This window comes from Agrobacterium sp. ICMP 6402 (genome assembly GCF_009498615.1).
GTDB lineage: Bacteria > Pseudomonadota > Alphaproteobacteria > Rhizobiales > Rhizobiaceae > Agrobacterium > Agrobacterium burrii.
Genome location: NZ_QSNV01000001.1, coordinates 808,247 through 864,087 on the forward strand (window position 1 = coordinate 808,247; position 55,841 = coordinate 864,087).

General features: G+C 59.4%; 58 protein-coding genes (2 of these 58 running past the window's edge). 31 read left to right on the forward strand and 27 right to left on the reverse strand.

The genetic code is table 11. The annotated features are described in order from the left end of the window. The 10 genes from nuoL to dnaE form a co-directional block, all read left to right on the forward strand. Positions 1–78, forward strand: partial view of an NADH-quinone oxidoreductase subunit L gene (gene nuoL / locus DXT96_RS04095; RefSeq protein WP_153513588.1) — the 3' end only. It extends 1,920 nt beyond the left edge of the window; the window shows 78 of its 1,998 coding nt (coding positions 1,921–1,998); the start codon falls outside the window, past its left edge; it ends in the stop codon at positions 76–78. Further along, a complete protein-coding gene (locus tag DXT96_RS04100; protein ID WP_149897748.1) occupies positions 78–1,589 on the forward strand; it encodes an NADH-quinone oxidoreductase subunit M in 1,512 nt (503 codons plus the stop codon). Before nuoL ends, DXT96_RS04100 begins: the two co-directional genes overlap by 1 nt. An 18-nt stretch (positions 1,590–1,607) precedes the next feature. Then, positions 1,608–3,050 (forward strand): NADH-quinone oxidoreductase subunit NuoN, encoded by a 1,443-nt coding sequence (gene nuoN / locus DXT96_RS04105; RefSeq protein ID WP_149897747.1) that lies wholly within the window; start codon positions 1,608–1,610, stop codon positions 3,048–3,050. Positions 3,051–3,076: 26 nt separating this feature from the next. Then, the gene (locus DXT96_RS04110) at positions 3,077–3,817 is read left to right on the forward strand and encodes a biotin--[acetyl-CoA-carboxylase] ligase (protein WP_194287542.1); all 741 of its coding nucleotides are present in this window, start codon (positions 3,077–3,079) and stop codon (positions 3,815–3,817) included. Positions 3,818–4,021: 204 nt separating this feature from the next. After that, positions 4,022–5,689, forward strand: a complete 1,668-nt coding sequence (locus tag DXT96_RS04115; protein WP_153513590.1) for a ribonuclease J — start codon at positions 4,022–4,024, stop codon at positions 5,687–5,689. A gap of 251 nt (positions 5,690–5,940) precedes the next feature. Further along, the gene (locus tag DXT96_RS04120) at positions 5,941–6,246 is read left to right on the forward strand and encodes a DUF1467 family protein (RefSeq protein ID WP_174372700.1); all 306 of its coding nucleotides are present in this window, start codon (positions 5,941–5,943) and stop codon (positions 6,244–6,246) included. Between the two features lie 712 nt (positions 6,247–6,958). Next, positions 6,959–8,281 (forward strand): proline--tRNA ligase, encoded by a 1,323-nt coding sequence (gene proS, locus DXT96_RS04125; RefSeq protein ID WP_153513592.1) that lies wholly within the window; start codon positions 6,959–6,961, stop codon positions 8,279–8,281. A 125-nt stretch (positions 8,282–8,406) separates the two neighbouring features. Further along, the gene (locus DXT96_RS04130) at positions 8,407–9,714 is read left to right on the forward strand and encodes a lipoprotein-releasing ABC transporter permease subunit (protein WP_149897742.1); all 1,308 of its coding nucleotides are present in this window, start codon (positions 8,407–8,409) and stop codon (positions 9,712–9,714) included. A 15-nt stretch (positions 9,715–9,729) separates the two neighbouring features. Then, a complete protein-coding gene (locus DXT96_RS04135; protein WP_052818533.1) occupies positions 9,730–10,413 on the forward strand; it encodes an ABC transporter ATP-binding protein in 684 nt (227 codons plus the stop codon). A 457-nt stretch (positions 10,414–10,870) separates the two neighbouring features. Further along, entirely contained in the window at positions 10,871–14,371 is a 3,501-nt protein-coding gene (dnaE, locus tag DXT96_RS04145; RefSeq protein WP_153513593.1) for a DNA polymerase III subunit alpha, read from the forward strand. A 23-nt stretch (positions 14,372–14,394) separates the two neighbouring features. On the opposite strand, the gene DXT96_RS04150 is transcribed toward dnaE, so the two are convergent. The 3 genes from DXT96_RS04150 to DXT96_RS04160 all read right to left on the reverse strand — a co-directional run bounded on the left by DXT96_RS04150 (position 14,395) and on the right by DXT96_RS04160 (position 17,467). Next, positions 14,395–15,633: a L,D-transpeptidase family protein gene (locus tag DXT96_RS04150; RefSeq protein ID WP_153513594.1), complete on the reverse strand. Its 1,239-nt coding sequence runs from the start codon at positions 15,631–15,633 to the stop codon at positions 14,395–14,397. A 170-nt stretch (positions 15,634–15,803) separates the two neighbouring features. Then, a complete protein-coding gene (locus DXT96_RS04155) occupies positions 15,804–17,087 on the reverse strand; it encodes a DNA polymerase IV (protein ID WP_153513595.1) in 1,284 nt (427 codons plus the stop codon). 71 nt (positions 17,088–17,158) lie between these two features. Next, a complete protein-coding gene (locus DXT96_RS04160; protein WP_112277769.1) occupies positions 17,159–17,467 on the reverse strand; it encodes a DUF3572 domain-containing protein in 309 nt (102 codons plus the stop codon). Between the two features lie 131 nt (positions 17,468–17,598). Between DXT96_RS04160 and DXT96_RS04165 the strand changes: the two genes are divergently transcribed. Further along, on the forward strand, positions 17,599–17,970 hold the full coding sequence (locus tag DXT96_RS04165) for a response regulator (RefSeq protein WP_003496409.1): 372 nt from the start codon (positions 17,599–17,601) through the stop codon (positions 17,968–17,970). Between the two features lie 18 nt (positions 17,971–17,988). Continuing rightward, the gene (locus DXT96_RS04170; protein ID WP_149897738.1) at positions 17,989–19,359 is read left to right on the forward strand and encodes a PleD family two-component system response regulator; all 1,371 of its coding nucleotides are present in this window, start codon (positions 17,989–17,991) and stop codon (positions 19,357–19,359) included. Positions 19,360–20,198: 839 nt separating this feature from the next. On the opposite strand, the gene rpmG is transcribed toward DXT96_RS04170, so the two are convergent. The 6 genes from rpmG to topA all read right to left on the reverse strand — a co-directional run bounded on the left by rpmG (position 20,199) and on the right by topA (position 27,846). Beyond that, the gene (gene rpmG, locus DXT96_RS04175) at positions 20,199–20,366 is read right to left on the reverse strand and encodes a 50S ribosomal protein L33 (RefSeq protein WP_003496403.1); all 168 of its coding nucleotides are present in this window, start codon (positions 20,364–20,366) and stop codon (positions 20,199–20,201) included. A gap of 89 nt (positions 20,367–20,455) precedes the next feature. Further along, positions 20,456–21,619 carry an MFS transporter gene (locus DXT96_RS04180; RefSeq protein ID WP_174373115.1) on the reverse strand — a complete coding sequence of 388 codons (1,164 nt, stop codon included), beginning with the start codon at positions 21,617–21,619 and terminating at the stop codon, positions 20,456–20,458. 17 nt (positions 21,620–21,636) lie between these two features. Next, positions 21,637–22,263: an NUDIX domain-containing protein gene (locus tag DXT96_RS04185; RefSeq protein WP_153514182.1), complete on the reverse strand. Its 627-nt coding sequence runs from the start codon at positions 22,261–22,263 to the stop codon at positions 21,637–21,639. 62 nt (positions 22,264–22,325) lie between these two features. Next, positions 22,326–22,769 (reverse strand): DUF983 domain-containing protein, encoded by a 444-nt coding sequence (locus DXT96_RS04190; RefSeq protein WP_153513596.1) that lies wholly within the window; start codon positions 22,767–22,769, stop codon positions 22,326–22,328. A gap of 47 nt (positions 22,770–22,816) precedes the next feature. After that, on the reverse strand, positions 22,817–25,171 hold the full coding sequence (gene rnr, locus DXT96_RS04195; protein WP_371418786.1) for a ribonuclease R: 2,355 nt from the start codon (positions 25,169–25,171) through the stop codon (positions 22,817–22,819). Then, positions 25,168–27,846, reverse strand: a complete 2,679-nt coding sequence (gene topA / locus DXT96_RS04200; RefSeq protein ID WP_153513597.1) for a type I DNA topoisomerase — start codon at positions 27,844–27,846, stop codon at positions 25,168–25,170. The genes rnr and topA overlap by 4 nt, the downstream gene beginning before the upstream one ends. Before the next feature lie 258 nt (positions 27,847–28,104). On the opposite strand from topA, the gene DXT96_RS04205 reads away from it, so the two are divergent. Further along, entirely contained in the window at positions 28,105–28,335 is a 231-nt protein-coding gene (locus DXT96_RS04205; protein ID WP_149897733.1) for a hypothetical protein, read from the forward strand. On the opposite strand, the gene dprA is transcribed toward DXT96_RS04205, so the two are convergent. The 5 genes from dprA to DXT96_RS04230 form a co-directional block, all read right to left on the reverse strand. Continuing rightward, entirely contained in the window at positions 28,291–29,430 is a 1,140-nt protein-coding gene (dprA, locus tag DXT96_RS04210; protein ID WP_153513598.1) for a DNA-processing protein DprA, read from the reverse strand. The genes DXT96_RS04205 and dprA overlap by 45 nt on opposite strands. Before the next feature lie 21 nt (positions 29,431–29,451). Further along, positions 29,452–30,069, reverse strand: coding sequence for a glycerol-3-phosphate 1-O-acyltransferase PlsY (plsY, locus tag DXT96_RS04215; RefSeq protein WP_174372691.1), 618 nt, complete (start codon positions 30,067–30,069; stop codon positions 29,452–29,454). A gap of 48 nt (positions 30,070–30,117) precedes the next feature. Then, positions 30,118–31,410, reverse strand: coding sequence for a dihydroorotase (locus DXT96_RS04220; protein ID WP_153513599.1), 1,293 nt, complete (start codon positions 31,408–31,410; stop codon positions 30,118–30,120). Next, positions 31,407–32,348: an aspartate carbamoyltransferase catalytic subunit gene (locus tag DXT96_RS04225; RefSeq protein WP_003502441.1), complete on the reverse strand. Its 942-nt coding sequence runs from the start codon at positions 32,346–32,348 to the stop codon at positions 31,407–31,409. Before DXT96_RS04225 ends, DXT96_RS04220 begins: the two co-directional genes overlap by 4 nt. Before the next feature lie 255 nt (positions 32,349–32,603). Then, positions 32,604–33,038: a nuclear transport factor 2 family protein gene (locus DXT96_RS04230; RefSeq protein ID WP_153513600.1), complete on the reverse strand. Its 435-nt coding sequence runs from the start codon at positions 33,036–33,038 to the stop codon at positions 32,604–32,606. Between the two features lie 175 nt (positions 33,039–33,213). On the opposite strand from DXT96_RS04230, the gene DXT96_RS04235 reads away from it, so the two are divergent. Further along, positions 33,214–34,866, forward strand: a complete 1,653-nt coding sequence (locus DXT96_RS04235) for an acyl-CoA dehydrogenase family protein (protein ID WP_149897729.1) — start codon at positions 33,214–33,216, stop codon at positions 34,864–34,866. Between the two features lie 137 nt (positions 34,867–35,003). Then, a complete protein-coding gene (locus tag DXT96_RS04240) occupies positions 35,004–35,615 on the forward strand; it encodes a GNAT family N-acetyltransferase (RefSeq protein WP_149897728.1) in 612 nt (203 codons plus the stop codon). A 1-nt stretch (position 35,616) separates the two neighbouring features. Here the strand turns inward: DXT96_RS04240 and DXT96_RS04245 are convergent, their stop codons facing one another. Then, positions 35,617–36,039, reverse strand: coding sequence for a type II toxin-antitoxin system PemK/MazF family toxin (locus tag DXT96_RS04245; protein WP_153513601.1), 423 nt, complete (start codon positions 36,037–36,039; stop codon positions 35,617–35,619). Next, on the reverse strand, positions 36,039–36,314 hold the full coding sequence (locus tag DXT96_RS04250) for a type II toxin-antitoxin system prevent-host-death family antitoxin (protein WP_153513602.1): 276 nt from the start codon (positions 36,312–36,314) through the stop codon (positions 36,039–36,041). The genes DXT96_RS04245 and DXT96_RS04250 overlap by 1 nt, the downstream gene beginning before the upstream one ends. A 188-nt stretch (positions 36,315–36,502) precedes the next feature. On the opposite strand from DXT96_RS04250, the gene DXT96_RS04255 reads away from it, so the two are divergent. The 3 genes from DXT96_RS04255 to DXT96_RS04265 all read left to right on the forward strand — a co-directional run bounded on the left by DXT96_RS04255 (position 36,503) and on the right by DXT96_RS04265 (position 37,871). Then, positions 36,503–37,144 carry a TetR/AcrR family transcriptional regulator gene (locus DXT96_RS04255; RefSeq protein WP_153513603.1) on the forward strand — a complete coding sequence of 214 codons (642 nt, stop codon included), beginning with the start codon at positions 36,503–36,505 and terminating at the stop codon, positions 37,142–37,144. Between the two features lie 251 nt (positions 37,145–37,395). Beyond that, on the forward strand, positions 37,396–37,557 hold the full coding sequence (locus tag DXT96_RS04260) for a hypothetical protein (RefSeq protein ID WP_153513604.1): 162 nt from the start codon (positions 37,396–37,398) through the stop codon (positions 37,555–37,557). Beyond that, entirely contained in the window at positions 37,554–37,871 is a 318-nt protein-coding gene (locus tag DXT96_RS04265) for a DUF6105 family protein (protein WP_153513605.1), read from the forward strand. Before DXT96_RS04260 ends, DXT96_RS04265 begins: the two co-directional genes overlap by 4 nt. Here the strand turns inward: DXT96_RS04265 and ruvX are convergent. Then, entirely contained in the window at positions 37,823–38,302 is a 480-nt protein-coding gene (gene ruvX / locus DXT96_RS04270) for a Holliday junction resolvase RuvX (RefSeq protein ID WP_149897723.1), read from the reverse strand. The two genes, DXT96_RS04265 and ruvX, sit on opposite strands and share 49 nt — an antisense overlap. Before the next feature lie 14 nt (positions 38,303–38,316). Next, a complete protein-coding gene (locus DXT96_RS04275) occupies positions 38,317–38,619 on the reverse strand; it encodes an alkylphosphonate utilization protein (protein WP_149897722.1) in 303 nt (100 codons plus the stop codon). 84 nt (positions 38,620–38,703) lie between these two features. Here DXT96_RS04275 and DXT96_RS04280 point away from each other — a divergent pair, with 84 nt between their 5' ends. From DXT96_RS04280 to gatA, 3 genes are all read left to right on the forward strand, one after another. Then, positions 38,704–39,408, forward strand: a complete 705-nt coding sequence (locus DXT96_RS04280; protein WP_149897721.1) for a metal-dependent hydrolase — start codon at positions 38,704–38,706, stop codon at positions 39,406–39,408. 125 nt (positions 39,409–39,533) lie between these two features. Beyond that, entirely contained in the window at positions 39,534–39,821 is a 288-nt protein-coding gene (gene gatC / locus DXT96_RS04285) for an Asp-tRNA(Asn)/Glu-tRNA(Gln) amidotransferase subunit GatC (RefSeq protein ID WP_003521472.1), read from the forward strand. A gap of 54 nt (positions 39,822–39,875) precedes the next feature. Continuing rightward, complete coding sequence (gatA, locus tag DXT96_RS04290; RefSeq protein ID WP_153513606.1) at positions 39,876–41,357, forward strand: Asp-tRNA(Asn)/Glu-tRNA(Gln) amidotransferase subunit GatA; 1,482 nt, start codon at positions 39,876–39,878, stop codon at positions 41,355–41,357. 60 nt (positions 41,358–41,417) lie between these two features. On the opposite strand, the gene DXT96_RS04295 is transcribed toward gatA, so the two are convergent. Further along, a complete protein-coding gene (locus DXT96_RS04295; RefSeq protein ID WP_149897719.1) occupies positions 41,418–41,675 on the reverse strand; it encodes a YjhX family toxin in 258 nt (85 codons plus the stop codon). A 274-nt stretch (positions 41,676–41,949) separates the two neighbouring features. On the opposite strand from DXT96_RS04295, the gene DXT96_RS04300 reads away from it, so the two are divergent. Beyond that, a complete protein-coding gene (locus DXT96_RS04300; protein ID WP_153513607.1) occupies positions 41,950–42,459 on the forward strand; it encodes a GNAT family N-acetyltransferase in 510 nt (169 codons plus the stop codon). Here DXT96_RS04300 and DXT96_RS04305 read toward each other — a convergent pair. After that, positions 42,441–42,773, reverse strand: a complete 333-nt coding sequence (locus DXT96_RS04305; protein ID WP_153513608.1) for a DUF1294 domain-containing protein — start codon at positions 42,771–42,773, stop codon at positions 42,441–42,443. The genes DXT96_RS04300 and DXT96_RS04305 overlap by 19 nt on opposite strands. A 150-nt stretch (positions 42,774–42,923) precedes the next feature. On the opposite strand from DXT96_RS04305, the gene gatB reads away from it, so the two are divergent. The 5 genes from gatB to DXT96_RS04330 all read left to right on the forward strand — a co-directional run bounded on the left by gatB (position 42,924) and on the right by DXT96_RS04330 (position 46,688). Continuing rightward, on the forward strand, positions 42,924–44,429 hold the full coding sequence (gene gatB, locus DXT96_RS04310) for an Asp-tRNA(Asn)/Glu-tRNA(Gln) amidotransferase subunit GatB (protein WP_153513609.1): 1,506 nt from the start codon (positions 42,924–42,926) through the stop codon (positions 44,427–44,429). Positions 44,430–44,644: 215 nt separating this feature from the next. Then, entirely contained in the window at positions 44,645–45,142 is a 498-nt protein-coding gene (locus DXT96_RS04315; protein WP_153513610.1) for a GNAT family N-acetyltransferase, read from the forward strand. Continuing rightward, positions 45,139–45,612: a GNAT family N-acetyltransferase gene (locus DXT96_RS04320; RefSeq protein ID WP_153513611.1), complete on the forward strand. Its 474-nt coding sequence runs from the start codon at positions 45,139–45,141 to the stop codon at positions 45,610–45,612. The genes DXT96_RS04315 and DXT96_RS04320 overlap by 4 nt, the downstream gene beginning before the upstream one ends. 110 nt (positions 45,613–45,722) lie before the next feature. Next, the gene (locus DXT96_RS04325; protein ID WP_046800275.1) at positions 45,723–46,121 is read left to right on the forward strand and encodes an NADH:ubiquinone oxidoreductase subunit NDUFA12; all 399 of its coding nucleotides are present in this window, start codon (positions 45,723–45,725) and stop codon (positions 46,119–46,121) included. A 129-nt stretch (positions 46,122–46,250) separates the two neighbouring features. Next, positions 46,251–46,688, forward strand: a complete 438-nt coding sequence (locus DXT96_RS04330; RefSeq protein WP_153513612.1) for a DUF2155 domain-containing protein — start codon at positions 46,251–46,253, stop codon at positions 46,686–46,688. A gap of 15 nt (positions 46,689–46,703) precedes the next feature. On the opposite strand, the gene aat is transcribed toward DXT96_RS04330, so the two are convergent. The 5 genes from aat to DXT96_RS04355 all read right to left on the reverse strand — a co-directional run bounded on the left by aat (position 46,704) and on the right by DXT96_RS04355 (position 50,518). Next, positions 46,704–47,318, reverse strand: coding sequence for a leucyl/phenylalanyl-tRNA--protein transferase (gene aat, locus DXT96_RS04335; RefSeq protein WP_153513613.1), 615 nt, complete (start codon positions 47,316–47,318; stop codon positions 46,704–46,706). A gap of 6 nt (positions 47,319–47,324) precedes the next feature. Beyond that, positions 47,325–48,671: an acetyl-CoA carboxylase biotin carboxylase subunit gene (gene accC / locus DXT96_RS04340; protein ID WP_149897711.1), complete on the reverse strand. Its 1,347-nt coding sequence runs from the start codon at positions 48,669–48,671 to the stop codon at positions 47,325–47,327. A 12-nt stretch (positions 48,672–48,683) separates the two neighbouring features. Further along, complete coding sequence (gene accB / locus DXT96_RS04345) at positions 48,684–49,163, reverse strand: acetyl-CoA carboxylase biotin carboxyl carrier protein (protein WP_149897710.1); 480 nt, start codon at positions 49,161–49,163, stop codon at positions 48,684–48,686. Between the two features lie 25 nt (positions 49,164–49,188). Then, positions 49,189–49,626, reverse strand: a complete 438-nt coding sequence (gene aroQ, locus DXT96_RS04350) for a type II 3-dehydroquinate dehydratase (RefSeq protein WP_153513614.1) — start codon at positions 49,624–49,626, stop codon at positions 49,189–49,191. Positions 49,627–49,750: 124 nt separating this feature from the next. Then, entirely contained in the window at positions 49,751–50,518 is a 768-nt protein-coding gene (locus DXT96_RS04355; protein ID WP_153513615.1) for a DsbA family protein, read from the reverse strand. Positions 50,519–50,691: 173 nt separating this feature from the next. Here DXT96_RS04355 and DXT96_RS04360 point away from each other — a divergent pair, with 173 nt between their 5' ends. Beyond that, entirely contained in the window at positions 50,692–51,849 is a 1,158-nt protein-coding gene (locus DXT96_RS04360; RefSeq protein ID WP_174373114.1) for a pyridoxal phosphate-dependent aminotransferase, read from the forward strand. A gap of 16 nt (positions 51,850–51,865) precedes the next feature. Here the strand turns inward: DXT96_RS04360 and DXT96_RS04365 are convergent, their stop codons facing one another. Then, positions 51,866–52,549 (reverse strand): winged helix-turn-helix domain-containing protein, encoded by a 684-nt coding sequence (locus tag DXT96_RS04365; protein WP_153513617.1) that lies wholly within the window; start codon positions 52,547–52,549, stop codon positions 51,866–51,868. Positions 52,550–52,623: 74 nt separating this feature from the next. On the opposite strand from DXT96_RS04365, the gene DXT96_RS04370 reads away from it, so the two are divergent. The 3 genes from DXT96_RS04370 (at position 52,624) to DXT96_RS04380 (ending at position 54,162) form a co-directional block, all read left to right on the forward strand. After that, entirely contained in the window at positions 52,624–52,950 is a 327-nt protein-coding gene (locus DXT96_RS04370) for an NIPSNAP family protein (RefSeq protein WP_149897706.1), read from the forward strand. Continuing rightward, positions 52,947–53,312, forward strand: coding sequence for an antibiotic biosynthesis monooxygenase (locus tag DXT96_RS04375; protein ID WP_153513618.1), 366 nt, complete (start codon positions 52,947–52,949; stop codon positions 53,310–53,312). The genes DXT96_RS04370 and DXT96_RS04375 overlap by 4 nt, the downstream gene beginning before the upstream one ends. 145 nt (positions 53,313–53,457) lie before the next feature. Next, on the forward strand, positions 53,458–54,162 hold the full coding sequence (locus tag DXT96_RS04380) for an SDR family oxidoreductase (protein ID WP_153513619.1): 705 nt from the start codon (positions 53,458–53,460) through the stop codon (positions 54,160–54,162). Between the two features lie 95 nt (positions 54,163–54,257). Here DXT96_RS04380 and DXT96_RS04385 read toward each other — a convergent pair whose 3' ends face one another. After that, positions 54,258–55,841, reverse strand: the 3' portion of a protein-coding gene (locus tag DXT96_RS04385) for a ribonuclease E/G (RefSeq protein ID WP_153513620.1). Its footprint extends 1,362 nt past the window's final position; the window shows 1,584 of its 2,946 coding nt (coding positions 1,363–2,946); its start codon lies off the right edge, out of view; the stop codon is at positions 54,258–54,260.

The window sequence follows — 55,841 nt, forward strand, 5'->3', positions numbered from 1 at the left end:
CTCTATCACTATGCCTTTGCGATGCTGATCGGCATCGCGGCGCTTGTCACCTGGATGATGCTCGGGAGTGCCCTCTGATGACCGATTGGCCTATTCTTTCAACGGTCACCTTTCTGCCGCTCGTCGGCGTGGTGCTCCTGCTTTTGACGAATGAGAACGGCCCCTTTGGTCGCCGTAACATTCTCAACGTTTCTCTGCTGACGACCGTTTTCACCTTCCTGGTGTCGCTGTTCGTCTGGATCGGGTTCGACAATTCGAACCCCGGTTTCCAGATGGTGGAAAAACACGCCTGGTTCGGCAACATCGCCGCCTATCATCTGGGTGTCGACGGCATCTCCATGCTGTTCGTCATCCTCACCACTTTCCTCATGCCATTCTGCGTACTGGCAAGCTGGAATTCGATCGAGAAGCGCGTCAAGGAATACATGATCGCCTTCCTGCTGCTGGAAGTCGTCATGGTCGGCGTCTTCGTGGCGCTGGATACGGTTCTCTTCTACGTCTTCTTCGAAGCGACGCTGATCCCGATGTTCATCATCATCGGTGTCTGGGGCGGCAAGGATCGCGTTTACGCCTCCTACAAGTTCTTCCTCTACACGCTGCTCGGCTCGGTTCTGACCATGCTCGCCATCATGGCGATGTACTGGCAGGCCGGCACGACCGACATGACCGAGCTTCTGAAATTCGGCTTCCCGGCCGGCATGCAGACATGGCTCTGGCTTGCCTGTTTTGCGGCCTTCTCGGTGAAGATGCCGATGTGGCCGGTGCATACCTGGCTGCCGGATGCCCACGTTCAGGCACCGACCGCAGGCTCCGTCATTCTGGCCGGCGTCATGCTGAAGCTCGGCGGTTACGGTTTCATCCGTTTCTCGCTGTCAATGTTCCCACTGGCGTCGGATTATTTCGCGCCCTTCGTCTTCACGCTGTCGGTTGTCGCCATCATCTACACATCGCTGGTGGCGATGATGCAGGACGACATCAAGAAGCTGATCGCCTATTCGTCGGTCGCCCACATGGGTTACGTGACCATGGGCATCTTCGCCGCCAATGTGCAGGGCGTGCAGGGCGCAATCTTCCAGATGCTGTCTCACGGCATCGTGTCAGGCGCGCTCTTCCTCTGCGTCGGCGTCGTTTACGACCGGCTGCATACCCGCGAGATTTCCGCCTATGGCGGTCTCGTGAACAACATGCCGAAATATGCCGTCGCCTTCATGGTCTTCACCATGGCCAATGTCGGTCTGCCCGGCACTTCCGGCTTCGTCGGTGAATTCCTGACGCTGATCGGTATCTTCCGCGCCAACACGCTGGTCGCACTGTTTGCGGCAACCGGCGTCATCCTCTCGGCCGCTTATGCGCTGTGGCTCTACCGCCGCGTGATTTTTGGCGCGCTCGAGAAGGAAAGCCTTAAATCGATGCTCGATCTGTCTACCCGCGAAAAAATCATCCTTTATCCGCTGGTTGCGCTGACGATCTTCTTCGGCGTCTATCCGGCGCCGGTCTTCGATGCGACAGCCGCATCGGTGGATCTTCTGGTAAACAACTATTCGGCTGCATTGCAGGCGGCGCAAAATGTTGCGCTTTCTATGAATTGACGACAGGACCCGTTGGACATGACCGCTGAAATCCTTTTTGCCAGTCTGCACATCGCGACGCCCGAGCTGATCCTTGCGGTCGGCGCGCTGGCGCTGCTCATGATTGGCGTCTTCTCGGGCGACAAGTCGACAACGACGGTCACCGGCCTTGCCGTTGCCCTCCTGCTCGTCGTCGGTCTCTGGATCATCTTCGCCCCGGCATCGGGCGTGGCCTTCGGCGGTGTTTACATCGCCGATTCCTTCGGCAATTTCATGAAGGTTCTGGCGCTGATCGGCTCGATCACCGCCATGATCCTTTCCGTCGGCCAGGGTCGTTTCGAGCCTATCGGCCGTTTCGAATATCCGGTGCTGCTGGTTCTGGCGACCCTTGGCATTTTGCTGATGATCTCCGCCAATAACATGATCTCGCTTTATATGGCGCTGGAGTTGCAGTCGCTGGCGCTTTACGTCGTCTGCGCCATCAACCGCGAAAGCCTGCGCTCTACGGAAGCGGGCCTGAAATATTTCGTTCTCGGCGCGCTCTCTTCCGGCATGCTGCTTTACGGCATGTCGCTGGTTTACGGCTTCACCGGCAATACCGGCTTTGCCGAAATCGCGCAGGTGCTGGCATCTGAAACGCGGTCGCTCGGCCTCGTCTTCGGTCTGGTCTTCGTTCTCGCCGGCCTTGCCTTCAAAATTTCGGCCGTGCCGTTCCACATGTGGACGCCTGACGTCTATGAAGGCGCGCCGACCCCGGTCACCGCCTTCCTCTCTGCTGCACCGAAGATCGGCGCCATGGCGATCCTCGTGCGCATCGTCGTTGAGGCTTTCCAGCCGGTGTTTGCCGACTGGCAGCAGATCGTCGTCTTCATCTCGATTGCCTCGATGCTGCTTGGTTCCTTTGCGGCCATCGGCCAGAAGAACATCAAACGCCTGATGGCCTATTCCTCCATCGGTCACATGGGTTACGCGCTGGTCGGTCTTGCGGCCGGAACGGAAGCCGGTATTTCGGGTGTGATCCTTTACATGACCATCTACATGGTCATGACGCTCGGCACCTTCGCCTGCATTCTTTCCATGCGCCGCAAGGAAATCGGCAATGTCGAAAATGTCGAGGATTTGGCCGGGCTTTCCTCCACCAATCCCTTCATGGCTGTCATTCTGACGATCCTGATGTTCTCGCTTGCCGGCATCCCGCCGCTCGCCGGCTTCTTCGGCAAGTATTACGTCTTCCTCGCCGCCATCGAGGCCAAGCTCTATCCGCTCGCCGTCATCGGCGTGATCGGCTCGGTCGTGGGTGCCTATTATTACATCCGCGTCGTCAAGGTCATGTGGTTCGATGAAGCCAAGGGCAGCTTCGAGCGTCCGGCCGGTGAACTGAAGGTCGTTTATGCACTTTCGGGCCTGTTCGTCGTCGGCTTCATCGTCTTCGGCGGTGCGCTCGGCAATGCGGTCACGGTCGCGGCAAAGACGTTCTTTTGAGCGATACCCACAAGCATACGGGCCGGATGTCCATTGATGACTTCCGGCACGAGGCGATGGCGGAGACGCCATCGACCAACATCGAATGTTTCGCCCGCGCAAGGGCAGGCGATGGCGGCAATCTGTGGATCACCGCCATTCGCCAGACCGGCGGGCGCGGCCGTCGCGGTCGGCCGTGGGTCTCCGAACCCGGCAATCTCTACGCCTCGCTTCTCCTCATCGATCCCGCTCCGATGGACCGTATCGGCTCCCTGCCGCTTGCCTTCGCGCTTGCGGTCTATCGCGCCATTCGCGCAGTTTTGCCGACGGGCGGCGCGCCGCTTGAAATCAAATGGCCGAACGACGTGCTGATCGGCCGCAAGAAAACCTGCGGCATTCTGATGGAGGCCGAGCTTCTGCCGGATGGACGCCGCGCCATCGTCATCGGCATCGGCATCAATATCGCCCATAAGCCGGATAACCCGCTTTATCCCGTCACCATGCTGTCCGAACACGGCGCGTCCTGCTCGCCCGACGAGCTTTTCGCGCACTTGTTCCGCGAGACGGCGGATGTGCTGCGAGACTGGGATGAGGGCAGGGGCGTTGCCGGCGTCATGGCCGGCTGGCGTGCAGCGGCCTGTGGTATCGGTGAACATATCACCGTCAACTTTCCGGAACGCTCGATCGGCGGGCGTTTCGTTGGAATAGATGATAATGGTTATCTGCTGCTGGATGAGGATGAGGGTGCGAGACGCGCCATCGCCGCCGGCGACGTGTTTTTTGGATGAGGTGAACGGTGCGGGCCAAAACGGCGCGCCGAACCATATCCCAAAGGTTGGAGTTTTCCTGCAGCTCATGAAAAGCAGGATGGTAGACCGGCTCCGCATCGGCCCGGTCGATCAGATGGTTTAACAGGTCCGATGCTGGAAACATGCGCGGGGCGCGGCATTTCGCCGTCGCCTGCGCGCTCTTGTGAATGGATAAGAAAAACAATGGCTAAACAGGACGAACTGGTCTTCCTGCCGCTTGGCGGCGTCGGTGAAATCGGCATGAATCTGGCGCTTTATGGCTACGGGCCGGCAGGCAAGCGCGAATGGATCATGGTGGATTGCGGCGTGACCTTTGCCGGTCTCGATCTGCCGGGCGTCGATCTGGTGCTCCCCGATATCAGCTATATCGCCGAGCAGAAGAAGAACCTCAAAGGCATCATCATCACCCACGCCCATGAGGATCACTACGGCGCGCTGAACGATCTGTGGCCGGGCCTCAACGTACCGGTCTATGCCTCGGGTTTCACCGCCGGCATGCTGGAAGCCAAACGGGCCTATGAGGGCAGCCGCGCCGAAATTCCGATCACTCCCTTCAAGGCGGGCGATCGCATCAATGTCGGTCCGTTCGAAATCGAAGCCGTAGGCGTCAACCACTCCATCCCCGAGCCGATGTCGCTGGTCATCCGCACGCCGCTCGGCAATGTCATCCACACCGGTGACTGGAAAATCGACGAAGCGCCGTCGCTCGGGCCGTTGACGGATGAAACGCGCTTCCGCGCCATTGGCGAAGAGGGCGTGCTGGCGCTGATGTGCGACAGCACCAACGCGCTGCGCGACGGCGTTTCGCCGTCGGAACAGGAAGTTTCCGAGGGCCTGCGGCAGATCATCGAAAATGCCGAAGGTCGTGTAGCCGTTACCACCTTCTCCTCCAATGTCGGGCGTATCCGCTCGATTGCGCAGGCGGCGGAGGCGGCGGGCCGTGAGGTGCTGCTGCTCGGTTCGTCGCTGAAGCGCGTTGTCAACGTCTCGCAGGATCTCGGCATCATGGAAGGCATCAAGCCGTTTCTGGCCGAAGACGAATATGGCTATATCCCGCGCGACAAGGTGGTGTTGATCCTGACCGGTTCGCAGGGCGAGCCGCGCGCCGCACTCGCCAAGCTCTCGCGTGACGAGATGCGCAATGTGGCGCTGGCTGCGGGAGATACAGTTGTGTTTTCCTCGCGCGCCATTCCCGGCAATGAAAAGGCGATCATCGACATCAAGAACGGCCTGATCGAGCAGGGTGTCCATATCATCACCGACAATGAGGCTCTGGTTCACGTTTCCGGCCATCCGCGCCGCAACGAGCTTCTGAGGATGTATGAATGGACGAAGCCGCAGATCGTCGTGCCCGTTCATGGCGAGGCTGCGCATCTGGTGGCGCAGAAAGAGCTGGCCGAGCAGGCCGGTATTTCGCAGGTGCCGAAGGTGCGCAACGGCAATGTTCTGCGTCTGGCGCCGGGACCCGCGGAAGTCATCGATGACGCGCCGCATGGCCGCGTGTTCAAGGATGGCAATCTCATCGGCGATATGGATGAGATGGGGATCAGCAATCGTCGCAAGCTTTCCTTCGCCGGTCACGTCTCGGTGAATGTCGTGCTGGACAGCCGTTACGACTTCCATGGCGATCCCGATGTCGTGCCCTTCGGCCTGCCGGAATTCGATGATGAGGGCGAGGATATGGAAGACACGCTGTATGACGCCGTTCTCGGCGCCGTGGAAAGCATTCCCCGCGCCCGCCGCAAGGATCTGGCGCTGTTGCGCGAAGCGGTGCGCCGCGCCGTGCGCGCCGCCGCCAACCAGACCTGGGGCAAGAAGCCGATCGTCACGGTTTTTGTGACGAAGGTCTGATCGGGGAAGCAAGACGCTCCGTCACCCCGGACTAATTCCGGGGTCCAGCACGATCAAGTCCTTGATCGCGTAAAGACTTGTCTCACGGCGCAGATGCGCCGTGGCTGGATGCCGGATCTAGTCTGGAATGACGGAGATAAGTCGCCCTCCTTGGTCAGCGATCTGAGGGTGCCCGCTCAAAGCGCGGTTCTGTTCCTCCCTCCACGGCTTTTTACACTTCTGGCACGGAAGTGATTTCGCTATACGGATGAATGCGTTACAAGGAACGCATTGCGCAGGAGGACGTCATGCCGCTTCTTTCGGTCTTCGCCGTTTATTTCATCGTCTGGTGGACGGTGCTTTTTGTCGTGTTGCCGATTGGACTTCGCACCCAGGCGGAAGAGGGCGATGTGGCACTCGGCACCATCGCCAGCGCGCCCTCCCGCTTCCGAGGCGGTCGCATCGTTCTGTGGACAACTCTGATATCGGCCCTGATCTGTGGTGTCTGGTACGGGGTGTCCTGGTGGTTCGGTTTCAGCCTCGATGATCTCCCGAGGATTGTCCCCGTTTACGACTGAATATCGGCCCCCACGCTGCCAAATCCGTGCTTTGAGAACCGCGTTCCCAACGAGGGCAAATGCGATGTCTAACGGATTTTGGCTCAAGGCTGGAGTGACAGAAAATGTCGTAGCGCACTGACGAAACTGCCCGTTTCGCACGCGGGCAAAGATGGGGCTGTCATATGGATGTCATCTCTGTCGTGCACACAGCATGAGCATAGTGAACGGCTGATTCACCGTCACAATTTCACCGGAATAACCGGCCGACGCGTTTTGGTGTGATGGAATCAAAAAAAAACAAGGCATTTCAGCCTTGTTTTTCAGGTTTCGCGTGATCTGTAACCGTTGCCGGGGCAGCGACGAGCGCGCCTAAGATCTGATCCTCCCAAGACTGACCGCGAAAACGACAAGAATTTAGACTTCCTGCCTCTTTTGTAAGCTAAAGCTAGCTTAATCACCCATGCTTGTCATCTCATTTTTTGCATATTTGTTACAGTCGGCAAAAAATTCCCTATGGTGCAATTTGTCGCACCGGATCAAGAATAATATTCCGGTCAAAGCGTTTTGACGCGAATTAGCTATCTCGAAAATGCCACGAACTCGCCTTCAATGCTCTTTTCATGGCGGGTTTTCTTCTTGGCGGGAAACGGCTATATCCGGCGCCAATATCCCTTTATTCGGGGCGATTCCCGCGCCTTTCGCGCCGTCGTCCACATCAATGGAAGCCGTCATGCGTCTCAGCCGTTATTTCATGCCCATCCTGAAGGAAAATCCCAAGGAAGCGGAGATCGTCTCCCATCGCCTGATGTTGCGTGCAGGCATGATCCGGCAGCAATCGGCAGGCATTTATTCGTGGCTGCCGCTCGGCAAGCGCGTGCTGGACAAGGTCAACAAGATCATCCGTCAGGAGCAGGACCGCTCCGGCGCCATCGAGCTTCTGATGCCGACGCTGCAGACCGCCGAACTCTGGCAGGAAAGCGGCCGTTATGACGATTACGGCAAGGAAATGCTGCGCATCAAGGATCGTCAGGACCGCCAGATGCTCTATGGCCCCACCAATGAGGAGATGATCACCGACATCTTCCGGTCCTATGTGAAGTCCTACAAGAACCTGCCGCTGAACCTTTACCATATCCAGCTGAAGTTCCGCGATGAAGTGCGTCCGCGTTTCGGCACCATGCGTTCGCGCGAATTCCTGATGAAGGATGCCTATTCCTTTGATCTGACCAAGGAAGACGCGATCCACTCTTATAACAAGATGTTCGTGGCTTACCTGCGCACGTTCGAGCGCCTTGGCCTGCGAGCCATTCCCATGCGCGCCGATACCGGCCCGATTGGCGGCAACCACAGCCATGAATTCATCATTCTCGCTGATACCGGCGAATCCGAGGTCTTCTGCCACAAGAGCTTCCTCGACCGCGCCATCCCGGCCGAAAACACCGACTTCGACGATGTCGCAGCCCTGCAGGGCGTATTTAACGAGTGGACGGCCGATTATGCCGCTACCTCCGAAATGCACGACGAAGCCGCCTATGACGCCATTCCCGATGGTGAGCGTCTTTCGGCGCGCGGCATCGAAGTTGGCCACATCTTCTATTTCGGCACCAAATATTCCGAGCCGATGGGCGCGAAAGTGCAGGGCGCGGACGGCAAGGAGCACCCTGTCCACATGGGTTCCTATGGCATTGGCCCGACACGCCTTGTTCCCGCCATCATTGAAGCATCGCATGATGAGAACGGAATCATCTGGCCGGCCTCGGTCGCTCCTTTCGATGTCGTCATTATCAACATGAAGGCAGGCGATGCGGCCTGTGATGCGGCTTGCGAAAAGCTGTACTATTCGCTCTCCAACGCCGGCAAGGATGTTCTTTACGACGATACCGACGACCGTGCGGGCCAGAAATTCGCCACTGCCGATCTGATTGGTGTACCGATGCAGATCATCGTCGGCCCACGTTCCGTCGCGAATGGCGAAGTCGAAGTGAAGGACCGCAAGACCGGCGAACGTGAAACCGTCACAATCGAGGCGGCAATGAACAAGGCGCTTGCCTAAGCGCAAACGGACAGATGGGAGCGGCCTTCACCCGAAGACCGCTCCAGTTTAATGCGCAGATGCCGCAGAGATTGGGACCGGTCTTTGAAAGGACCGATCTTGCAATTTGAGATCAGGGAGACGACATGGCAAAAGCCGAGGCTGACAAGGGTGCGGCTCCTTCCGCCAAGGGAAAGACCGCCCGGCCTTTTTCCGCTTTTGAACGCATGGTGGCGTGGCGCTATCTGCGGTCGCGGCGCAAGGAAGCGTTCATTTCCGTCATTGCCGGTTTTTCCTTCGTCGGCATCATGTTGGGTGTCGCGACGCTGATCATCGTCATGGCTGTCATGAACGGCTTCCGCACTGAGCTGATTTCGCGCATTCTCGGCATTAACGGCCATATGATCGTGCAGCCGATCGACCAGCCCTTCAACAATTACGATGAGCTGGCGAAGAAGTTTTCCGCCGTGCCGGGCGTCACCATGGCCCTGCCGCTGGTGGAAGGCCAGACCTTGGCCTCCGGCCGTGGTGGCGCAGGCTCCGGCGCGCTGGTGCGCGGTGTGCGCCAGGAGGACATCGACAAGATCAAGGAAGTTGCCAGCAACATCAAGACCGGCGACCTCGTCGGCTTCATGGCAGGCGATGGCGTTTTGGTCGGCTCGAGGCTCGCCGCGCAGCTTGGCGTGACGGCTGGCGACGATATCACCCTTATTTCGCCGGAAGGCGACGTGACGCCGATGGGCGTCAATCCGCGCGTCAAATCCTACAAGATATCAGGCGTCTTCGAGATCGGCATGTCGGAATATGACGCGTCGATGATCTATATGCCGCTTTCCGAAGCCCAGCTTTATTTCAACGCCGACGGCATCGTGCAATCCATCGAGCTCTACGTCAGCCGGCCTGATGATGTCGACGGCATCCGGCCGCTGGTGGAGCAGGCGGCCGAACGGCAGATCTATATCACCGACTGGAGACAACGGAACCAGACCTTCTTTTCCGCCCTGCAGGTGGAAAGAAACGTGATGTTCATGATCCTCACCCTCATCGTTCTGGTGGCGGCGCTGAATATTATTTCCGGCCTGATCATGCTGGTGAAGGACAAGGGCAGCGATATCGCCATTCTGCGCACCATGGGCGCCAGTTCCGGCGCGGTCATGCGGATATTTTTCATGACCGGCGCAGCCATCGGCACGGTCGGCACCTTTGCCGGTGTGGCGCTCGGCGTCATCGTCTGCCTCAATGTAGAATCCATCCGGCAGTTCTTCTCGTGGATATCAGGCACGGTGCTGTTCGATCCGCAGCTCTATTTCCTCAGCCAGCTGCCGGCCGAAATGGATATCAGCGAGACCATCACCGTCGTCATCATGGCGTTGACGCTTTCTTTCCTGGCAACGATCTTTCCAGCATGGCGAGCTTCCAAGCTCGATCCGGTGCAGGCCCTGCGTTACGAATAAGGACCGCTTCGCAATATGGCAAAAAAAACAGTGCTGCGGCTTACCGGCGTGGAACGGACCTATGGTCAGGGTGAAACGTCGCTTTCCATTCTGCGCAAGGCCGATTTTGAATTGAGGAGCGGTGAGATGGTGGCGCTCGTCGCCCCCTCCGGTACCGGAAAATCCACACTGCTGCATCTGGCCGGGCTTCTGGAACACCCCGATGCCGGCGAGGTCTTCATCAACGGCGCGCCATGCAACGGCCTGCCGGATGAAACCCGCACCGCGATCCGCCGCAGCGATATCGGCTTCGTCTACCAGTTCCATCACCTCCTGCCGGAATTTTCAGCGGTGGAAAATGTGATGATGCCGCAGCTCATCGCTGGCTTGACACAGGCCGAGGCCCGCAAGCGCGCGAGCGCCCTGCTGGACTACATGCGCGTCGGCCATCGCGGCGAACATCGTCCGGCTGAACTTTCCGGCGGCGAGCAGCAGCGCGTGGCGATTGCACGCGCGGTTGCCAATGCGCCGCTGCTTCTGCTTGCGGATGAGCCGACCGGCAACCTCGATCCCGAGACCGCGCATTATGTTTTCGATGCGCTGGAGGCCTTAGTGCGCCAGTCCGGCCTTGCGGCGATGATCGCCACCCATAACCACGACCTCGCTGCCCGCATGGACCGACGCGTAACGCTTGCAGACGGCAAGATCGTCGATTTCTGATCTAAGCCGGCAATACCGTCCACACGGTTGAGCCGCTTCGCCGGCTCTTCCATGGGGCGCCTCTTTCGTCCACAATTGAATTTTTTCCGAACCCGGAGGCGTTTTAACCTCCGGGTTTTTTCGCTTTGGAGTCAGAGGCTTGCCCCAGGCGCAAACGGAACCCCATCCGATTCTGCCGCGTTAGCAAGGGGAATATCAGCAAAACCCTGTTGACAATCGAACAAAATGAGAACAAAGTCGGAACATAACGAGTAAGGAGAGACCAATGACTGATTTCATCCGTGACGTTGCCGCTTTCGCTTCCATCGCTGTCTTTGTTGCCAGCTTTTCGGTGATCCTCACTGCCCTGTGAAGGAAACATCGGCGCAGAAGCCTGTATGGAGGCCGCAAGGCTGTAGACTTTAAGCGCCGGAAATCGGAAAATCGCCCCCTCGATTCAGGATGACAGGACGACGATATGGGCGATACGGTTGTGCGTGGAGAAAACTCTGACGAAACGCTGAAAACGCCTGGTTTCGTTCATTTGCGGGTTCATTCCGCTTATTCCCTGCTTGAGGGGGCATTACCCCTCAAGAAAATCATGTCCAAGGCCGTTGCAGATGGCCAGCCGGCAATTGCCATCACCGACACCAACAATCTTTTCGTCGCGCTCGAATTTTCCGAAAAAGCGCGTGACGAAGGTTTGCAACCGATCATCGGCTGCCAGGTGTCGATCGACATGCAGGATGCGGCGGAAGATCGCCGCAATCATAACAACCATCTTGCAAAGCTCCCCGCCATCGTGCTTCTGGCCGCCAATGCCGAAGGTTACGAGCGACTGGTGGATCTGATCAGCCGTGCCTATCTGGATGGCGAGGGCGGCGGTCAATCCGTCCATATTACCCGCGCATGGCTGGAAGAGGCTTCCAATGCCGGCTTGATCGCGCTGACGGGCGCCACCGGCGGTCCGGTGGATATGGCCCTGAGAGAAGGCCATGCTGCACAGGCCAAAGAGCGGCTGCTGGCGCTGAAATCACTCTTCGGTGACAGGCTTTATATCGAATTGCAACGCCAGTCCGGTTACGACCGTTCCCATGAGCGACGCATGATCGGTCTTGCTTATGAACACGATATCCCGCTGGTCGCCACCAACGAGGCGTTTTTCCCTTCCAAGGCCGATTACGAGGCGCATGATGCGCTGATGGCGGTGGCGCATAACGCCATCGTTTCTGATGACAGCCGCTTTCGCCTGACGCCCGATCATTATCTCAAAAGCCGCGAAGAGATGACGGCGCTGTTTGCCGACATTCCCGAGGCGCTCGAAAACACCATCGAGATTGCGCTCCGCTGCTCCTATGTGCTGAAAAAGCGCGGACCCATCCTGCCGCGTTTCACCGGCGCCAGCGAGGACCCTGAAGCGGCGCAGCGGGCAGAGGCCGAGGAGCTTCGCCGTCAGGCGGTCGAGGGTCTCGATCAACGCCTTGCAGCCCTTGGCATGGCACCGGGCTACACCGAGCAGGAATATCGCGACAGGCTGGATTTTGAGCTCGGCGTTATCGAACGCATGGGTTTCCCCGGTTACTTCCTGATTGTTGCCGACTTCATCAAATGGGCCAAGCAGCAGGACATCCCGGTCGGCCCCGGCCGCGGTTCGGGCGCCGGCTCGCTTGTCGCCTATGCGCTGACCATCACTGATGTCGATCCGTTGCGTTTCTCGTTGCTGTTCGAGCGCTTCCTCAACCCCGAACGCGTCTCGATGCCCGACTTCGATATCGACTTCTGTCAGGATCGCCGCGAAGAGGTGATCCGCTACGTGCAGCGCAAATATGGCCGCGAGCAGGTGGCGCAGATCATCACCTTCGGTTCGTTGCAGGCACGCGCGGCATTACGCGACGTCGGCCGCGTGCTGGAAATGCCCTACGGGCAGGTCGACAAGATCTGCAAACTGGTGCCCAACAACCCGGCCAATCCCACGCCGCTGTCGAAAGCGATCGAGGAAGAGCCGCGCCTGCAGGAAGAGGCGGACAAGGAACCGGTCGTCGCTCGCCTCTTGGATATCGCCCAGAAGATCGAGGGGCTTTATCGCCACGCTTCCACCCACGCCGCCGGTATCGTCATTGGCGACCGGCCGCTGTCGAAGCTGGTACCGATGTATCGCGATCCGCGGTCCGACATGCCGGTCACCCAGTTCAACATGAAATGGGTGGAAAGCGCCGGTCTCGTTAAATTCGACTTTCTCGGCCTGAAGACGCTGACGGTGCTGAAGGTGGCGGTCGATTTCGTCGCCAAGCGTGGCATCAAGGTCGATCTTGCCGCCATTCCGCTCGAGGACGTCAAAACCTACGAGATGCTCTCGCGTGGCGAGACCATCGGCGTGTTCCAGGTGGAAAGTGCCGGTATGCGCAAGGCGCTGATCGGCATGCGCCCGGACTGCATTGAGGATATCATCGCGCTGGTGGCGCTTTATCGTCCAGGCCCGATGGAAAATATCCCGGTCTATAACGCCCGCAAGCATGGTGAGGAGGAGCTGGAGTCCATCCACCCGACCATCGATCATCTGCTCAAGGAAACGCAGGGCGTTATCGTCTATCAGGAACAGGTGATGCAGATCGCCCAGGTCCTGTCAGGTTATTCGCTCGGCGAGGCCGATCTTCTGCGCCGTGCCATGGGCAAGAAGATCAAGGAGGAGATGGACCAGCAGCGCGAGCGTTTCGTTGATGGCGCCATCAGGAATGATGTATCGAAACCGCAGGCCAACACCATCTTCGACCTTCTGGCGAAGTTTGCCAATTACGGCTTCAACAAGAGCCACGCCGCCGCTTACGCCATCGTTTCTTACCAGACCGCCTATATGAAGGCGCATTACCCGGTAGAGTTTCTGGCAGCCTCCATGACGCTCGATATGGCGAACACGGAAAAGCTCAATGATTTCCGTCAGGATGCCGGCCGCCTCGGCATCGAGGTCGTAGCGCCTTCGGTGCAGACGTCTTTCCGCCAGTTCGAGACGGGTGAAAACCGCATCTATTATTCGCTGGCCGCCATCAAGGGTGTCGGCGAGGGTGCTGTCGAACATATCGTCGAAGTGCGCGGCGACAAGCCGTTCACGAGCCTTGAGGATTTCTGCCTGCGTATCGATCCTAAACAGATCAACCGGCGTGTTCTGGAAAGCCTTATCAATGCCGGCGGCTTCGATTGTTTCGGCCGCGATCGTGCCGAATTGATCGGTGGGCTCGACCGCATCATCGGTTATGCGCAGATGGCGCAGAACAACCGCACCATCGGCCAGTCGGACATGTTCGGTTCCGGTGGTGGAAACGGCCCGGAGAAGCTGGTGCTGCCGGCCTTCCAGCCGTGGCTCGCTTCGGAAAAGCTGTTGCGTGAATATCAGGTGCTCGGGTTCTACCTCACCGCCCATCCGCTCGACACCTATCGCCCCGTGCTGGAAAAGTTGCGTGTGCAGAATATCGCCGATTTTTCCGCCGCCGTGAAACAGGGCGCCACCGCCGGGCGTCTGGCCGGCACCGTCACCGGCAAGCAGGAGCGCAAGACCCGCACCGGCAACAAGATGGGCATCGTCACCTTCTCGGATGCGTCAGGGCAATATGAGGCGGTGCTGTTTTCCGAAGGGCTCGCTCAGTTCCGTGATCTGCTCGAGGTCGGCAAATCACTTGTCATCACCGTGGCTGCGGAAGAACGCCCGGAAGGCATCGGTCTGCGCATCCAGACGGCGCAGTCGCTGGAGGAGAAGTCGGTGCAGATGCAGAAGGCTCTGCGCGTCTATGTGCGCGATTCCGGCCCACTGAAAACCGTCGCCCGTCACCTCAACACCAAGGGTGACGGGTCAGTCTATTTCATCGTCATCAAGGATGAGGGCAGCCGCGAAATCGAAGTGGAACTGACGGAGAAATACCGCATTTCACCGGAAATCGCCGCAGCACTTCGCTCCGCTCCCGGCGTCGTCGATGTGGAACTGGTTTAAGGGTTCAGACGCTCACGCGCCCCTCAAACCGGCCCTTCCTTCGTCACGGTAATGAAGTCCGTTCCGGTTCCTGTCTCCATCTGGTGACTGAGATCGGAAACAGTGATCGAGCTGCCGGTTGAAAGCTCCTGTTCAATGCGGGAGCGAATGTCTGCCGGTATGTCGAGACGGCCAAGTACGGCGCTCAATTGATCGAAGCCGCCCGGCGCTTCGGTGACGGTAATGCCAAGCCGCTTGCGGGCGGCGGCGGGCAGATGGTTTTCGAGCGTCACGCCGTTCCATTCGGCGGTTCCGGCTGCGCGATCCACTGAAACGGCTTCTAGGAAATGGGTTCCGAGCGCCACCTCCGGATCCCTGATGTCGATCGCCGCCTCGAACAGCGGCTTGAAATCCTGCCGCACCATGATCTGGCCGCTCAGTGGATGATCTTCGCCGGCGGAAGTGTAAAGCGCCGTCACGAAGGCGTCGGTCAGAAGCGGTCCGGTGGTTGGCAATCCCTTCCAGCGCTTGAAACCGTTCACGGCGCTGACAGTCATTTCTCCGGTGTAACCATCGGGCGAACCGGCATCGAAGCCAAGGCGGGTCAGCAGGGCCTGGATATCCATCACCTTTTCCCGCTCCCCACGCCGGGTAATCAGAATGCGCAAAGGGGAGGGGTCCCTGACCTTCGCCGCCGGCTTGATGGCCTGTGTTTTTTCATTGACGGCAACCTCAACCGCGCCCAATGCCGCATCGAAGGTCGCCGGGCGCAACTCGACATCGGACAGAAGCAGCTTGCCGTCATCGCTGTCGTCTCGCGGTGTAAACAACGTCGGATGCTCAACGAAGCGCAGCGAAACCGGGCGGTCGGTGATGATGACATGCACGCCAGTCGCTGTGTCGCCGAAAAGTGACTTGGCGAATTTCGAAGGCAGGCGCACGCAGCCATGCGAAGCCGCGTAGTTCGGTACCTTGCCTTCGTGCAGCGCAATGCCGGACCATGTCAGCCGCTGCATGAAGGGCATGGGGGCGGCCGAGTAGATATTCGATTCGTGGTATTTCCGTTTTTCCAGAATGGAAAATATGCCGCTCGGCGTCTCATGCCCGGCCTTGCCGGTGGAGACTTTCGAGGTGGCGATGATCTCGCCGTTTTCATAAAGCGAAAGCGACTGGTCGCTTTTCGAAACGAGGATCTGCAGCGATCTGCTATCGGCGGCAAGCGCCGGGAAGGCAAAAATACTGGCCGACAGCATGCCGGTCAGAAGACGGAGGCGAAGGGACATGACGCAATACACCACATGCACAAAACTTGCTTCACTCAACCACGCGAAGTTTAAGGAAGCTTAAGGACGGCGCAGCCGTAACATCACTAATTTGTGTAAAATCTAAAATACATGGGTATGAAGTGGCGGAACGGGTCGATGCGCAGTTCCCAAGGCTCACGATTAAACCGCTATTTGCGTGTGCCAAACGTGTAGCCGGTCTCGACGCTGCCTTTGCCGAACTTGTCGCGCAGCTTATCCATCGCCGCTTCCGCCGCCGCCCGGCGGGCAGCCTGCCTGTCGACGAGATCAGGAGGGTCGGCAAGACCCGCATCGCGCAGATCGCTGACGCCGATGCCGAGCAGGCGGAATTTTGTGCCGTCGGTTTCCTTTTCCAACATAGATAGCCCGGTACGGAAAATCCGGTCGGCAAGCTGGGTGGGATCATCGAGCTTGCGGTTGCGGGTACGGATTTTAAAGTCGGACGTCTTCATCTTCAGCACCACTGTCTGGCCGGCAATGCCGTTTTTCTTCAGCCGCCATGCGACTTTTTCGGAAAGCGACCGCAGGATCGGCACCAGGTCCTCATGGCGGGAAATGTCGTTGAAGAAGGTGGTTTCGGAAGACACGCTTTTGACCGGGTCGTTATTGTGCACATGCCGCTCGTCAATGCCGCGCGAAAGCCGGAAGAGCCGCTGTCCCATCACGCCGTAACGGCGCATCAGGTCGCCTTCTTCCATTTCCTGCAGCTGGGCGATCATGCGGATACCGTCCGCCTCCAGTGTCGCAGCAAAAGCTTTGCCCACGCCCCAGATTGTGGTTACGGGCCGCGTCGCCAGAAAGGCAAGCGCCTCCGCCTCGCCAATCACCGAAAAACCCCGCGGCTTGTTGAGGTCGGATGCGACCTTGGCCAGAAACTTGCAATAGGAAAGCCCGGCCGAGACGGTCACGCCGACCTCCTTTTCCACACGCTTTGCAAACTTCGCCAGCACACGCGCTGGTGGATCGTGATGCAGCCTCTCCGTGCCGGCGAGATCGAGAAAAGCTTCGTCTATGGAAAGCGGCTGCACCAGCGGCGTCAATTCCTGCATCATGGCGCGGATTTCGCGTCCGACACGGCTGTACTTCTCCATGTCGGGTTTGATGACCACCGCATCCGGGCAGGCTTCCAACGCCTTGAACATCGGCATGGCGGAACGCACGCCCTGAATGCGGGCGATGTAGCACGCCGTCGAAACCACGCCCCGCTTGCCACCGCCGACAATGACCGGCTTGTCAGCCAGTTCCGGATTGTCGCGCTTTTCAACGGAAGCATAGAAGGCGTCGCAGTCGATATGGGCGATGCTCAGATCATAAAGTTCATCATGATAGACGAGACGTGGGCTGCCACAGGAGCGGCAACGCCTCAAACCCGCTGGCTGACCGGCCAGACAGTCGCGACAAAAACCGGGATCATAGGAGTGCGACGTGGACATGGGGCTGAAAACAAAACCAGAACGTTGCCGACCATACTCCGGTGGAGACGGTCGCTCAAGGGGCTGGCCGGTCAATACACACCCGAATCCAGCCCCGGACCGGAAAAATGGTGCCAGGCGGCAGCCACCGTTTCGGGTGAGGTATCGGTTGCGGCACAGAACGCCATGAGGTCCGGCTCGTGGCTCATCAGAAAATCGGTGAGGCCGGCCAGAAAGCCGGGATCGTTGACGGCCTGGCGCAGCATATTGGCCTGCAAGCCGCTCAGCGCCAGAAAACGTGCCAGCATGTCCGGCTCGTTGGCCAGCCAGCCAAGTATGGCGGCCGCCGTTTCTTGCGGATCTTTGCCGGCATTGCCTTTGTTTTTCGTATCGCGCAGCATTTCTTCCCCGAAGTTACCTATTTTGAAACCAAATCCCTCTAGCCTTGCGCAACAAATGGACGATGGAATCGGTTCTCTGACAACTTATATGTCTGGATGAAGGTTTCAAAGCGAAACGGGGACTGCCCACCATGCCCAAACAGGTCATGATAGTCGAAGACAACGAGCTGAACATGAAGCTCTTTCGCGACCTGATCGAGGCGTCTGGTTATACGACGATCCAGACGCGCAACGGCATGGAAGCGCTGGACCTTGCCCGCAAGCACCGTCCGGACCTCATTCTCATGGATATCCAGCTGCCGGAGGTTTCGGGGCTGGAGGTGACGAAATGGCTGAAGGAAGATGACGAATTGCACGTCATCCCGGTCATCGCCGTGACGGCCTTTGCCATGAAGGGCGACGAGGAACGGATTCGCCAGGGCGGCTGCGAGGCTTATGTTTCGAAGCCGATTTCCGTCCCGAAATTCATCGAAATCATCAAGACTTATCTGGGCGACGCCTAAGGCGGCTGGGGAACGGTTATGACGGCGAGAGTTCTGGTTGTTGACGACATTCCTGCCAATGTGAAGCTTCTCGAGGCTCGGCTTGTGGCGGAATATTTCGATGTCGTCACCGCCGAGGATGGTTTTAAGGCGCTGGCGATCTGCGACGAGGAACAGGTCGATATTATCCTGCTCGACATCATGATGCCGGGCATGGACGGTTTCGAGGTCTGCGAGAGGCTGAAGGCCAACCCGAAGACGGCGCATATTCCCGTGGTCATGGTCACTGCGCTCGATCAGCCATCCGACCGGGTGCGCGGCCTGAAAGCCGGCGCCGATGATTTTCTGACCAAGCCGGTCAACGACCTTCAGCTGATTGCCCGTGTCAAAAGCCTCGTGCGCCTGAAAGCCGTCAGCGACGAATTGCGGCTGCGCGCCGAAACTGCAAGGCAGATCGGCATCGAGGAGATGCTACGTGCCGACGGCCTGATGCAGACGCCCGGCCGTGTACTCGTCGCGGATGGCCGCGCCAGCTCGCAGGAACGTATCGTCAGGGCGCTGAAGCCGGTCGCCGAGGTGGATGCCGTCACCGAGCCGCAGGCGGCGCTGCTGAAAGCGGCAAGCAACCCCTTCGAGCTTGTCATCGTCAATTCCAATTTTGCGGATTACGATCCGCTGCGATTGTGTTCGCAGCTTCGCTCGCTGGAACGCACCCGTTTCCTCCCGCTGCTTCTGGTGGCGGAGCAGGGGGCGGACGATATGGTGGCGCGTGCGCTCGATCTCGGCGTCAATGATTATATCCTGCGCCCGATCGACCCCAACGAACTTGTCGCCCGCTCACTGACGCAGATCAGGCGCAAGCGTTACAACGAACACCTGCGGCTCAATATGCAGCATACGATGGAGCTTGCCATCGTCGACGCGCTGACCGGCCTCAACAATCGCCGTTATCTCGACAATCATCTCAAGATACTCTTCGACCGTGCCGCCGTGCGGGGCCGCCCGATTTCCATCTGCATGACCGACATAGATCGGTTCAAGCTGGTCAATGATACCTATGGCCATGATGTGGGCGATGAGGTGCTGCGGGAATTTGCAGCACGCATCCGCAGCACGGTGCGCGGCGCTGATCTTGCCTGCCGTTACGGTGGCGAAGAATTCGTCGTGGTCATGCCTGACACGCCGATGGAGCTTGCTGCCAGCGTCGCCGAGCGGCTGCGGGCGATCGTCGAAGACAAGCCCTTCTACGTCCGCTCCATCGACCGTGAACTGAGCATTACCGCCTCGCTCGGCATCGCCACCAGCAGCGGCGCTTTCGGCATGCCGGACGAACTGGTGAAACAGGCCGACCGGGCGCTCTATGAAGCGAAACATGCCGGGCGCAACCGGGTGGTGGCTGCCGCCGCCTGAAGCGGCCCGCAGACGTCTGGCGCGGAAAACCATGTCATCTTTTCGGGTTTACCGAAGACAGCCGTCGTTCGAGCAGCTGAAAAGTCACATTGACAGGCTCAAGCCACTGACCTTGCCTGTATTTTATCTTATTGCAATGAATAGGCGAAATTCAGCGGGTTTAATACAGTTCAAGTTGAAAAATATATTGAATTCAATCTCGCGGGAAACTATAGTGTGCCAGCGTTGTATATTTAACCATGTTTTTCGAGTTATGTATCGCTGGCTTAAGAATTTGTTGATTTTTATTTTACTTCTGCGCACACTCATTATCGAGAATAACAGTTCTTCCGGCGGTTTTTCCGTCTTGTGATGATGGAATGACGGCGGTTCATGCCGCTGCGGTTTCGCTCGTCAGGGGCTGGTATTGCGTAGTTTGAATGCCCCATGATGCTCAGGTCCGCCGCATCTCCTGAATCGTGGGGTCGGTCGGCTGACGATGTCCGAATCGGTTCCTCGTGCCGTAATCACATCGTTGGCCGACCGCCTTCTCCCGAAAACTTGTCTAGTTGAGAAACAGGTCCGCCCGGCGGGTCGGTGTGGCGGCTCCACGTCGTCCACGGCTGCACCTCTGTAGCGGGAGGAGGGGTGAAGTGCTAAGTCACTGTGCCAAGAAGCTTTGCCGGGTTTTAGCGGCCTCCCGGCTGCCTTCCATATGTCAGCATCACACATTTTCCGGACGCGGAAGCGCCACGCATTCCGGCTGAAAATGTCTTTGCCATCCACACGAAAAGACTATCCGCACAAACAAAAAACGCGCCCATTGGGCGCGCTTTTGTCTGAGAACCCGATCAAGAAAATTACTTGATCTTGGTTTCCTTGAATTCAACGTGCTTGCGTACAACCGGGTCGTACTTCGTCTTCGTCATCTTGTCCGTGAACGTACGGCTGTTCTTGGTGGTGACGTAGAAGGTACCGGTGTCGGCTGTCGACAGCAGCTTGATCTTGATTGTTGTAGCTTTCGCCATGGTCGTCCTGCCTTTAAACAAAAGAGAAGCCGCAGGCGCTTCTCACCTCGGCTAAATCTGGCGCGAAACTACGTATCGCGCCTGAAAAGTCAAGTCTGTTTTGCCCGGAAAACAAAACGGAAGCCATAAAGGACCACGTAAAGCCCGAAAAATACGGCAAGCGCCCAGGCGAAACCATCAGTGCCCGCGACATCCATGGAAATGCCCACGGCCTGCGGTCCCGCAATCGTACCCATGGCGTAACAGAAGATAAAGGCGGCATTGGCGGAGACGAGATCAGCGCCTTTAAGGCGCGATCCGAGGTGGGTGAGGCCGACGGTATACATGCCGGAGACGAGGCCGCCCCAGAACAGCAGGAGCGCCGCCACGAGGATCCAGCTGTCTACAAGGAAAGGCAGCGCCAGCGTGCCACAAACGCCCGCAAAGGCCATCAGCGCGAGCATGGTGCGCCGATCCTTCATCCGGTCCGATAACAGGCCGATCGGTATCTGGAAGACCATGTTGCCGATGCCCATCACGGTCAGCAGCAACGCGGCCTGCGATTCGTTGAAGCCTTCACGCGTGGCATAGATGGGAAAGAGCGACAGGCCACCGGCCTGCACCGAGCCGAAGACGAAAGCCGCCGCCGACGCCATCGGCACCAGCCAGACATAACGGACGAAATGGTGGTTGGGCCGCTCGTCCAGCTCCGGGCTTTCACGACGCGCCATGAAGATGGGAATCGCCGCCAGAAGAATGATCGCCGCCCCGACGAGGAAGGGCAAAATGCCCTCGCTGCCGACCACGGAGAACAACAGCGGGCCGACCGCGAAGCCCACCGCGAGACCAGTGGCGTAGATGCCGAGAACCATGCCGCGTTTTTTCGGCGGCGCGGTCATGTTTATCCAGTATTCGGACAGGATGAACAGCGTGGTGGTGGCGCCGTGGAAAACGATTCGCAACGGAAACCACATCCAGAAGGCGTCGGCGAAATAAAAACAGAGCGCACTCAGCGCTGAAATGACCACGGCCAGCAGCATGGTTCGCGCCACGCCGAAATCATGGGCTATCTTGCTGGTCACCGAGGCCGCCATCATCGCCGCGACGCCGGCCATGGCCGAATTCACCCCGATCATGGTGGACGAGATGCCGCGCTTCTCAAGGATGATCGACAGGAGCGGCAGGCCAAGACCGATGGCGACACCGACCGCACTGATGGCGGAAATCGCGGCGATCAGTGAGGGCCAGTGAATGGCATCCGCTTCGCATTTCATTTGTGACATGACGGCCTTTATACAACGTCTCGAATAAACCGGCCGTGGCGCGTGACATAGAGCCGCGCGGGGCTTTCAAAGGGCAGTGACGGATCACCTATCATGAATTTTGTGACATCTTCGAGAACCGTGCGTGTGATTTTCGGCATGTTCAGACCAGAAAGGTCTGTCATGTCAAGCCATTGCACATCGTGCAACTCGTCAGAATCCCGGATTAGCCGGGTATCCAGCCGCAATTCGTCGGCATAACAGCAAAAGAACCGCGTGTCGTAACGCCTGATATTGCCCGGCGGGGTGATGGCGCGCGCCACATAACGGAAACAGGAAAGGTCCGGACCATCAGCATCCAGCCCCATATCCACCCCGGTTTCCTCGACAAGCTCGCGCGCAGCGGCAAGCGCCAGCGCCCTTGCACCGGCAACGCTCAGGCGGCGCGACGCGGAGGCGGTGAGGCGGTTAAGGACCGCGGGGTGCAGATCGCCGGAAAAGGGCAGCGCGTGGTCGCGTGGATCACGTTTGCCGCCGGGAAATACGTAGGCGCCGGGCATGAAGATGTGGGCATAGCTGCGCTGGCCCATCAATACGCGGATCGCCGGGCCGGAACGGTCGAATAAAATGATGGAAGCGGCATCCCGTGGCCGCAGGGTCGGGCTCGCAACCTCGGCGCTCTTGCGGGGTTCGGTCACGCGCACGTTGCCGCCCGTCGTCAGTGTGAGGAGCCGTCTATCTGCACTTTTGGCTGCTTTCCGTCAAAGCCATGCATGCGCAGCGCCCATTGCAGGCCGATGACGCCGCCCTTGATCGGCTGCAGCGTCAACAGCGCGGCCAGAATGGTGATCGGCACCCAGATGGCGAAATGCACCCACATGGGAACGGAGAACACCATATCCGTCATCATGAAACCGCCAACGGCGATATGGCCGATGATCACGATGGAAATATAGGGCGGCAGGTCATCGGACCGGTGGTGGTGCATTTCCGCGCCGCAGGCGGCACAATTGTCCACCGGCTTCAGAAAAGCACGAAACAGGCGGCCGCCGCCACAGGCGGGGCAGCGGTTCGCCATGCCGCGCATGATCGAACGGCCAAGTGGTCGCTCGGCGCTGGTGTCTCCGAAGGTGACTGTTTCCGAGCCCTGATGTGCACTCATCCCCTAAGTCCTTCTTCCGTTCTTTCAACCGCCTATTCGCGGTGTTGTTACCGTCGCCCTCTGGGCGGCCTTGTTCCCGGCTTGGCGCCGGGACGCGATGTCCGCCGGCCTGCCTTGTGGAACGACCGCGAACCGACCGGCATCTTGCGCCCGGGGCTCAGCATTTCGAAACGCAACGCACCCGCCAGAGGTACGGCTTCCGCAAGTCGCACCTGAACCGAGTCGCCAAGCTGAAAACCGAGACCGGTCTTTTCTCCCGTCAGAGCCTGATGCGCCTCGTCATAGAAGAAATAGTCGGTTCCCAGTGTAGATATAGGAACAAAGCCATCAGCGCCAAACTGCGGAAGCGCGACAAATAGTCCCGCCTTGGTGACACCGCCGACGCGGCCCTCGAATTCTTCACCCACCCGTTCGGAAAGATGATGCGCGATCAGCCGGTTGACGGTGTCGCGCTCGGCCGCCATGGCGCGCCGCTCGAAGGTCGAGATTTCGGCGGCGATATCGTCCAGCGTCGCTTCTTCCTGCGGCGTGATGCCGCCTTCGCCAAGCCCCAGCGACCCCACCAGCGCGCGATGCACGATCAGATCGGCATAACGGCGGATCGGCGAGGTGAAATGCGCGTATTTCATCAGATTGAGGCCGAAATGACCTATATTCTCAGGGCTGTAGATCGCCTGGCTCTGACTGCGCAGCACCATCTCGTTGACCATGATCTGGTGCGGCGTATCGAGGGCACGGGCCAGAATGCCGTTGAAGGAATTGGCGCGCATCGCCACACCCTTGGCCATGGATATGCCGATCGTGCCGAGGAATTCGCGCAGCACCTCCTGCTTGGAGAGCGTCGGGGCATCGTGGACGCGGTAGACCAGCCGCTGCTTCTTCTTTTCCAGCGTCTCGGCGGCGGCGACATTGGCCTGGATCATCATTTCCTCGATCAGCTTATGCGCATCGAGGCGTTCGGGAATGACGACCTTGTCCACCGTGCCGTCTGGCCGCAGCTGGATCTTGCGCTCCGGCATGTCGAGTTCCAGCGGCTGGCGGCGGTCGCGGCCGCGCTTCATCACCGCATAGGCGTGCCACAGCGGCTTGAGGATCGGCTCCAGCAGCGTGCCGGTCTTGTCGTCAGGGTGTCCGTCAATGGCGGCCTGCGCCTGCTGGTAGGAGAGTTTGGCGGCGCTCTTCATCATGATGCGATGGAACGTGTGGCCCGCCTTACGGCCTTCCTTGGAAAAGGTCATGCGCACCGCAAGTGCCGGGCGGTCGACGCCTTCCTTCAGCGAGCAGAGATCGTTGGAGATGCGCTCCGGCAGCATCGGCACAACGCGATCAGGGAAATAGACGGAGTTGCCGCGCTTCTGCGCCTCGCGATCGAGCGGCGATGCCGAGCGCACATACCAGGACACATCGGCGATGGCGACGGTGACGATGACACCATCAGGATTGTCGGGCGAGGGGTCCAGCTCGGCATAAACCGCGTCGTCATGGTCCTTGGCGTCGGCCGGATCGATGGTGATGAGCGGCAGGTCGCGCCAGTCCTCGCGGTGCGACATGGTGGCGGCCTTGGCCGCATCGGCTTCAGCCAGAACATTTGGCGGGAAGATATGCGGAATGCCATGCGCATAAATGGCGATCATCGAGATCGCCTTTTCCGACGCAACGGAGCCGACGACGGAGAGAACCTTCGCGCGCGTCAGGCCGTAACGACCGCTATTGCGCGATGTTTCCACCTCGATCAGATCGCCGTCCTTGGCATCGCCGACGCCATCGGGGTCGATGACCATTTCCTCGCCGCGCCGGTCAATCGGCATCAGCCGTCCGCCGCCGCCTTCGGTTGGCCTGAACACGCCGAGCAGCGCGTTCTGGCGACGGTCGATGAGCTTGACGACACGGGCGGTATAGGCCGGGCCGAAGCTCTCCTTGGAAGGGAAAATCTTTGCCAGAATGCGGTCGCCGAGACCAGCGGCAGGGGCTTTCTTGCCGCGATCCTGCGAGGACTGGCGGATGAGCACGGCGGGTGCAGCACCCATATCTTCCGGCCATTCCGCCGGCCGGCCGATCAATTCGCCGTCCTTGTCGCGGGTGGTGATGTCGAGAACCGTGACGGGCGGCAGGCCGCCCGGTCGCGTCAGCGACTTGCGGCTCTTGTGCACCATGCCATCGACTTCGAGTTCCTTCAGCAGTGCTTTCAGAACGATGCGGTTTTCACCCTTCAGCCCGAAGGCCTTGGCGATTTCGCGCTTGGAGGCCTGTTGCGGATGGTCGGCGATAAATTTCAGCAGTACTTCGCGGGAAGGCACCTCGCCATGGATGATGCCTTCACCTTCGCTCACCCGCTTGCCGCGCCCGGTGCGCCCGAAACCGTCGCCGGCGGAACCCTGTGTCTGACGCGGCGTCTTGCTCACGATTCTGCCTTCTTGGGTTTGGCCGCTGCCTTCGGCTTGGCGGCCGCCTTGCTCTTGGTCGCAGCCTTGGCTTTCGTCGCCTTCGGTTTTGCGGCGGTATCACCATCGGCTTTTTTAGCGGCAGGCTTCTTGGCCTTGGCGGGTTTGCCGCCGGTACCGGTCTTGGCGATGCGTTCGGCGATGAGCACCAGCGATTCGTCCAGCGTCACCGAAACCGGGTCCTGCCCCTTCGGAATGGTGGCGTTGACCTTGCCCCAGTTGACGTAAGCGCCGTAACGCCCGTCACGTACGGTGATCGCGCCGCCATCGGGGTGGTCGCCCAGCTCTTTCAACGCCGCCGGCGTGCCGCTGCGGCCCGGTCCCTTGCTCTGCTTTTCGGCAATCACGGTGACGGCGCGGTTGAGGCCGATCGAGAACACGTCTTCGATACTTTCGAGGTTGGCATAGGAACCGTCGTGCAGCAGGAAAGGTCCGTAGCGACCAAGACCAGCGGAGATCATCTTGCCGGTTTCCGGGTGCTTGCCGATATCGCGCGGCAGGTTGATCAGCGCCAGCGCCTTTTCGTGGTCGATGTCCTCAGGCTTCCAGCCCTTGGGCAGCGAGGAACGTTTGGCTTCCTTGCCATCGCCGCGCTGGATATAGGGTCCGAAACGGCCAGAGCGCAATGTCAGCTCTTCCCCGGTCATCGGATCAGCGCCGAGCGCCTTCGGCTCGTTCGAGGCCGCAGCTTCCGCCTCCGAACCGTCGGAGGTGAGCTGGCGGGTAAAGTTGCAGTCCGGATAGTTGGAGCAACCAACGAAAGCGCCGTATTTGCCGAGCTTCAGCGAAAGATTGCCGGTGCCGCAAACCTGGCAGATGCGCGGATCGGAACCATCCTCCCGCTTGGGGAACACCAGTGGGGCCAGAACCTCGTTCAGCGCATCCAGCACGTTGGTGACGCGCAATTCCTTGGTATCTTCGATCTGCGCGAAAAAATCCTTCCAGAAATCGCGCAGCACCTGCTTCCAGTCCAGTTCGCCCGCCGAAATGCGGTCGAGCTTTTCTTCCAGATCGGCGGTGAAGTCGTATTCGACATATTTGGCAAAGAAGCTTTCGAGGAAAGCCGTCACCAGCCGTCCGCGTGAATGGGGAATGAGCTTGCGCTTGTCGATGACGATATATTCGCGGTCGCTCAGTGTCTTCAGCGTCGCTGCATAGGTGGAAGGACGGCCGATGCCGAGTTCTTCCATCTTCTTGATGAGCGAGGCTTCCGAGTAACGCGGCGGCGGCTCGGTGAAGTGCTGGCTGGCGTTAATCTTCTGCTTGGCGAGGTTCTCGCGCGCATTGATCTGCGGCAGACGGCCTTCGTCGTCACCGTCGTCGCTCTGCTCGCCATCTTCCTTCTGGTCGGTATAGGCGGCGATGAAGCCGTCAAAACGGATCACCGAGCCAACGGCGCGAAGCCCGGCCTTCTCGCCGTTCTTGTCCGCGAGGATTTCGACCGTCGTGCGCTCGATTTCGGCGGACGCCATCTGGCTGGCGATGCCGCGCTTCCAGATCAGGTCGTAGAGACGCAACTGATCGGCATCGAGATAACGCTTCACCTGATCCGGCGTGCGGTTGAAATCGGTCGGGCGGATGGCCTCGTGCGCTTCCTGGGCGTTCTTGGCCTTGGTGGAATAGAAACGCGCCTTTTCCGGGACATAACGGCCACCGAACTGCTCGCCGATGGCCTGGCGGGCAGCATCGATGGCTTCCGGGGCCATCTGCACACCGTCGGTACGCATGTAGGTGATCAGACCAACGGTTTCGCCGCCGATGTCGATACCTTCATAGAGCTTCTGCGCCACCTGCATGGTGCGCGATGCGCCAAAACCCATGCGCGAGGAGGCCGCCTGCTGCAGCGTCGAGGTGGTGAAGGGCGGGCCGGGATTACGTTTGACCGGCTTTGCCTCGACCGTATCCACGACATAGGTCGCGCCTTCAAGCAGTGTCTTCAGCCGGTTTGCATCTTCGCCGGTCTTGATCCCGCGGCTTTGCAGCCGCTTGCCATCGGCTGAAACCAGCTTCGCCTCGAACTCGTCACCACGCGGTGTCTTCAACAGCGCGCTGATGTTCCAGTATTCCTCGGAGACGAAACGCTCGATCTCGGCTTCGCGGTCACAGACGAGCCGCAACGAAACAGACTGCACGCGCCCGGCGGAGCGGGCGCCGGGCAGCTTGCGCCACAAAACCGGCGACAGATTGAAGCCGACAAGATAATCCAGTGCGCGGCGGGCGAGATAGGCGTCGACCAGCGGCACGTCGATGTCGCGCGGGTTGGCCATGGCGTCCAGCACCGCCTTTTTGGTGATGGCGTTGAAGACCACGCGCTTCACCGGCTTGTCGCCGAGAACGCGCTTCTTCTTCAAGAGATCGAGCACATGCCAGGAAATGGCTTCGCCTTCGCGATCCGGGTCGGTTGCGAGAAACAGGCCGTCGGAGGATTTTACTGCATCGGCAATGTCCTTCATCCGCTTGGCGGATGCGGCGTCGACCTCCCAGGACATTTCGAAATCCTGGTCGGGCAGCACCGATCCGTCCTTGGCGGGAAGATCCCGGACGTGGCCAAAGGATGCAAGAACCTTGTAGCCCGGACCAAGATACTTGTTGATTGTCTTGGCTTTGGCCGGAGATTCTACGACGACGACATTCATATTTTTTTCTCTGGGAACTTGTCCGTTAACATAGCCGGATCACGGAGGAACGCCGCAACAAGGCTTCTTTATAATTCGACATGGACAGGTAATGTCCGCTGGTCAAGAGGCAAGCCCGATTTTATCGCTTCAGGGTTCATGCAACCTATGGATAATCTATTGTTGTATTGCAATCTTTGGTAAATTGGTTATGATGACCAACATCATTTGAATCTACTTATTGCTCTTCGTTTCAGACGAAATTCTCAGGATAAATATATGGTCCCGAACGCAACAAACAATAATGCCGATAATGAAGGGACCAGAGAGAACTTGGCTTACATTCGCCAGATGCTGGCAGAGCTGCGGCAGGTCGCCAACCGTGAGGGTGCCGATATGCTGTGTTATCTGATCGAGATGGCCTATGTGGAAGTCGGCGATATCCAGAGCGGGCGGCGCAAGCTGTCAATCCGCGAGGAGCGAAACCCGTCCCCCGGCGTACCGGTTTAATCGCCCGGCAATATCGAGTTCCAAAAGCACCATATGAACGGTGGCGGCGGAAAAACCCGTGTGGCGAATGATGTCGTCTGTCTCGACGGGCGAGGGGCCGAGGGCGGCGGCAATGATGCTGCGCTCATCATCTCCGGGTGGTGACATTTCTTCTTCTGATCGCGGTTCCTCGATCTTGCGGTCATAGCGCAATTGCGGCTCCATCAGCGGTCGCAGCGCGTCGAGAATGTCATCAGCGCCCGTGGTCAACATCGCGCCTTCCTTGATCAGCCGGTTGGTGCCTTCGCAGCGCGCATCGAGCGGCGAGCCGGGAACGGCGAAAACCAGCCGCCCCGCTTCGCCGGCAAGCCGGGCCGTAATCAGCGAACCGGAACGCTCTGCCGCCTCGACGATGACGACGCCGAGCGAGACGCCTGATATCAGCCGGTTGCGGCGGGGAAAATCCCGGGCGCGCGGTTCCCAGCCAAAGGGCATTTCGCTGACAGTTGCTCCGCCCTGATCATAGATGTCTTCCAGCAGCCCGAAATTTTCCTGCGGGTAGGGACGGTCGAGACCGCCCGCCAGCATGGCCACCGTACCGGTTGCAAGGCTCGCCCGATGTGCCGCCGCGTCGATGCCCCGCGCCAGACCCGAAGCAATCGCATAACCGGCCCTACCGCAATCGCGCGCCAGCATCGCGGCGAATTTCGCCCCGTTGATGGAAGCGTTGCGCGATCCGACGATGCCGACCGATGGTCTTGTTGCGGTGGACGCCGAGCCCTTCATGGCGATCAGCGGCGGCGCGCCGTCCAGATGCCGCAAAGCGGGCGGATAGTCCGGCTCGCCGATACCGACGAAACGCGCGCCGAATTTTTCAGCCGTTTCGATCTCGTCTTCCGCCTGTGCCTGCGTGGCGATGCGTGGACTGCGCAGCGAGCCGCCGCGTCTCGAAAGCTCGGGCAGGGCATCCAGCGCCTTTTCGGCACTGCCGAAATGGTTGATCAGTTCGCGAAACGTGACGGGGCCGATATTGTCGCTGCGGATCAGTCGCAGCCACGCGACCCGTTGCCGCGTGGAAAGCTCTATGCCCTGCCGTGTCGTTTCCTCATGCGGCATGACATATCCTTAGAATAGGCCTTAGCCCTTTTGCCCGATCCGGCTTTCGGTGCCGGCCAGAAGCCGCGCAATATTCTCCCGGTGCTTCCACCACGAAATTACGCTCAGCAATGTAACGACCAGCGCGGTCTTTTCAGGTCCGAGCACCCATAGCGCCACGGGAATGACAAGCATGGCCAGAAGCGCCGACAGCGATGAATAGCGGGTGATGAAGGCGGTCGCGAGCCAGATCAGCGCAAAGGCCAGCATCATCAGAGGTGCTGCGCCAAGAAGCACGCCGATATAGACGGCGACACCCTTGCCGCCCTTGAAGCCGAGCCACACCGGAAACAGATGGCCGAGAAAGGCGAAGAACCCGGCCACCAGCGAGGCTTCGTAACCCCACAGCGCATTGGCAACCAGCACCGCCGCCGTGCCCTTCAGCGCGTCAAGCAGCAGGGTGGCTGCGGCGAGCTTCTTGTTGCCGGTGCGCAGCACATTGGTCGCGCCGATATTGCCCGAACCGATCTTGCGCACGTCGCCCAGCCCCGCCATGCGGGTGAGGATGAGGCCGAAGGGGATGGAACCGAACAGATAGCCGATCAGCGCAGAAAGCGCGAGAAGGGCAGGCGCCGTCTGCCAGTCAGTCAAAGCACTCATTCAAACATCCCCTCTGTCGCGCCGTCAGCGTGATCTCTGTTGCTGATCTTATGCCAAGGAATGAACGGCTTTGCCAGCCACATAAGTGGCGACAGCGCGGCCGCTGAAACGGGCGTCTTCGAACGGCGTATTCTTGGATTTCGACACCAGCTGATCGCGGGCCACCAGCCATGGTTCGTCGAGATCGATCAGGGTGATATCGGCTTTTGCACCGACTTTAAGCGTTCCGGCGTCGAGACCGAAAATCTTCGCCGGGCGGGTGGAAAGCGCATCGATGAGGCGCATCAGCGGAACCTCGCCGCTGTGGTGGAGGCGAAGTGCTGCCGCCAGCATGGTTTCCAGACCCACCGCGCCGCTGGCCGCATCCGAAAACGGCAGGCGCTTGGTGTCCACATCCTGCGGGTCGTGCGAGGAGACAATAATATCGATCGTGCCGTCCTTCAGCGCTTCCACCATGGCCTTGCGGTCGTCTTCGGCGCGCAGCGGTGGGGAAAGTTTGAAGAAGGTGCGGTATTCGCCGATATCGTTCTCGTTGAGCGTCAGATGGTTGATCGAGATGCCGCAGGTGGCCTTGACGCCCCGCTGCCGGGCAAGGCGGATCGCCTCGGCCGATTCAGGTACGGAAATCTTGGCGGCATGATAGATCGCCTGCGTCAGGCCGGCAATGCGCAGGTCACGCTCCAGCGGAATGATCTCGGCTTCCTTCGGAACGCCTGACAGCCCGAGCCAGCTGGCAAAAAGCCCCTCGTTCATGTCACCACCGCCGATATATTTGTCGCGGGTCTCAAGCGCGATGACAGCACCCAGTTCGCGCGCATAGGTCATGGCGCGGCGCAGGACCAGCGTGTCGGAAAGCGCCTTGCGGCCATTGGTGAAGGCCACCGCGCCGGCTTCCTTCAACATGCCAAACTCTGTCATTTCTTCGCCGTTGAGGCCCTTGGTCAGGGCCGCTGCCGGGTGGACATTGACGAGCGCCTTGTCGCGCGCCGTCTTCTTCACATATTCGACCAGCGCGATGTCATCGATAACAGGGTCGGTATCCGGCATGACGATGATGCTGGTCACACCGCCAGCCGCTGCCGCGCGTGAGGCGGATTCGATGGTTTCGCGATGCTCGCCACCTGGCTCGCCGACGAAGACACGGGCATCCACCAGACCGGGAACAGCCAGCAGCCCCTTGCAGTCACGCACCGTCGCGCCTTCCGGCGCGCCCTGATTGTGGGCGTCTTTGCCCGCCGCCAGAATGGTGCCGTCCGCACCGATGATCACGCTGCCGGTCTCGTCGAGATCGCGGGAGGGATCGACGATGCGGAGGTTTTTTAGAACGGTCACGGCACTCATACGCGCTCACCCTGATTTTGCGAGACAAGCAGGGTTTCCATCACAGCCATGCGCACGGCAACCCCCATTTCCACCTGGCTTTCGATCACGCTCTGCGGACCGTCGGCCACTTCGGAGGCGATTTCCACGCCGCGGTTCATCGGGCCGGGATGCATGACCAGCGCATCTTCCTTCGCCGCCTTCAGCTTTTCCGCATCGAGGCCGTAATAGTGGAAATATTCGCGCACCGAAGGCACGAAGGAGCCGGACATGCGCTCGCGCTGCAGGCGCAGCATCATCACCACATCGGCATTCTTCAGCCCTTCCTTCATGTCGTGGAAGACTTCCACGCTCATGTCGCGAATGCCGGAGGGCAGAAGCGTGGCGGGGGCGACGACACGAACGCGCGCGCCCATCTGGTTGAGCAGGATGATGTTGGAACGGGCCACGCGCGAATGCAGCACGTCGCCGCAGATCGCCACCGTGATGCCTGATAGTTCGCCCTTGGCGCGGCGGATGGTCAGCGCATCGAGCAGCGCCTGTGTCGGGTGCTCATGCTGGCCGTCGCCGGCATTGACCACGGAGCAGGCGACTTTTTGCGCGAGAAGGGCGGCTGCCCCTGCGGAAGAATGGCGCACCACCAGTACGTCCGGGCGCATGGCGTTCAGCGTCATCGCCGTGTCGATCAGCGTTTCACCCTTCTTCACCGAGGAATTGCCGACCGACATGTTCATCACGTCTGCGCCAAGGCGCTTTCCGGCCAGCTCGAAGGAGGATTGCGTGCGCGTCGAGGCTTCGAAGAACAGGTTTATCTGCGTCAGGCCCCGGAGCGTCGAGGTCTTTTTCTCGCGCTGGCGGCTGATTTTCACCGCCTCGTCGGCCTTGTCGAGAAGCAGGGTTATATCCTGATGGGAAAGCCCCTTGATGCCGAGGAGATGGCGATGGGGGAAGAAGACCATGCGGTTTGCCTCCTGATGGGCGTCGCATTTTCCCGTGAAAATGCCTGGAACGCCCGAATGCTGATCCGTGCGCTGCCATTCGCCGTAAACACGCCTCAGGAGCGCCGCGGAATTCGGTCCTGCGCTCTATAGAGACTGCTCGCCGCAGGGGCAAGCGTCACAAACCCTTGAAATGAAAACATGGCGATGTTTCCCCAACCTCGATAACAGAGAGACTGTCTGGTGGGCAAACCTTGCTCCTGTCGCAAGCGAATATCAGGCGATGCCGTGCTTCCTCAAAAGCGCCTGCTCGTCGCCGGAAACCCAGCCGAAAACTTTCGGCTCGCCGTCCAGCGTCTGGACAAAGTAATGAACATCAAAATCGATCCCGATGTCCGATTGGTTTTGGCGGGCATAGGTCGCCGTCCATGCCACATGCGCCATGCAATGATGTTCATCGATGGGCGAGAGACAGACATCGCGTATCCGCATTTCCTTTGTGCCCATGGCGCGATACCGCTCATAACCCTGCGCCATCACTTGCCTGAGCTGATCGTCGTTCTTTCCGGTCATCAGGCCGGCAGGCGAAGCCGCTATGAAATCGGAGGCGTACAGGGACGCGACCTCTTCCATGTCCATTTCGCCGTTGAGAGACGTGTTGAAACAGCGCTCATATCGCTCGAAGAGCTTTCTTACGACGGGCTCCTCCATGGTGTCCTCTCCTGGTGATGTCGCTCGGTCTTGCTGGAAACATGTTCGGCATCTTCAGGTGGTCCCGAAAAATGCTGAAACCGGGGACTTAATCGTCTCAATCGCTTCCTGTGGGCAAAATTATGCAATATCACCCCACTATGCAATTCCAGTACAAAACAGCTAGAAGCAGTGGATGACCCAGAATTCCCGGACAGAAGAATCGCTCGCCGAACTGAACCAGCCAAGCCTCTGGTCCGGCATCAATGCCTATCGTTCCGATCCGCTGATCGTCGATCTTACCTCTGGCCTGTCGCGTAACCTGAGGGACGAGTTCGATCAGCTCGGCCGCTACGTTACCTCGCATGAGGCGCAGGAACTGGCGCGCATGGCCAATCAGGGGGTGCCGCAGTTGCACACCCACGGCCCGCGAGGCGAACGTCTCGACCAGGTGGAGTTCCATCCCGCCTGGCACGCGCTGATGCGCCGTTCCATGTCATCAGGCCTGCATTCAAGCGTCTGGGAAAACTCTTCCGATACGCGCGGCAACGAACACAAGGCCCGCGCTACGAAATTCTACCTGACATCTCAGCTCGAAGCAGGGCACCTCTGCCCACTGACCATGACCAGCGCTTCCGTCGCCGCCATCATGACTTCGCCGCGGGTGCAGAAGGAGTGGATGCCGAAAATCCTGTCGCGCAAATATGATTCCGCGCAGAAACCGGCCCTGCAGAAAACTGCTGTCACCGTCGGCATGGGCATGACGGAAAAGCAGGGCGGCACGGATGTTCGCGCCAACCGCACGACGGCCGAGCGGGTGGGCGAGGGCATCTACCGCCTGTCCGGCCACAAGTGGTTCCTCTCCGCGCCGATGAGTGACGGTTTCGTCATGCTGGCCCAGATGGGCGACGGCATGGGTTGCTTCCTCGTGCCGCGTTATCTGGAAGACGGTTCGAAGAACGGCTTGCACTTCCAGCGGCTGAAGGACAAGCTCGGCAACCGCTCCAATGCGTCGGCCGAAGTCGAATTCACCGATGCCTTCGGTTATCTGCTCGGCGATCCGGGCAGCGGCGTGCGCACCATCCTCGACATGGTGACGCTGACGCGGCTCGATTGCGCGCTGGCCTCCGCCGGCATGATGCGCGCCTCGCTTGCCGAAGCCGTGCATTTTGCTAGAGGACGCTCGGTTTTCGGCAAGATGCTGGTCAGCCAGCCGATCATGACCCGTGTTCTCGCCGACATGGCGCTGGATGTGGCTGCCGCGACAGCACTTTCCTTCCGGCTGGCGTCGGCTTTTGATGCCGCCCGCAACAACCCGGCCGAGGCCGCTTATGCGCGGGTGATGACGCCGATCGTGAAATACTGGTGCTGCAAGATTGCGCCGGCCCTCATCTATGAGGCCATGGAGTGCCTCGGCGGCAACGGTTACGTGGAAGAGCGGCCGATTGCCCGCCACTATCGTGAAGCGCCTGTTAACGCCATCTGGGAAGGCTCCGGCAACGTCATGGCGCTGGATGTGCTGCGGGTTCTACAGCGCGGCAAGGACCTGTTCGATCTTGTCTTCCAGACGCTGGAACGCGACCTCGGGCCTGCCGGCAAGAAGACCACCGATGTGCTGCGCGCAGCCATCGCGCTTGCCGAGCGCGACGAAGGGGCGGCCCGTCTGCTGGTGGAGCAATTCGCACTTGCAGCCGCTGCCGCCGAGCTTTGCCGGCTTGGCGCCGGCAAGATCGCCGATGCCTTCCTCGAAACCCGTCTTGCGGGTGGCTGGCGGCACACTTACGGCATGCTCGATTCCCGCTTCGATCCGAACTATATAATCGATCTCCTTTATCCGCCTGCGTCCTGACCGACGCATACGGATGAAGATTTAGCAGTCCCGGCGGGAGGGGTCTCGGATTTGAAAAACAGCAATGGCGTTAGGCGTGTTCTGATCTGTCGTGACACTTTCGCGTGTCGACGCGCGGCAAGGGAAGGCGGCTGCCAATGCTGACCTTCCGTTCCGCCCGAACCGAGGATGAAGACGCGCTCTACGCCATAAGTCTTGCCACCGGCGATGCCGGGCAGGATGCAACTCCGCTTTACAACGATGGCCGCATGGTCGGGCATATCTATTCCGTGCCATATCTGCATCTGTGGCCAGATGCCGTTTTCGTGGCCGAGGACGAGGAGGGGGTCTGCGGTTATATCGCCGGCGCGCTCGATACGGCCTTGCATGAAGAGCGGCTGGAGCAGGAATGGTGGCCGCATCTGCGCGCCCTTTACCCCGACCCCGGCGGCGACCAGCAGACATGGGACGCCGACCAGCGCCGCGCCCATTTCATCCACCATCCGCGGCGCACGCCAGAGTGGCTTACGGATCCGTTCCCGGCCCATATCCACATGAACCTTCTGCCGCGCACGCAGGGCAAGGGCGGCGGCACCCGGCTTCTGTCGCGCTGGCTGGATATGGCAAGACAGAACAACGTCTACGGCATCCATCTCGGCGCCAGCGAACGCAACCATGCCGGTATGCGCTTTTGGGAAACCCGCGGCTTCAAACGCCTGGAGAGCCACGAAACGCCCGGCAGTGTGTGGTTCGGCATGGCGTTGGAGTGATTCAGGTTCTGATGACCCTCGCTGCACCTGCTGCCAGAAACGGTGCAAATGCGGTGCGAATCTCTTCGAGAAATGTGTCGCTGAAACGCCCGATTGGAGATTGCGTAGCATTGAAATGATATGAACGTTCGATTACGTCGTAATTGCATTCGCTAACGGTGATCCAGCCTCCGTCATAGTTTGTAAGTTTTGCCCGTCGGAGTTCCAGTTTGGGTATTTCGATGGCTTGTTGCTGGCTATCGAGCGGCGGTTTCGATGAAATCGGCAGCAGCAGTACATGTGATAGTCCCTGAGCGTCCGTAACCGACAGGATTATGCAAACGGGGCGGTCCTTTTCTCCATGGTCGCGCTGTGGATCAGCGGAAAACTGCCATCTCCACAAATACGGATAGGAAACGATATCGCCCCGTTTGAATTTGGACATTATCGGTCCTGCTCATCGCGAGACTTCCGATATTCGTTGGAATCTTTCTCCAGTTGGGTCTCGAACATGGTTGCCATTTCATCAGGCATTTCACCGGCCGCATAAGACTGGCGCGGATCGTCGCTTCCCAGCATTTTCTCGAAGAGTTCGACCGGCACGACGACGACCGAAGGACGCCCATGCTTCGTCAGGGTGATGGGCGATTTCTGCGCTTCGTCATGATACCGACCGAAATGCCGCATAAACTCGGCGGTGGAAATAGATTTTCTTTTCATGAGAAACCCTCAAAATCTGTATCATTCTGAATAATACAGAAAATACAGAAAACTTAAAGCCGTGGATGTGGGGCTCGATGCCTATTCGTCCACAGGAACCTTCTCCCCATCCGCTCAGCCACATTGTTCTTCCCTTCATGCTTTGTTAACCCCTGTGGTCAGGCCTTTTAGAACACGGGTAGGGAATCATGCTGGCGAGTGCAGAGGCGATTTCAGCCGACAGACCGGAAAAACGTATCAAGGATCGCGCTCAGACCGAGAAAGCGATTTTTGAGGCGGCGCGGTCGCTGCTTGCCGAAGAAGGCTTTCAGGGCTTCGGTATCAATGCGGTTGCCCGCCGCGCCGGTTGCGACAAGCAGCTGATCTATCGTTATTTCGGCGGCCTTGACGGTTTGATCGAGGCAATTGGCGAGGATCTCGGCTCCTGGGTGAAGGATCGCATTCCCGAAGACACCGGCGGTATGTTCCTTCTGACCTATGGCGATCTCATGGAAAAGCTGGCGCTTTATTTCATGGATGCGCTACGCAGCGATCCTCTCGTCTGCAAGATCATCGCCTGGGAAGTCTCGGATGGCTCGCCACAGGTCCGTCAGCTGGCCGAGGCCCGCGCCAAGTCGCTGGGCAAGTGGCTGGAGCGCATGCGTGGTTCGCTCGCGGCTCCGAAGGTGGATACCGCCGCAGTCAATGCCGTGCTGTTCGCCGCCATCCAGCACCTCGTCATTTCCGCTGCCACCAGTGGCCAGTTCGCCGGTGTACCGCTGAAATCCGAGCGGGACTGGGAGAAGATCACCACGGCCGTCAAAAGGCTGGTGCGCGGCGTCTACGGCTGAAACCGCTGCCGGGTTGGGGGAGACTGCAATCCCTGCGCAAGCGCCGTATTAAAGAAAAATAAGTGATGTTTTCACCGGGCCGGCAACCGCCCGCCGCATCTGCCCGTTCACGCAGATACGCGTTTTCCACATGCCGCCCGCCCGCCATTAACCATAATGACAGCTTTCAATTGCGTCGCCATGGCTGCCGGTCCAGTGTGAATTAACGAAAAGTTAACCATGCGCAATGACTGCGCATAAGGGAGCCGCAAGTGAGCCGCTGGACAGCTTTGGGCGTCATGATGACGTTTTTTGTGATGCTGCCGTTGGATATCGACGCGCCGGCGCTGAACCTCTGCCTGATGGCAGCGGTGCGCTGGGCGGTGCTTGCCGGCATTCCCGATACGGTTTTCGCGCGGGGGCAGGCGGCATGAAGTGGTTTCTGATCCTGTGGGCAGGTCCCGTCGCATTGCTGGGCAGCTGGTACTGGCTTTCCTATTACGACATGAGTTTCGGCTTTTACATGTTGACGCGCCAGACGCATGATCTGGTATTCCAGATTTACGGCAATATTCTCGGCCTGCCGCCGGAAAGCCTGCCGCCGCTGGTGGCGCGCGCCATCGCGGTCGATAGCCTGATCGTTTTTGCTATCCTCGGTTTTCGCAAGAGGAAGCAGATTGCCGCCTGGTGGCAGGGCCGTCAGTCGACGGCGCGGGCGAGTGCCGAAAGCCTGTCCAGCGCACCCTGAAGAATGAAGCTGGCGGCTGCCGAATCGATGCGTTCGGCCCGCTTGGCGCGTGAGACATCCATTTCCAGCAACGCGCGCTCGGCCGCGACCGTGGAAAGCCGCTCATCCCAGAAAATAAAGGGCAGGGCGGTTTTTTCGCCCATGGTGCGCACGAAGGCGCGTGTTGCCTGCACGCGCGGCCCGGCCGAGCCATCCATGTTCATTGGCAGACCGATGATGAAGGCGGCAACCTTCTCCTTTTCGGCAAAGGCCAGCAGCACTTCGGCATCCCGAGTGAATTTTACCCGCTTCAAAACGGGGCGAGGCGTCGCGAAGCGCCGCGACAGGTCCGACATGGAAAGCCCAATGGTTTTCGTGCCAAGGTCGAGACCGGCAATCGCCTGTGCGGGCTGAAGCGTTTCCGCCAGTTCCTCGATGGTGAGTATCGCCATGTCTCGCGCTGCCTTTATCGCTTGCGGACGAATTCGGTGCGCAGCACCAGACCCTTGACCGCATCATGCCTGCAATCGATCTCTTCCGGATTTTCGGTGAGCCGGATCGACTTGATGACGGTGCCCTGCTTGATGACCGTGTTGGTGCCTTTGACCTTCAGGTCCTTGATCAAGGTTACGGAATCGCCGTCCGCCAGCACATTGCCGGCTGCATCGTGCACTTCATTCGCGCGAGCCGCCTCGGCGGCCACTTCGGAAGCCGGCCGCCATTCGCCAGACGCTTCATCGTACACATAATCGTCATTGTCAGCGGCCATTGTCGCCTCTCTTAAATACAGGTAGTGCGGTTTCTCAAGTCGTCCTATGTCATACTACACCGGCAATACAAAGGAGAACTTCCCATGAAAATCACCTGGCTCGGCCATTCCGCCTTCCGCCTCGAAAACGGCGACGCGAAGATCCTCATCGATCCGTTTTTCACCGGCAATCCCGGTTTTGCCGGACAGGACGGAAAAACGGCGGCCGAAGGCATCACCCATATTCTCCTGACCCATGGCCATGGCGACCATGTCGGCGATACCATTCAGCTGGCTCGCGAAACCGGCGCCACGGTGCTTGCCAATGCCGATCTCGCCGCATGGCTTTCCTCGAAGGGTGTTGCGAAGGTCGATATGGGCAATACCGGCGGCACGGTGCATTTCGACGGGTTTTCCGTCACCTTCACCAATGCGCTGCATTCGTCTGCCCAGCTCACCGAGGATGGCGTTTCGCATTCGCTCGGCAATGCGAACGGCCTGATGCTGCATTTCGAAAATGGCCCGGCCGTCTATCACATGGGCGATACCGATATCTTCTCCGACATGAAGCTCATCAATGAATTGCATCAGCCCGATATCGGCCTCGTGCCGATCGGCGACCGTTTCACCATGGGTGGTGCTGTGGCCGCACTTGCCTGCCAGCGCTTCTTCAAGTTCCAGAATGTCATCCCCTGCCACTACGGTTCCTTCCCGATCATCGACCAGACGCCGGAGAAATTCGTGGCCGGCATGGAAGGCGCGGAAGCCCGCGTTCATACGCCGAAGGCTGGCGAAACGCTGTCCTTCTGACATTTTGCTAGAGCATATCGTGAACGCAAAACCGTGACACAGTTTGCAACGACATGCTTTCTACCGTTGCGAAGGACGGACATGGTGATTATAGCGGTTAGGAAAATTCTGACCGGAGTAGAACCATGTCCGTCGATCTCGCCACCGTAAAGCGCGTTGCGCGCCTTGCCCGTATCGCTGTCAGCGAAGAAGAAGCACAGAATATGCTCGGCCAGCTAAACGGCATACTCGGTTTCGTGGAGCAGCTTTCGGAAGTGAATGTCGATGGCGTCGAGCCAATGACATCCGTGACCCCGGTGGACATGAAAAAACGCGCCGACGTGGTGACCGACGGTAACAAGGCGGAAGACATCGTCGCCAATGCGCCTGCGACCGACCGGGATTTCTTCATGGTCCCGAAAGTGGTCGAATAAGCGACCGCCTCTGCCGCCCGATTTTTCCGAGATTTTCGAAAGCCGTTGCCGACCATGACCGACCTGACGAGCCTGACCATTGCCGAAGCCCGCGAAAAGCTGAAGGCGAAAGAATTTTCCGCCCTCGAGCTGACCGACGCCTACCTCTCCGCCATCGATGCGGCCAACGGCTCGCTGAACGCCTATGTCGTGACGACGCCTGAAAAGGCCCGCGACATGGCGAAGGCCTCCGACGAACGTATCGCTGCCGGCAAGGCGGGCGAGCTGGAAGGCATTCCGCTCGGCGTAAAAGACCTTTTCGCCACCCGCGACGTGCACACGCAGGCATGTTCGCATGTTCTCGATGGCTTCAAGCCGAAATATGAATCCACCGTCACCCAGAACCTCTGGGATCAGGGCGCTGTCATGCTCGGCAAGCTCAACATGGACGAATTCGCCATGGGCTCGTCCAATGAAAGCTCCTGGTATGGCCCGGTCATCAACCCATGGCGCGCCAATGGTTCCGAGCAGAAGCTGGTTCCCGGCGGTTCCTCCGGCGGCTCGGCCGCAGCCGTCGCTGCGCATCTGTGCGCCGGTGCGACCGCAACCGACACCGGCGGCTCCATCCGCCAGCCGGCGGCCTTCACCGGCACAGTCGGCATCAAGCCCACCTATGGCCGCTGCTCGCGCTTTGGCATCGTTGCTTATGCTTCCTCGCTCGATCAGGCCGGCCCGATTGCCCGTGACGTGCGCGACGCGGCGATCCTGCTGAAGACAATGGCGAGCGTCGACTCCAAGGATACGACATCCGTAGACCTGCCGGTGCCGGATTACGAAAAGGCCATCGGCCAGTCGCTGAAGGGCCTGAAGATCGGTATTCCCCGCGAATACCGCGTCGACGGTATGCCGGAAGAGATCGAAAAGCTCTGGGCCAAGGGTGTCGAGTGGCTGCGCGATGCCGGTGCCGAGGTTGTCGATATCTCGCTGCCGCATACCAAATACGCGCTTCCCGCCTATTACATCGTCGCACCGGCGGAAGCCTCGTCCAACCTTGCCCGTTATGACGGCGTCCGCTACGGCCTGCGCGTCGACGGCAAGGATATTGCCGACATGTACGAAAAAAGCCGTGCGGCTGGTTTCGGCAAGGAAGTCCAGCGCCGCATCATGGTCGGCACCTATGTGCTGTCGGCCGGTTATTACGACGCCTATTACCTGAAGGCGCAGAAGGTCCGTACCCTCATCAAGCGCGATTTTGAAAACGTCTTCCATGAGGGTGTCGATGCTGTTCTCGCGCCGATCACCCCGTCTTCCGCCTTCGCGGTCGGCGATGAGGAACTCGCCTCTGATCCGGTGAAGATGTATCTCCAGGACGTCTTCACCATCACCGTCAATATGGCCGGCCTTCCGGGCCTTTCGGTGCCCGCCGGCCTCGACGGCAAGGGCCTGCCGCTCGGCCTGCAGCTCATCGGCAAGCCTTTTGAGGAAGAAACGCTGTTCAAGACGGCACACGCCATCGAGCAGGCAGCGGGCAAGTTCACGCCGGCCAAGTGGTGGTGAACGCCTGAACAAGGGCGTTGGAGAAATTGGACGGGCGGCATCAAGTGCCGCCCGTTTTTTTCATCTGTTGTCCAGCTCACCCCTTACGAGTTCCAGTCCGCGGGTGGTGATGCGGTAGGGCTTGCCGGCGGAAGAGGCTATCGCTCTTTTCCGTTTCAGTTTGCGGAAGGTAAGCAGGTCGAGGCCACTGAAAATCCAGCCGTCGCGGGTATAAAGCGCGATCTTTTCGATTTTATGGTGGTCGTCTCGAACGAGTTCAATTCTGCCGCCCTGGGCGAGCAGGTGAAGAATGCGCTGTTCGGCGCGGGAAATGTCCATTTTTGGAAGTCCGGTCGGCGTCTTTTGGACGCGTGAAAGCAAACCCGGGTGCCGTTAGGGCATCCGGCTCGGTTTCATCTGGCCCGGCGCGCAAGAAACTTGCGGGCAGGGCCGTTACCGGGACTCCGATTGAGCGAACATAAAAACTCCGTTATTGCCCGTTCTGGTTAGCGGGCAAGGCTGGCATGGTCAAGTCCGCAGCGCACCCCGAAAAACCATACTGGCCGAATCGCGCCGCCGATGTTTTACTCGCCATGGCCATGGAGGGCGCGGCTTGATCGTCATTCGCAATGCGCATGAGCAGGAAGCGGAGGCCTTAGCGGCCATCGGTCTCAGGGCCTGGCGGCAGGCAACCGCCGCACTCGGCATCACCGCGACGCTTTACGACAATGCTTCCAGCGCTTTTTCCAATTTCACCCGTTCGTCATGGCTTGCCATTCGCGTGGCGGAATTTAGCGGCACGGTTGCCGGATGGGCGGCGCGGGAGCATTTTGACGAGACGATTTCCGATTTCTGGATTGATCCGGATTTTCAGCGCCGGCAGGTCGGCAGCCTCCTGCTCGCTGATATTGAACGGTTGATAGCGGACAGGGGTTTCGAAGCCATCCGGCTGGAAACCCACGCGCAGAACGAACCTGCCGTCGCCTTTTTCCGCCACCACGGCTACAGCGTCCGCTGGCTTTCCGTTTCCTATGCGCCGAAGCTTGATCGCGACGTGCAATCCGTCGGTCTGCAAAAGCAGCTTGTCGAGGTCGAGAGCGGCCTCTACGGGACGGAGTTCTGACTGAGACCTATCAAGCTGTTCAGAAGGCGCGGCGGCCAGTCCGGCAGGATTGCCACTGACGCAACAAGGCCCGCCTGTAAGATCACGATGGAGAGCAGAATGCTGCGAAAGGGTTCCTTGCGCGTTTTGTGCCGCAGCAGGCGTTGAGCCGAAATTGCGCCGATGCTGCCGCCCACAAAGGCGAGCCCCAGCAATGTGCTTTCGCGAATGCGCCAGCCGCCATTCCTCGCCGCTTGCCTGTCCCACCAATAGACAAGAAAGACGACAAGATTGAAGGCGACATAGATCATGAAACACAGGGCGATCATCGTCATGATGTGAATTGAAAATCAGACGCGTAAAAATTACGTATGCAGAGCGCCGAAAATCCGGCGCTTCGTGCGACAGGGCGCAAGATGTCTTGCGCCCGCGCGCCATATGTTCTACCCACCAGAGCCAAAGAACCCGTATATCGTGAGCTTCATATGACCCTTGTAGACGTGCGCACCCCTGATCCGAAACGCTTCATTCCCGGCGCCACCGGCGATTGGGAAATCGTGATCGGGCTGGAAGTCCATGCGCAGGTTCTCTCCAATTCCAAGCTGTTTTCCGGCGCTTCCACTACCTTCGGCAATGCGCCGAATTCCAACGTGTCGCTGGTGGACGCCGCCATGCCCGGCATGCTTCCCGTCATCAACGAGGAATGCGTCGCCCAGGCGGTCCGTACCGGTCTCGGCCTGAAGGCGAAGATCAACAACCGTTCGATCTTCGACCGCAAGAACTACTTCTATCCGGACCTGCCGCAGGGCTACCAGATTTCGCAGTTCAAGGACCCGATCGTCGGTGAGGGCATCATCACCATTTCGCTCGGGCCGGACCGTCAGGGCAATTTCGAGGATATCGAGATCGGCATCGAGCGCCTGCATCTGGAGCAGGATGCCGGCAAGTCCATGCATGACCAGCACCCGACGATGTCTTTCGTGGACCTCAACCGTTCGGGCGTGGCGCTGATGGAAATCGTGTCCAAGCCGGACATGCGCTCGTCGGACGAGGCCAAGGCTTACCTCACCAAGCTGCGCTCCATCGTGCGTTATCTCGGCACCTGCGACGGCAACATGGACGAAGGCTCGATGCGCGCCGACGTCAACGTCTCCGTGCGCCGTCCGGGCGAAGGTTTCGGCACGCGCTGCGAAATCAAGAACGTCAACTCCATCCGCTTCGTCGGCCAGGCCATCGAATATGAGGCACGCCGCCAGATCGCCATTCTGGAAGACGGCGGCGCCATCGATCAGGAAACCCGCCTGTTCGATCCCGGCAAGGGCGAGACGCGCTCCATGCGCTCCAAGGAAGACGCGCATGACTATCGCTACTTCCCAGACCCGGACCTGTTGCCGCTCGAATTCGACGATGCTTTCGTCGAGGCGCTTAAGGTCGATCTGCCGGAACTGCCCGACGACAAGAAGGCCCGTTTCGTGGCCGATCTCGGCCTGTCGGTCTATGACGCCTCGATCCTCGTGTCGGAAAAGGCGATTGCCGATTATTACGAGGCCGTCGCCGCCGGTCGGGATCCGAAGGCCGCCGCCAACTGGGTCATCAACGATCTTCTCGGCGCGCTCAACAAGTCGGGCAAGGATATCGAGACGACCCCGGTTTCGCCGGAACAGCTCGGCGGTATCATCGATCTCATCAAGGCCGAGACCATTTCCGGCAAGATCGCCAAGGACCTGTTCGAAATCGTCTGGAATGAAGGCGGCAATCCGGCCGAAATCGTCGAGACGCGCGGCATGAAGCAGGTGACGGATACCGGGGCCATCGAAAAGGCCGTGGATGATATCATCGCCGCAAATCCCGATCAGGTCGAGAAGGTCAAGGCGAAGCCCGCTCTCGCCGGCTGGTTCGTCGGTCAGGTCATGAAGTCCACGGGCGGCAAGGCCAACCCGCAGGCCGTGCAGGCGCTGGTGAAGGCCAAGCTCGGCATAGAGGACGAATAGTAACTGCGGGCCGGAGTGGCCATCAGTAAAGGTTGGAGAGACCGCACGCCTCTCCTCCGTCATCCTCGGGCTTGTCCCGAGGATCTAACGACCCACAAGATCAAACGTGATTAGATCCTCGGGACAAGCCCGAGGATGACGTCGAGATTGGGGGACTGACATCGCTTACTGCCGGGATAACACCCGGCATTTCTGTTTCCAGACGGAGCCAAATCATGTTTTTCATCCGCACGGCAAGCCAGCGCGATATCGAACCTGTCCGGGCGCTGCTCGCCACAACCTGGCATGCGACCTATGACCCGATCTACGGCGCAGAAAAGGTGAGCGAGTTGATTGCCGCATGGCATTCGCCGCAGGCTATGAAAGACCGTGTTGCGAAAAAGGGCGGCGAATTTCTGGTGGCTGATGATGGCAAGCGGATCGGCGGCATGGCCTATGGTTCGATGTCCACCAAGATGGCGAAGACGGCCCTGCTGCACCAGCTTTATGTCGCGCCCGACCTTCAGCGGCAGGGCGTCGGCCGCGATCTCTTCGCGGAACTCGAAACCTGTTTCCCGGATGCGGAAATCATGCGTCTCGAGGTCGAGCCTAAAAATACTGTCGCAATCGCCTTTTATGAAGGCGTCGGTTTTGCCGAAGTAGACCGAATCGAGCGCATGGCCGGCATCGAGGGTTTACCCGGTATCGTGATGGAAAAGAGCCTTAAACGATGAATCAGACGTTAGAAAAACTGATCATTCGCACGGCGCGCGAAGACGATCTCCCGGCACTCGCCGCCATTTTTGCTGCCGACGAGATCGGCGGTCACGGTGACACCGCCGACGAATCGGCGCAGCCCGACTATCTTGCGGCCTTCCGCGCCATTGCCGCATCGCCCAGCGAAACGCTCTATGTCGCGGAACTGGATGGCGAGGTGGTCGGCACTTTCCAGACCGCCATCCTCACCAAGCTCGTGGGGCGAGGGGCCAAATCCATGGTGATCGAGGCGGTGCAGACACGCTCCGACATGCGCGGTCGTGGCATCGGCGCGGTGATGATCAATTATTGCCTTGCGGACGCCCGCCGTCAGGGCATGAACGCCGTCCAGCTCACCTCCAACATGGCCCGGCTGGATGCACATCGCTTCTATGAGCGGCTGGGTTTCGAGAAGCGGCATTTAGGCTTCAGGATGAAGCTGAAATAGCGCCGATATATCTCGAAATGCTGGACAATTGCCGTGAGGGGCGGCATAAGCATGTCTTGTGCCGTGCGATTTAAAATCGCTGCAGCGCATTCAAGCCCGAGGAACGGATAATGAAGACTCTCCTGACGCAAATCTTCACCTGGTGGAACGGCCAAACGATCGGAACGCGGTTTCACACCTGGCGTTTTGGCAAGAAAGTCGGACAGGACGAGTTGGGCAACACCTATTACGAAGGCGGCACCACCTCCTGGGGCATGCCGCGCCGCTGGGTGATCTATAATGGTTATGCCGAAGCCTCGGCCATTCCGCCCGGCTGGCATGGCTGGATGCATTACCGCACCGACGTGCCGCCGAGTCAGGAAAGCTATGTGGCGCGCGACTGGCAGAAGCCGCATCAGCCGAACCACACCGGAACGTCCAAAGCCTATCGCCCTCAAGGGTCGCTGGCCGTTGCCGGCGAGCGCCCGCGCGTGACCGGCGACTACGACGCCTGGACACCCGGCAACTGAGTCTGTGATGCGCGGTGTTGTGCAAAACGCCGCGCTTGATCTCGGCCTCACCGGTTTTTGCCACATTCCGCCCTTACGCGTTGATCCGGTCGGCGTCTCGACACAGGCAAATATTTGGAGACATATCGTATGAGGAAAATCACGCGGGATCGTTCTTTGCGTGCGCTGACAGTGTCGCTGTTCGCAGCGGTTTCTGCTGTCATCCTCGTATCGCCCGTCTCCGCTGCCCGTCTGGAAAACCGCGTCGCGGTGTTTTCCGGCATCGACAAGATCACCGGCCGCATCACATCCTTTGACGTTTATATCGACGAGACGGTGCAATTCGGCGCGCTTCAAGTGACGCCGAAGGTCTGTTATTCCCGCGACCAGACGGAAACCCAGAAGATCGACGCTTTTGTCGAAGTTGATGAAATCACGCTCGACCGCAAGATTAAGCGCATTTTCACCGGCTGGATGTTTGCCGACAGCCCCGGCCTCAACGCCGTTGAGCACCCGATTTACGACGTCTGGCTGACGGGCTGCAAGCCGGACTCGGAAGTCCCGGCTCCCTCAACGGCAAGCAAATAACCTAACGCAAATTATTCAGAATTGCAGGCTGGGCCGGTTGACGGCAAGATCCAGTATCTTTGCATATTCCTGCTTCGGCACATCGATGGCGCCGAATGTCTTCAGATGTTCGGTGGTGAATTGTGTGTCGAGCAGCACGAAGCCGCTAGATTTCAACCGCTCCACCAGATGCACGAGGCAAATCTTCGAGGCGTTGGTGCGGCGGGAAAACATGCTTTCGCCGAAAAAGGCAGCGCCGAGCGAGACACCGTAAAGGCCGCCCACAAGTTCCTTGCCATCCCACGCCTCGACGCTGTGCGCATGACCGATCTGGTGCAGCTCGGTATAAAGCTTGCGGATGGTGGCATTGATCCACGTGCTCGGCCTGTCCGGCGCTTCCGCCGCACAGCCCGCCATGACAGCTTCGAAGGCGGTGTTGAAGCGTATGTCGAACGGCTTCTTGCGTATTGCCTTGGTGAGGCTTTTGGAAACGTGAAAATCATTGAGTGGGATGATGCCGCGAATCTCCGGCTCGACCCAGAAAAGTTCCGGATCGTCAGCCGAATCGGCCATGGGAAACAGGCCGGCGGAATAGGCGCGCAGCAGAATATCGACCGTTATGTCGTTATTTCTGCTGCGCCGCCCAGCCATATCGTCTTAGTGAGACGCGTCACCGGCCAGGTATTTTTCCAGCCAGTGAATGTCGTAATCGCCATTGAGAATATCCTCGTTCTGGAGGAGATCCTGGAAAAGCGGCAGGGTGGTCTTGATGCCGTCGACGACGAACTCATCCAGCGCCCGGCGAAGGCGGCGAATGCACTCGTCCCGGTCGCGGCCATGAACGATCAGCTTGCCGATCATGCTGTCGTAATAGGGCGGAATCTTGTAGCCCTGATACGCGCCCGAATCGACGCGAACGCCAAGGCCGCCCGGCGTGTGGAAATAGGTCAGCGTGCCGGGTGAGGGAACGAAGGTGCGCGGGTCTTCGGCATTGATACGGCATTCGATGGCATGACCATGGAATTCGATATCCGCCTGCGTCACCGACAGGCCCTGGCCCGAAGCGACGCGGATCTGTTCCTGCACGAGATCCATGCCGGTGATCGCTTCCGTCACCGGATGCTCCACCTGCAGACGGGTGTTCATTTCGATGAAATAGAACTCGCCGTTTTCATAGAGGAACTCGATGGTGCCGGCACCGCGATATTTCAGCTTGCGCATGGCGTCAGCGCAAATCTCGCCGATCTTCATGCGCTGTTCAACCGTCAATGCCGGCGAATTGGCTTCTTCCAGCACCTTCTGGTGACGGCGCTGAAGCGAGCAGTCGCGCTCGCCAAGGTGAATGGCAGCGCCTTCACCATCGCCGAAAACCTGCACTTCGATATGGCGCGGCTTGCCGAGGTATTTTTCCATGTAGACGGCGTCGTTGCCGAAGGCAGCCGCCGCCTCGGAACGGGCAGTCGCAACCGCCTCTTCCAGGTCTTCCTCGGTCTTCGCCACTTTCATGCCGCGACCGCCGCCGCCTGCCGTCGCCTTGATGAGGACCGGGAAGCCGATCGTCCGGGCAATTTCCAGCGCGTTTTCAGGCTTCACTTCGCCGTCAGAACCGGGAACGACGGGGATGCCGAGTTGCTGCGCCGTCTGCTTGGCGGTGATCTTGTCGCCCATGATGCGGATATGTTCGGCGGTCGGTCCGATGAAGGTGATGCCGTGCGCGTCGAGAATATCGGCGAACTTGGCGTTTTCCGACAGGAAGCCGTAACCGGGGTGAACGGCGTCCGCACCGGTGATTTCGCAGGCCGCAACGATCTGGTGGATGTTGAGGTAGCTGTCACGCGAGGGCGGCGGGCCGATGCACACGCTTTCGTCGGCAAGGCGCACATGCATCGCATCCGCGTCGGCCGTGGAATGCACGGCCACCGTGGGAATGCCAAGCTCCTTGGCGGCGCGCAGGACGCGCAGCGCGATCTCGCCACGGTTGGCTATGAGGATCTTCGAAACCATGCTGAACCGCCTTTATTCGATGACCACGAGGGCTTCGCCATACTCCACGGGCTGCGCGTCGTTGACGATGATTTCCACGATCTTGCCGGATTTGGGCGCGGGGATCTGGTTCATGGTCTTCATGGCCTCGACGATGACGATGGTCTGGCCTTCCTTGACGGTCGCGCCCACTTCGATGAAGGGACGGGCGCCCGGAGCAGGCGAAAGGTAGACCGTGCCGACCATGGGCGAGGACACGGTGTTGGCCGGGTTGCGGGCAGGTGCTGCGGCGGCCGCAGGCGCTGCGATCGCCGGTGCTGCGGCAGGCGCTGCTGCCGGTACTGCGTAAGGGGCGGGCGCCGCGGCATAGACCGTGGCGGGCGGCGCGGCGCGGGAGACGCGGATGCGCAGGTCGTCCTGCTCCACTTCGATTTCCGAAAGGTCGGTATCGTTGAGGATATTCGCGAGATCGCGGATCAGTTCCTTGTCGATACCCTGTTTCTTTTCAGACATGACAAACCCTATTCTTTGTTTCTTTTTATGCCGTGATGTTTTTCAGCGCGTGAAGCGCCATGATATATCCGTATGGTCCAAAACCGCAGACCATGCCTTTCGCAGCAGGTGATACCATCGATTTGTGACGGAACTCTTCCCGCGCGTGGATGTTGGAAATGTGCACTTCCACGACCGGTGTGGAAATCGCACGAATGGCGTCGTGCAACGCAATCGAGGTGTGGCTGTAGGCGCCGGGATTGATGACGACGCCCACCGCCCGCTCGCCCGCCTCTTGCAACCAGTCCACGAGCACGCCTTCGTGGTTGGACTGGCGAAATTCAACCGCGAAACCGAGATCGGCACCAGCCGCAAGACAATCATTCTCGATGTCTTTCAGCGTCTTGCCACCATAGATACCCGGTTCCCTTTTTCCCAGCATGTTGAGATTGGGGCCATTGATGACGATGATGATGTTGCTCATTCACGTTTCCATAAGAAAATCAGCGACACCTATAGACTGCGCAGCCGTCAAGGAAAAGCCCCCGCAGGCCGTAAACAGCCGGGAGGCCCGGCATCCACAGGCAATGCGGGAGCTTTTTTGACAATCAGGAGCAGGTGGCTTTTCCACAGCTGCGCATATTGGCGATTTTTTCCTTCAGCGGGTCCGCACCGACGGCACCGAAAACCGCCTCGTCGCCGACGATATAGGACGGCGTGCCGGTGATGCCGAGGCTGTTGGCCAGCTTGTAGGTTTCCTGCACCTGCGCGTCATTGGGGTTTTCCGCCATCGACTTGCGGATATCGACTTCTTTCAGGCCGAGCGAGGTGGCGACTTCCATGGCGCTGTCCTCATTCGCCCGTCCGCGGCCGCCAAGCAGGGTGCGCTGGAATTCGGGGTACTTGGCAGGCGCCAGGAGCTTCACGGCGTTGGAGACCCGGTGCGCGGCAACCGATTCCGGCCCGAGGATCGGGAATTCCTTGAGAACGACGCGCACTTTCTTGTCGCCCTTCAGGATCGTGTCCATGTCGCCCATGGCGCGTTTGCAATAACCGCAATTATAGTCGAAGAATTCGACCAGCGTGACGTCACCGTCGGGATTGCCGAGCGCCAGATCGTATTTCGATTCGAAGATGGTCTTCTTGTTGTCGGCAACCGCTTCCGCCGCCTTGGCGTTGCGGTTCGCATATTGCTTGCGCTCCAGCGCGTCCTGAACCTCAAGCATGATCTCGGGGTTTTCGATCAGATATTGCTTGATGAATTCGCCCATTTCCTTCTTCTGCTGTTCATCCAGCGCATGGGCGGGCAGGGTGGCAAATACCGTGGAAAGCGCCGTCACGCTGGCGAGAAGGGCGGAACGTAGAAAATGCGCCATATCGGTCCTCATTCTGTGCGGCCGGAGCCTCTTGAAATCTTATGAAGGCAATTACCTTACTTTAAGCCAAATGCCATACGGCAAAAATACTTGTCCGCATTATGATCGCATGATTGTGAAGATCGTGATTCTGCGGCAAGTCTGCGAAATACGGTTCAGGAAAGAGCATGCCCTTGATAACGATCTCGAAGCGGAGCGCCGTCGAACCCTTTCACGCCATGGACATCCTGGCGGAAGCGAACAGGCGCAGGCAGGCGGGACGCCCCGTCATTTCCATGGCGGTCGGCCAGCCTTCCCATCCCGCGCCGAAGGCCTCGCTGGAAGCCGCGCAGGAGGCGCTGAAACACGGCCGCATTGGCTATACCGACGCTCTGGGCCTGCGCGAGTTGCGTGAAGCGATCGCCGGTCACTACCGGCTGCGCCATCAGATCGCTGTCGATCCGGCTCGCATTGCCGTGACGACAGGGTCTTCCGCCGCCTTCAATCTTGCCTTCCTCAGCCTTTTCGATGCCGGCGATTCCGTCGCGATCGCGAGGCCAGGCTATCCCGCCTATCGCAATATTCTGAAAGCGCTTGGCCTCAATGTCGTGGAAGTGCCAGTTACGGCTGAAACGGGCTACACGCTGACGCCTGCCAGCCTGGAACGGGCGGAGACCAAAGCCGGCTTAAAGCTGAAGGGCGTGCTTCTGGCAAGCCCGGCCAACCCGACCGGCACCGTTACGGGCCGTGAGGCGTTGAAGCGGCTGGCGAGTTATTGCGAAAGCCGCGACATGGCCTTCATTTCAGATGAAATCTACCATGGCCTCACCTTTGTCGGTGAAGAGACCAGCGCGCTCGAAATCACCGATAGTGCGGTGATCATCAATTCTTTCTCGAAATATTATTGCATGACCGGCTGGCGTATCGGCTGGATGGTCCTGCCGGAAAATCTCGTCCGCCCGGTCGAGTGTCTCGCCCAGAGCCTTTATATCTCCCCGCCGGAACTGTCCCAACTCGCCGCGACCGCAGCCTTTTCCGCGGCGGAGGAGCTGGATGTCTACAGGGAAAGCTACCGCACCAACCGCGACTTCCTGATGGCGCGCCTGCCGGAGATCGGCTTGCCGCTGGCATCGCCCATGGATGGGGCTTTTTACGCCTATGTCGATACCAGTCGCTATTCCAATGACAGCATGGATTTTGCCAAACGCATGCTGGCGGAGATCGATGTGGCGGCGACGCCGGGCATGGATTTCGACCCCGAGGAAGGCCACCGGGCACTGCGCATTTCTTATGCGGGTTCAGTATCTGACATTGCCGAGGCCGTGGGGCGTATCGCGGGCTGGCTGAAATAAGCCAGCTCACAGGGCATCAGGCGGGTGTACAGCCAAAAGTGCTGTTGAACGCCTTTTCGCCCTTGGCGGTGAAGGTCAGCACGCGGCCGTTTCCGCGCCGCAGCCAGTCGCGCTGCTGCATGGCGTCGAGCAGCGACGCGCCAAGCCCGCCGCCGAGGTGATGGCGGCGCTCGCTCCAGTCCAGACAATGCAGGCAGACCGGGCGTCTGGCCTTTTCTAGCGGCGAAAGGTCGATGCCGAAGCCTGAGAAGAAATCGCGCCCGCTGTCTGTCAGGACGGGCTCGTCACCCGGTGTCACGAGCCCGCTCGCAGTGATGGCCGCAAGCAGTGCCACACCACTTTCCCCGGCCAGATGATCGTAGCAGACACGCGCCTCGCGCAGCGCCTTGTCCTTCGGTCCGGTTCGCACGCGCACTGCGCCCGTGCGCTGGGCAAGCCCCATCAGTGCTTCCAGAACCTGCGCTACATCCTCGTCGGAGAGACGGAAATAGCGATGACGGCCCTGTTTTTCCGCCTTCAACAACTGTGCATCGGAGAGTTTCGACAGATGCCCGCTGGCGGTTTGCAGGGTGACACCAGCGGCTTCGGCAAGCTCGCTTGCCGTCAGCGCACGTCCATCCATCAGCGCCGTCAAGATGTTGGCGCGGGCAGGGTCGCCGATCAGGGCGGCGACATTGGCGATCAAGGGTCCGTCTTTCATAGTTCGATGATAGCCGAAGCATTGATGCGAGGCAATGGCTTATACGGGAGAGGCAGAACACGAGGAGAAAGACGATGCTGACCTGTTTCATCCGCTATGAGATCGACCCTTTCAAGGTCGATGCTTTCGACCAATATGCCCGCAACTGGGGCGAAGCGATACCGCGCTGCGGGGCTGATCTCATCGGTTATTACGCACCGAAGGAAGGATCGAACACCATTGCTTACGGTGTCTATAATATCGAAAGCCTCGCCGCTTACGAAGCCTACAGGGCACGGCTCGCCGCCGATCCGGCTGGACGGGAGAACTACGAATTCGCCCGACGCGAACAATTCATCCGCCGTGAGGACAGGCTTTTCCTGCGGCTGGCTTCCGCTCCCCATGCCGGAGGTGGACGATGATCGCCGTTATCTTCGAGGTCTGGTCAGCTGAAGGCGAGAAACAGCATTATCTCGATATCGCCGCCAGCCTGCGCGCTGAATTGGAAACCATTGACGGTTTCGTTTCGGTTGAGCGGTTTCAGAGCATCAGCAATCCGGACAAGATGCTTTCCCTGTCGTTCTTCCGGGATGAGGAGGCGGTGAAGGCGTGGCGCAATACCGCGCCGCATCGCGCCGCACAGGCCATGGGGCGCTCCGGCGTCTTTTCCAACTACCGGCTGCGCATCGCTTATGTGATGCGGGACTACGGCTTGCAGGAGAGGGAAGAGGCGCCACCGGACAGCAGGCAGATCCATTCGGCGGATATGGAGGTGCCACGCTGACAAACCGTCAGCATCAGTTTTTCTTCATGCCGGCCCAAGGCTTTCTGGTTCGAACTCGTTTCCGAAACCCGCTATAGATGAGGCGGGTTCTGGATGGACAAGGATCGCCACGCGGCGGTTCGCCGAATTGAAAATGGAGAAAACGATGTCGGCAGAAAAAGTAGCTGTAGTAACGGCAGGTGGCAGCGGGATGGGGGCCGCCGTAGCGAAACGGCTGGCGGCGGATGGTTACAGGCTCGCGATCCTGTCGTCTTCGGGCAAGGGGGAAGCGCTGGCGCAGGAACTGGGCGGCATCGGCGTCACGGGCTCCAACCAGTCGAACGACGATCTCCAGCGCCTCACGGATCTGACACTCAAAAAATTCGGCCGTATCGATGTGCTGGTCAACAGCGCCGGACATGGCCCGCGCGCCTCCATCCTCGATATTACCGATGAGCAATGGCATACGGGTCTCGACGTCTATCTCATGAACGTCATCCGCCCGACCCGGATCATCGCTCCGGTCATGGTGAAACAGAAGGCGGGCGCGATCGTCAACATCTCCACCGCCTGGGCTTTCGAGCCGAGCAGCATGTTCCCGACATCGGCCGTCTTCCGCGCCGGCCTTGCCTCTTACACCAAGATTTTTTCCGATACCTATGCCGCCGACAATGTGCGCATGAACAATGTCCTGCCCGGCTGGATCGACAGCCTGCCCGCCACGGAAGAACGCCGTCAGGGCGTGCCGATGCAGCGTTACGGAACAAGCGAGGAGATCGCCGCAACCGTGGCGTTTCTCGCATCCGAAGGGGCAGGTTACATCACCGGCCAGAATATCCGGGTTGATGGCGGTCTGACGCGGTCCGTCTGAGGGTCGGAATGTAAATCCTGTACGACGAAAACAAGACTTCCGGCATAAAAAAAGCCCGCAACATGGTTGCGGGCTTTTTGTTTCAGTCTCTTCTATCAGAAGAAGCCTTTGCGCTGCCACCAGCCGCCCTTGCGCGGCTTCGGCTCGTCGCCGTCGGGGTTCGCAGGCGAACCGGAAGAGGTCACAACCGGTTCCGAACTCGAGACATTGGTGCCCCGGTTGGCGCGGGTCTTTTCTTCCGTTGCAGGTGCGTCTGCCTCCGCTGCCAGATCGGCCGATGCTTCACCGACCTCTTCAATGGCGACTTCGGCGACGGTTGCTTCAACAACGACCGGCTCGACGATCACCGGCTCAACCGTTTCGACAGCCTGGGCTTCTACTTCAGCCTTCGGCGCTTCTTCGGTTTCGGTCTTGGCTTTCGCCTTGCGGGTGCGGCGCGGTTTCTTCGGCGCTTCTTCTGCGACGACGTCGGCAACCACACCTTCTACCACGTCGGCGGCGGTCGGCTCTTCCGTCACGGTCGCTGCGACTGATGCGGTCGCTTCGACAGAAACTTCTTCGCTTTCGCCTTCCGTCTCGCCTTCGTCACCAGCTTCGCTGCCTGCAGCATCGAGAGCGTCGTCCCGGTTGCGGCGGCCGCCACGCTTGCCGCGACGACGGCGCTTGCGCTTGCCGTCCTCGTCGGAGTTTGCGGCTTCGTTCACGCCGTTTTCGTCGGCATCACCGTCGGTGTCATCGGCTTCGACGCTGTCGTCGTCGCCATCAACATCATCGGCGTCATCGTCGGCCTGCGCATCAAGAGCGCCGTTCTGGTCGTTCTGTCCGCCCTTGCCACGACGACGGCGGCGACGCTTGCGCTTGCGCTTGCCGTCTTCACCATTTTCGCCCTGCTGCTGCTGGCGCGGTTCACCGGCAGGAGCAGCCTTGACGATTTCTTCCTCGTCTTCATCCTCATCGGCCTCGATGACGATATCGTCTTCCTCTTCCACGAAGCTCGGAAGCATCTGGATGAGGCTTTCGATCTTCACGGGATTTTCGACGGCTTCACCACGATCGATGGCGAAATGCTGCGCACCGACGCTGGCGTCAGCAGCAATGATGATCGACACGCCGAAGCGGCCTTCATAATCGACGATCGTGCCGCGCTTGTGGTTGAGCAGGTAAAGCGCCGTTTCCGGCGTGCAACGCACGGTGATGTTGTGGGTAGTGTTGCGCAGCAGATATTCCTCGACACCGCGCAGCACATGCAGCGCGACGGAGGATTCCGAGCGTACATGGCCCGTGCCGCCGCAATGCTGGCAGACTTGCGTGGTCGATTCCAGCACCGAAGCGCGGATGCGCTGGCGCGACATTTCCAGAAGGCCAAAATGCGAGATGCGGCCGACCTGGATGCGCGCCCGGTCGTTTTTCAGGCAATCCTTGAGCTTCTTCTCGACGGAGCGATTGTTACGCTTCTCTTCCATGTCGATGAAGTCAACAACGACGAGACCGGCAAGGTCGCGAAGGCGCAGCTGGCGCGCCACTTCTTCCGCAGCCTCAAGGTTGGTCGTCAGCGCTGTTTCTTCGATGGAATGCTCGCGGGTCGAACGGCCCGAGTTCACGTCGATGGCAACCAGCGCTTCGGTCTGGTTGATGATCAGATAACCGCCCGATTTCAGCGTTACCTGCGGCTGCAGCAT

Bases quoted from the DNA above. Each gene is read 5' to 3' on its own strand.
- DXT96_RS04265 (WP_153513605.1), top strand. From the start codon at position 37,554: ATGAAGTGGTTTCTGATCCTGTGGGCAGGTCCCGTCGCATTGCTGGGC.
- DXT96_RS04190 (WP_153513596.1), bottom strand. From the start codon at position 22,769: ATGAGTGCACATCAGGGCTCGGAAACAGTCACCTTCGGAGACACCAGC.
- DXT96_RS04250 (WP_153513602.1), bottom strand. From the start codon at position 36,314: ATGAAAAGAAAATCTATTTCCACCGCCGAGTTTATGCGGCATTTCGGT.
- DXT96_RS04325 (WP_046800275.1), top strand. From the start codon at position 45,723: ATGAAGACTCTCCTGACGCAAATCTTCACCTGGTGGAACGGCCAAACG.
- DXT96_RS04205 (WP_149897733.1), top strand. From the start codon at position 28,105: ATGGTCCCGAACGCAACAAACAATAATGCCGATAATGAAGGGACCAGA.
- DXT96_RS04275 (WP_149897722.1), bottom strand. From the start codon at position 38,619: ATGGCCGCTGACAATGACGATTATGTGTACGATGAAGCGTCTGGCGAA.
- DXT96_RS04280 (WP_149897721.1), top strand. From the start codon at position 38,704: ATGAAAATCACCTGGCTCGGCCATTCCGCCTTCCGCCTCGAAAACGGC.
- nuoN (WP_149897747.1), top strand. From the start codon at position 1,608: ATGACCGCTGAAATCCTTTTTGCCAGTCTGCACATCGCGACGCCCGAG.
- DXT96_RS04305 (WP_153513608.1), bottom strand. From the start codon at position 42,773: ATGACGATGATCGCCCTGTGTTTCATGATCTATGTCGCCTTCAATCTT.
- topA (WP_153513597.1), bottom strand. From the start codon at position 27,846: ATGAATGTCGTCGTCGTAGAATCTCCGGCCAAAGCCAAGACAATCAAC.
- rpmG (WP_003496403.1), bottom strand. From the start codon at position 20,366: ATGGCGAAAGCTACAACAATCAAGATCAAGCTGCTGTCGACAGCCGAC.
- dprA (WP_153513598.1), bottom strand. From the start codon at position 29,430: ATGCCGCATGAGGAAACGACACGGCAGGGCATAGAGCTTTCCACGCGG.
- DXT96_RS04230 (WP_153513600.1), bottom strand. From the start codon at position 33,038: ATGGAGGAGCCCGTCGTAAGAAAGCTCTTCGAGCGATATGAGCGCTGT.
- DXT96_RS04225 (WP_003502441.1), bottom strand. From the start codon at position 32,348: ATGGTCTTCTTCCCCCATCGCCATCTCCTCGGCATCAAGGGGCTTTCC.
- DXT96_RS04120 (WP_174372700.1), top strand. From the start codon at position 5,941: ATGCGTTACAAGGAACGCATTGCGCAGGAGGACGTCATGCCGCTTCTT.
- aat (WP_153513613.1), bottom strand. From the start codon at position 47,318: ATGGCTGGGCGGCGCAGCAGAAATAACGACATAACGGTCGATATTCTG.
- DXT96_RS04150 (WP_153513594.1), bottom strand. From the start codon at position 15,633: ATGTCCCTTCGCCTCCGTCTTCTGACCGGCATGCTGTCGGCCAGTATT.
- dnaE (WP_153513593.1), top strand. From the start codon at position 10,871: ATGGGCGATACGGTTGTGCGTGGAGAAAACTCTGACGAAACGCTGAAA.
- DXT96_RS04110 (WP_194287542.1), top strand. From the start codon at position 3,077: ATGTCCATTGATGACTTCCGGCACGAGGCGATGGCGGAGACGCCATCG.
- DXT96_RS04165 (WP_003496409.1), top strand. From the start codon at position 17,599: ATGCCCAAACAGGTCATGATAGTCGAAGACAACGAGCTGAACATGAAG.
- accC (WP_149897711.1), bottom strand. From the start codon at position 48,671: ATGGTTTCGAAGATCCTCATAGCCAACCGTGGCGAGATCGCGCTGCGC.
- DXT96_RS04130 (WP_149897742.1), top strand. From the start codon at position 8,407: ATGGCAAAAGCCGAGGCTGACAAGGGTGCGGCTCCTTCCGCCAAGGGA.
- DXT96_RS04370 (WP_149897706.1), top strand. From the start codon at position 52,624: ATGCTGACCTGTTTCATCCGCTATGAGATCGACCCTTTCAAGGTCGAT.
- DXT96_RS04170 (WP_149897738.1), top strand. From the start codon at position 17,989: ATGACGGCGAGAGTTCTGGTTGTTGACGACATTCCTGCCAATGTGAAG.
- DXT96_RS04355 (WP_153513615.1), bottom strand. From the start codon at position 50,518: ATGGCGCATTTTCTACGTTCCGCCCTTCTCGCCAGCGTGACGGCGCTT.
- proS (WP_153513592.1), top strand. From the start codon at position 6,959: ATGCGTCTCAGCCGTTATTTCATGCCCATCCTGAAGGAAAATCCCAAG.
- DXT96_RS04320 (WP_153513611.1), top strand. From the start codon at position 45,139: ATGAATCAGACGTTAGAAAAACTGATCATTCGCACGGCGCGCGAAGAC.
- DXT96_RS04100 (WP_149897748.1), top strand. From the start codon at position 78: ATGACCGATTGGCCTATTCTTTCAACGGTCACCTTTCTGCCGCTCGTC.
- DXT96_RS04115 (WP_153513590.1), top strand. From the start codon at position 4,022: ATGGCTAAACAGGACGAACTGGTCTTCCTGCCGCTTGGCGGCGTCGGT.
- DXT96_RS04315 (WP_153513610.1), top strand. From the start codon at position 44,645: ATGTTTTTCATCCGCACGGCAAGCCAGCGCGATATCGAACCTGTCCGG.
- DXT96_RS04365 (WP_153513617.1), bottom strand. From the start codon at position 52,549: ATGAAAGACGGACCCTTGATCGCCAATGTCGCCGCCCTGATCGGCGAC.
- accB (WP_149897710.1), bottom strand. From the start codon at position 49,163: ATGTCTGAAAAGAAACAGGGTATCGACAAGGAACTGATCCGCGATCTC.
- DXT96_RS04255 (WP_153513603.1), top strand. From the start codon at position 36,503: ATGCTGGCGAGTGCAGAGGCGATTTCAGCCGACAGACCGGAAAAACGT.
- DXT96_RS04235 (WP_149897729.1), top strand. From the start codon at position 33,214: ATGACCCAGAATTCCCGGACAGAAGAATCGCTCGCCGAACTGAACCAG.
- DXT96_RS04180 (WP_174373115.1), bottom strand. From the start codon at position 21,619: ATGAAATGCGAAGCGGATGCCATTCACTGGCCCTCACTGATCGCCGCG.
- aroQ (WP_153513614.1), bottom strand. From the start codon at position 49,626: ATGAGCAACATCATCATCGTCATCAATGGCCCCAATCTCAACATGCTG.
- DXT96_RS04295 (WP_149897719.1), bottom strand. From the start codon at position 41,675: ATGGACATTTCCCGCGCCGAACAGCGCATTCTTCACCTGCTCGCCCAG.
- gatA (WP_153513606.1), top strand. From the start codon at position 39,876: ATGACCGACCTGACGAGCCTGACCATTGCCGAAGCCCGCGAAAAGCTG.
- DXT96_RS04155 (WP_153513595.1), bottom strand. From the start codon at position 17,087: ATGTCCACGTCGCACTCCTATGATCCCGGTTTTTGTCGCGACTGTCTG.
- DXT96_RS04240 (WP_149897728.1), top strand. From the start codon at position 35,004: ATGCTGACCTTCCGTTCCGCCCGAACCGAGGATGAAGACGCGCTCTAC.
- DXT96_RS04245 (WP_153513601.1), bottom strand. From the start codon at position 36,039: ATGTCCAAATTCAAACGGGGCGATATCGTTTCCTATCCGTATTTGTGG.
- ruvX (WP_149897723.1), bottom strand. From the start codon at position 38,302: ATGGCGATACTCACCATCGAGGAACTGGCGGAAACGCTTCAGCCCGCA.
- DXT96_RS04330 (WP_153513612.1), top strand. From the start codon at position 46,251: ATGAGGAAAATCACGCGGGATCGTTCTTTGCGTGCGCTGACAGTGTCG.
- DXT96_RS04375 (WP_153513618.1), top strand. From the start codon at position 52,947: ATGATCGCCGTTATCTTCGAGGTCTGGTCAGCTGAAGGCGAGAAACAG.
- DXT96_RS04220 (WP_153513599.1), bottom strand. From the start codon at position 31,410: ATGAGTGCCGTGACCGTTCTAAAAAACCTCCGCATCGTCGATCCCTCC.
- plsY (WP_174372691.1), bottom strand. From the start codon at position 30,069: ATGAGTGCTTTGACTGACTGGCAGACGGCGCCTGCCCTTCTCGCGCTT.
- gatB (WP_153513609.1), top strand. From the start codon at position 42,924: ATGACCCTTGTAGACGTGCGCACCCCTGATCCGAAACGCTTCATTCCC.
- DXT96_RS04380 (WP_153513619.1), top strand. From the start codon at position 53,458: ATGTCGGCAGAAAAAGTAGCTGTAGTAACGGCAGGTGGCAGCGGGATG.
- DXT96_RS04135 (WP_052818533.1), top strand. From the start codon at position 9,730: ATGGCAAAAAAAACAGTGCTGCGGCTTACCGGCGTGGAACGGACCTAT.
- DXT96_RS04160 (WP_112277769.1), bottom strand. From the start codon at position 17,467: ATGCTGCGCGATACGAAAAACAAAGGCAATGCCGGCAAAGATCCGCAA.
- gatC (WP_003521472.1), top strand. From the start codon at position 39,534: ATGTCCGTCGATCTCGCCACCGTAAAGCGCGTTGCGCGCCTTGCCCGT.